Origin of the sequence: Flavobacterium sp. 270 (genome assembly GCF_004368785.1) — a bacterium.
Classification (GTDB): domain Bacteria; phylum Bacteroidota; class Bacteroidia; order Flavobacteriales; family Flavobacteriaceae; genus Flavobacterium.
Window position 1 is genome coordinate 288357 of record NZ_SODM01000006.1, and the last position, 57671, is coordinate 346027.

Genomic DNA, 57671 nt, shown 5'->3' on the forward strand with positions numbered 1-57671 from the left:
TTGGGTAAGATCAATAATAATCCTAAAACTAAAGCGAGATACAATTTTTTCTCTACGAAAATTTTTCTTTGATCAGACAATAAAAGAGCAGGGAAGAGGCCAATAAGCAGAAAGAGAATATTGTATTTATTAAGAAAACCAAAAGCAAAAATAACAGCTCCAACAAAAAGCCATTTCTTATTTTCTGAAGTTATATATAAAATGAGAACATAATAAAACCCCGTCCAACATAATACATCCAGCGAGTTGGGTTGATACAACATATTAATTCGCAGTAATGCCGAAAGTAAAACACAAATGGAACCTAAAATTAAGGCATAAAGATCTCCTTTTAAGGTTTCGATAGTTTTCCAGACCACAAGAAGTGTTAGAGCACCAAAAAGGGAAGGAAAGAATTTGACCCAGAAAAAAGAATTTCCCAGTAAAAATATAAGATACGAAAACCAGGAAGTAACGGGTGGTACAGACAAATATCCCCAAGCCAAATGATGTGCCTGATCAAGATGCAGATATTCGTCTCTTTGCAAATCGTATTCTGGACTTATTAAGAAATATTGCAAAACAAATTTTAAAATAATAAATCCAATTAGAATTAGGTTTTTCCTGGTCATTTTAGGTTGGTTTCTTTGGTTAAAGATTTGGTTTCATAAAGTGAAATACTTTGCTTTTCAATATTTTACAGCTAATATAATATTTAAAATTAAATCAGTTTTTTAAATAGCAGAAAATAAGAAAGCCACTCATTTCTGAATGGCTTTTTTAATTATTTTATTGCTAAAAACTATGCTTCTACAGCATCAGCAGTAGCAGCTTCTTGATTTTCTGCCCATTTATCGGCTTCTGGTTTTGAAGCTTTCAGTGCGTTGAATCTTTCTAATTGTTCTAATTCATCTTCATCGCCGCTAAAATAAGGGAAAACGTCCATAATTGGAGATTCGGCAATAGCAGGAATAGAATATTCTCCCATTGTGTTTTGCATTACGGCAAGGGTATTATCATAAGCTTCTCTCACGTCATTTGCCTGAATCAGCATATACATGTTTGATTTTCTTTCTTTACCGCTTTCTTCATCATAAGCCAATAAAGAAATTTTTGATTTAAACCAGCGGTCAGCATTTTCAAAAGGGTGAATTTCGGCATAATTAGCCACTTTTATATTCGTGATTTTAAATTCTTCACTAATATAAGCGGCCATTTCTTCGTTGATTCTGCTTTCTGCTTCTGTGTAAGAAACAGCATCAACCAAATAAGGCTCTGTTAATACTTTCTGCCCGCCCGTTTCATCTGTTTTTCTATATTTTACTTTGCATTCGTACCAAGTTGCGCTCATTTCTTTAAAATTTTAAGGATGCCAAAGATAGATTTTAGCAGAAAATAAATGACTGAATTAGAGAAATAGATATTCACAATTTTTATTGAATTTTTGTATTGTGTTAACTCTGTGATGTTTATATATAAATTAAAAAATCCAAGTTAACATTAAAGAAAAAACTAGGTTCCACTTCAATCCGGATTTGCCAGTATTTTATACAATTCGGCATTTGAAATATAAAACTGATTTTCGATACCAATCTGAGAAAGTTTGGCACTTACCAGATTATTTTCTCTCGAATTAATTAAGAATATTGAGCTTTCGCCGAATGCAAATAATTTCTCTTCGGAGTTCAGCATAAACATATAATCTTTAACCAAATTATCAATAACTGTAATCTGCCTTTTTAGAGATGAAATTTCGGTTTGCTGCGCTTTAATTTTATTTTTAAGTTCAAGACGCTGTTGTTCAATGTCAAATTTTAAATCTTGAATTTTAATTTTAGCAATTTTAAGATTTCCGCGTTCTTTTCGCAAGAAAATCGGAATACTAAAATCGATATTAAATTTATAATCATCAGCATTAAAAGAATCAAAATAAACGGGTTCAGAAATATAATTGTATCCCACATTTACTTTCGGAAGCAATAAATTGGCTTTCAATTGGCGATTGATTTCCAGCATCGATAATTTCGTTTCCAGCGCCATCATTTTTGGATGCGAATCCAGTGTTTCTACGTTTACGAGCATCGCATCGGTTTTCAGCGTTTGTTCTAAAGTATTGATTAAATTTTCCTCTGGTTTTACATTCGCGTCCAATTCTACCGGCACATTTTCAATCCATAAATAATTAGAAAGATTTAGAGATGCTTTGGCTAATTTTAAATTTCCATTTTCGACATTTAATTCTCTGTTTCTTACCGTGATTTTGGCTTCAATACTGTCAATTGCCGGAGAATCTCCATGTTCAATTAATTGTTTTACACCTTTAAAACGAATGCTCGCAAAACCAAGATAATTTTTATAAAGCTGTGCTTCATTAAAGCTTTTTCGCCATTCAAAATAAGCTTCGCTGGCTTTATACAAAACGGCAATTGCTTTTAGTTTTCGTTCGGCATCACTTAGTTTTATCTGAAGTTTTCCTTCTCTCACATCCGCCATTCTTTGGTTTATAAACAAACCTTGTCCTAAAGCAACACTAATTCCCAAAGAAGTTAATCCTGCATCGGGAGTTCGGTTCTGCGGATTGTAATATTGTCCGTCTGTTTGATCAAAACCCGCTTTTATTTCAACTCCATACCAAGTCGGAATTTTGAAACTGCTGTTTAATAGCGAATAATATTCGGTTCCTTTAAATTCTTTTTTATTGTAATCAACTTCAATTTTTGGATCAAATCCGCCGCGCGCCGCCATAAGTTTTGCCTGAGCATTACTTACTTCTAGATTGGCTTGTTTTACTAGCGGATGGTATTTTTTTACGTATCCTAAAAATTCGCTGTAACTTAATTCGTCTTTGATAAAATCCTGACTGTAGGAATTAAAATAGCCGAATAGAAATAAAAAAGAAAATAGTGTGATACTTAATCTCATTTTATTTTTTCTCCTTTCCATTTCCTGCTTTTTCATCTGCTTTATAATAATTTGGCGGAAAACCATTTAGGTTTCGCCATATTTCATACCATATAGAAACCGTGTCTAGCAAAGCGATACTTTGCGCTCCGGCACCAATACTCAATTCTTTTGGCCACTTTTGATCTTTATCGTCTGGTGAAACCAAAATTCTGTATTTGCCGTTGGCGCTGATAAAGTTTTCGATTGCAACAATTCTTCCTCCAAAAGTTCCGTAAGATAATCCCGGCCACCCAGAAAATACAATTCTCGGCCATCCGTCAAACCAAACTCGGACTTTTGCACCGCGATGTACCAACGGAAGATCGATTGGGTCAACATACGTTTCTACAGCAATATCATAACTTGCCGGCATAATGCTCACCACAGGAGTTCCTTCTTTTATAGTTTCGCCAAGACCAGCCAGTAAAGCACGGTTTACATAACCGCTCTGAGGGGCTGTAATGTAATACAAACCATTTCTGATGCTGTAATTTACATATTGATTCTGCAGTTTATTAACCTGAGCCTCTGTGTCATACTGCGTACTTAAAGCGGTAAACTTATCACTTTTTGATTTCGAAATTTTTTCTGAATATTCTGCCGTAATACGGTTAATTTCTACTTTGGCATTAATAAATTCGTTTTTACTGCTCAATAATTTATTTTCCTGTGTAATAATATACGCTTCAGATTCCTGAAGTTTTAACCTTTTTTGTTCTACATCAGAAACGGGTTTTAGACCTTCTTTATTCAGTGCTGTGGAACGGTTAAACTGAGTCTGCGCAATTTTTAACTGCGTTTTTACCGCCTGCAGATCCATACTGTCGCTCTTAATTTTCAGCTGTGCCTGTTTTATTTTATTTTGGGCTTGCTGCAGTTTTAATTGTCTTTCGGTATTCAATGACTGCGCCTGAACATCAAGCGAGTTTACTTTGTCTCCGTAAGATGCTACAGCCATCTTTTTGGCATCAACCTGTTGTTTGGTGTTTCCAATTAAATTAGGATCTAGGTAATCTTCTTTTATTTCAGAAATAAACAAAATGGTATCTCCTTTTTTTACATAATCACCTTCTTTTACAAACCATTTTTCGATTCTTCCTGCAATTGCATTGTGCACGGTTTGAGGTCTTTGATCTGGTTTTAAAGTCGTAACTGAACCACTTCCGGAAATATTCTGTGTCCACGGAAGAAAAAGACAGGCAACGGCAAAAATCAAAAAGCCTATTATAATTTTATTCAGGATTTTATAGTGAGGTCTTCGGGCAACACGGCTTATAGAATTGTACTTTCCCGGCGTTATAAGTACATTATTATCTTTAGATATATTGAGCATAATTATAGCTTTATGTCGTTTGTAATTTTTCCATCATCAATCGTAATCATACGGTTGCATTTGTTCTTCCAGATATCATTTTTAGACGTAATAATTACCGTCCAGTTATGTTCTTCAGAAAGTAAAAAATCAACTATTTTAGTCGAAGTCAATTCATCCATCTTGTCAACTGGATCTTCTAAGAACAATATATTGGGTTTGTGAACAATACTTCGTGCCAATAATATTTTCTGAATATCAGAAGCAGAAAGTTCGCTCCCGCCGGGATGAATTTGATTCTCCAGCCCATTCGGAAAAGTTTTGATATACGGTGTCAGGCAGACATTATCTAAAGCCCATTTTAGCTCATCATTATTAATAGTAGTATTTCCAAAAAGAATATTTTCTCTAATAGTTCCCGCAAAAAGGGTGTCGCCATGCAGGAAAGTACCGGCCTGCGCTCTGTAGGTATCTTCGTCGAGACGATTCATATAATTATCAGTTACATACATAGCACCGCTTTCGGGTTCTAATAAGCCGGAAAGTAAACGCAGCAAAGTACTTTTTCCGGCGCCGTTTGTTCCGGTCAATATTATTTTTTCGCCTTGAGATATTTTTAGATTAATGTTTTTAAGCGATTTTTTATTGTAACCGGGATAATTGTACGCAATACTTTCGGTTTCGATGGTGATTCCGGTTTCAGTTACAGTTGATGATTTCGGAATACAAGAAATTTCCATATCCGTTACCTGACCAATTTTTTCTACAGAAGTCAAAACATCATAAAAAGATTCTAGACCGAAGATTATTTTTTCTACCGAATTAATAAGCAGTACAATAACAATTTCTGCTGCTACAAACTGCCCGATATTCATTTGATGATGAATTACCAAGAAACCACCAATAGATAGGAGGGCAGCTGTAACCAGAACTTTAAAAATGGTAAGTTGTATGTATTGCTTTTTCATGACCTGAAAATGCTTTTCGCGAAAATTCACATATTCACTCACATAACCGTCGTTTCTTTCTAAAGCATATTCAAAACTTGCTTTTTTGCGGAAACTTTCGCGGTTGCGTGCTATTTCCTGAAGCCACGCCGCAACTTTATATTTAAACTTAGATTCGTAAAGACTGGTTTCTAAACCGTCTTTGTACGAAAATTTAAAAATGATATATAAAATTGCAATAAAGAAAAGTCCAATTACGGTAAAGAAAGAATGGTACAAAACTAATAATATGATACCAAGACCTACTTGCAGAAAAGCGGTGCAGAAATCTAATAATAGTTTTGCAGTGCCTTTTTGAACCATAAGTGTATCAAAAAAGCGGTTTGCTTTTTCTGGTGCATATTCAGAATACATTTCTTTAAATTTAATTAAAGGCATTCTGTATGCAAATTCAAAAGAAGAACGAACGAAAATTCGTTGCTGCAGATTTTCTACAATTCGAAGTTGTAAAATGGTCAACACGCCGCCAAAACCAACGCCCACAGTAACCAAAAATACAAGGACAATCCAGGAAACACTAAGTTGTCCGCTCTGGATAAAATTAATAATAGCCTGAATTCCTAAAGGCAGAGAAAGGTTTACTAAACCGGCAAAAGCAGCATAAAATATAATTTGGTATACGTCGCGCTTATCGAGTTTAAGTAAATTATAAAAACGTTTAAAAGGTGTCATGGATTTATATAAATACAAGATTAATAGATAGATATCGTTTATGGCAAAACCATATAAAGGATCACAGAATTACTTCTGATCCTTAAAAAAAATATTTATGCTATAATCTGGGGCGGACGTAAATGTATTTTGCCATGAAATCCAAATGAGAATATTGGATTGTCTAAATGCTTTTTTCCTTTAGATTCTTTTTGAAAGTATAATGCTGTAATTGGAGTTTCGTGAGGAATTAAATATTCTAATAAAGGAATTCCTTTTGTGACTTTGGTCGTTTTAGAATCTTTGATTTTGTAATCGTCCAATTCTTCTGTAATTCTGTCACATTTGAATATTTTTTTAAGAAAATTGCAAGCTATTCCTTTAACTGAATTGCTCTCGATATTGCTATTTGCAATCAAAATAACGTTGTTGGATAAGTTGATACTGCTCATTAAAAAGTAGCCAATTAGCAACGCCTGCAGGCATTTACATAAGATACTATTTTTAATTCTGTTCAACATTTTCTAACTGTTTATGGAGGCGCAAGTTAGATCTAAATTTAAAGCGCAACATTAGAATAACATTAGAATTTGCCCATTAACGAAACTTTATAATTTGTTGAATGTGTCGTTTGTTTTGCGAAAAATAGCTTAAGAATTAAATCTTTTTTGAAAAGAAAAATCCGATTCGTGCATTGCAATTTCGTTTTCACTAGTTTGACGCTGCGCTTCTTTTGCGTAAACAAACATTTTTTGTTCGTAATCTGCAATGGCAGTTTCTATCGTTTCAAATTTTCCGCTGGTTAGATTTTCGGATAAAATTAAAGCATCTACCAAACCGCTGTTGGCACCTTCGCCGGCAAAAGGAGGCATTATGTGTGCGGCATCTCCAATAAGCGTGATAGGCAAGGGACGGTTATTTTTCCAGGAATTGTCTAAAGAAATTTTTCGGGTTGGTAATCCGGTAAAGAAAGAAGTGGAGCGAAATAATTCTTTATAACATTCATGCCAATCCGAAAATAGATCTGAAAGAAAAGCAGTAATAGTATTTGTATTTTTAAAATCTAATTGATTTTGAAGAACCCATTCTTCAGGTTTTCTAAAAGTAACATTGTAGGTCAATGCGCCGTTATTATCTGGATTTGCAACCAAATTAATTCCTTTGCTTGTTGTCATTAAAATTTTGTTTTCGCAAAGATTAAAGAAATCAGGACATTGTATTTCTGGCTGTAAAACCTCGCCTTGTATAATATAAGTTCCGGTATATTCTGGAACTGAATCGGTAATGTATTTTCTTGCCTGCGACATACCGCCATTGGCACCAATTACAAAATCTGCAGTTTCGGTAATTCCGTTTTCAAAGTGCAAAAGCCATTTTCCGTTTTGTTTTTCAAGTCCCGTAAATTTTCTGTCCCAAACCACTGTTTCGCTTGTTAAACTATTGAGTAAAAGTTTTCTCAAATCGTTTCGGTTAATTTCTGGATTATCGTAACGTTCCTCGGGTCTTGAATCTTTACGAAATAAAACTTTCGATTGATTATCAACAATAATCCTTCCCATTGGTTTTGCGATAGCAAAATAACTTTCTAATAATCCAGCTTCTTTCATTGCTTTTTGTCCAGATTGTTGATGAAGATCAAGCGTACCGCCCCAAATTCTGGTTTGATCGTCTTTATCTCTTTCGTAAGCATTAATATTTACTCCTTTTTGTTGTAATAATTTAGCAATTATCAAGCCAACTGGTCCTGCACCAATAATGGTGACTTTTTTATTTTGTAATAACATGATGTATATTTTTAACTATAGGTGTTTAGAGTTTTGCCACTCCCGATAGCTATCGGGATAAAAAATTTTAATGATTAATCCATTTAATCTGTGAAATCTGTGACTAAAAAAACGCTGCTTGTGTGTTTCGTAAACGAATGGCTTCTTCGGTTCTCGGAATAAAATTTTCTTGAATATTTAATGCTGCTCTTGTTTGCACTTCTTCAATAAACGGACGAAGATTTTGGTTGTACTCTTCAAATGCTGCTTCAAAATTTCCGTTGTGTTTTTGCAAGGCATCGGCTAAAATTCCTGCTCCAATCATTGATAATGAAGCGCCCATTCCTGCAGCCGGCGATGCGCAATAACCGGCGTCACCCACAAGTGCAACTCTGCCTTTTGTCCAGGATGGCATTTTTATCTGGCAGAATTTATCGAAATAAAAGTTTTTAGAATTTTCTATTATTTCTAATAATTCAGAAGTTCTCCAGCTTTCTCCAGAAAATTGATTTAAGATAATTTCTCGCTGTTGTTCGATATTGCGATAATCGTACGGAATTTCATTTTCAGCATAAAAACAAAAAATAATATCGGTTTTGTTGTTGTAAGCATTTAGCATTATAGACTTGTCTGGCACGTTGTACATTTCCATCGTTTTTTGCTTTACGAGCAATTGGTCTAAAATTGTGATAGAGAAATAAGCATTCAGAAAATGCGCGTATTGAGTTTCATCACCAAAACAAATTTTTCGCACAACAGAATGTATGCCGTCACAGCCAAAAACTAAGGAAAATGTCTGTTCTAAACCAGATTTAAAAGCAACCGAAATATTGTCTTTTGTTTCTTCTAATGCTGAAATGCTGTCATTAAAAATAAACTCAACGTCATTTTTTAATTCATCCATTAAAATGCGGATAAATTTATCGCGTTCAATTTCGATTTCATCATCAGGAAGTTCCTCGGGATTATTTTCAAGTAGTATTGAGCCTTCTATAATATCCTGATCGTTTTTAAATTCAACTTTTTCAACATGAAGACGGTTTGCTTTTAGCTGTTCAAAAATTCCCATGCGTTTTGCAATTTCCACAGCAGATTCTTTAAAATCTACAGCTCCGCCCATTGTTCTGGGTTCGTTTGCAATTTCGACTACAGTAACCTGATAGCCCAATTTGTTCATCCAATAGGCCGTTGAAAGTCCGGCTATACTTGCGCCCGAAACGAGCACTTTATGTTTTATTGATTCCATGTTTGTCATAATTTATTTGACAAAATTCCGGAATATTGAATTGTTAGGATTGTACAAATACGACAAAATCATCTCCCATTATTTGTCTTCCTTTTTTGGTTTTTCGGGCAAAAGCAGCCGGAGTAACGCCACTATAGCGCTTAAACTCTCTGATGAGGTGAGATTGATCAGAATAACCAACTTCATGAGCAAGACTGGCAATATTGGTATCGGGATCACTCCACAATTGGTTTCGCACCTGCTCAAAACGCATTAAAGCCGAAACATCTTTTACAGTATGTCCAGACGATTGCTTGAACTTTCGTTCTAATGTACGAACGGTTGCGTGCGCAGCTTCTGCCACCTCGCTTACAAGCATTGTTCCGTTTGCGCCTCTCATGGCAACTCCTGCTTTAAACAACATGCTATTGGCAGGAATGTGCGATTTTGCATCAAGAAAATAGTGTTTAATCTGATGGATTGCATCTTCTATTTTTCCTGTTTCGATACATTTATTTAAGTTCGATTGCAGCTCTGCAATAGGATGCTCAAAGGTCTGAACTCCTTTTTCGCCAGACGGGAGTCCGAGTAAATCAAAAACAGTCCACGGATAACATCGAATGCCAATTACTTCAACTTTGTTTTTTGTATGAAAATGAACAGGCTGATTAAGCAGTCCCATCATAAAAGGGGAGGGCATAGAATGAAAAACACCATTGCGTGATATTTTTAAATTGCTTCCGAAATAAAAAATAATTTCGGTATAACCATCAGGCGTTACTTCAAAACTAGATGCCTGTTCGTTAAAGTCTATTGCTGTGTACCAAAAACAATTGATAGCATCTTGCAATTCTTCGGGAGAATCAAACTCTTGATGATACATTTTTGGTGGAAGCATATTGGAATGTATTGCAGATTTTGATGAGGTTATCTAATACAAAGTTTCATAATTTATTCAAATGTAAGTTAAAATAAGAGTCTTGATATTTTTTCATTCTAAAAAAATATAGACAGACTGGTCTGTATATTGAAAATATTTTTTACCTTTGAATTAAGATTAAAAATAAAAGATGGCACCAAAACAAAGAATTTTAGAAACAGCTTTTGAACTTTTTCCTAAACAAGGTTATAATTCTACGGGAATTAATCAAATCATTGCAGAGTCAAAAGTGGCGAAGGCAAGTTTTTATCAGCACTTTAAATCCAAAGAAGATTTGTGTGTGGAGTTTTTGAATAAGAGACATTTTTACTGGTTTGATCAGCTTCATTTGTTTACTTCTAAAAGTGAGACCAACCAAACTAAAATAGTGGCTTCTTTTGATTTTCTGATTTTTATGAATGAAAAGGAAAATTTTAGAGGTTGTAGTTTTTTAAATATTCTTTCGGAAATCCCGGCGGATAATACTAAAATTCTGGAAGTCATTCAAAGTCATAAAAATGATTTACGGGAATATTTCAGAACAATTACAGTTGAAGAAAATACAGCAGATCATGTTTATTTACTTTTCGAAAGTGCGTTAATCGAAAGTCAGCTTTTTAAAAATCAATGGCCAATAGAAAAAGCTAAAACAATAGTTAAGAACTTAATACAATAATTATGGAACAAAAATTTCCGCTTCCACCGTTTACTTCAGAAACGGCAGCACAAAAAGTACAGCTGGCAGAAGATGCCTGGAATTCTAAAGATCCGGAAAGAGTATCTCTTGCTTATACAATTGATACAGAATGGAGAAATAGAAATTTATTTATTAACGGCCGAGAGGAAGCAAAAGCTTTTTTGACAGCCAAATGGGAAAAAGAATTCGAATACAAACTCAAAAAAGAACTTTGGGCTTTTACAGATAATAAAATTGCTGTTCGTTTTGAATACGAATGGCGTAACAGCGAAGGAAAATGGTACCGCTCTTACGGAAACGAAAATTGGGAGTTTGACGAGAATGGTTTAATGGCCAGACGATATGCAAGCATCAACGATTTGGAGATTAACGAAACGGAGCGAAAGTTTAAATAATTACAAGCTGTAATGGCAAATAAAAGAATTAAAAAAGTACAGTTTATCGCTGTACTTTTTTGTTTGTTTTTAAAATGAAACCGATTTTTTTAAAATTTAAGAATTATTCGCAAACCAAAATATCGGTTTGCACGTAAGTGTAAAAAGACGGCAATCTGGAGCGGGATAAATTCAAAAAATTAAGTGGTTTTTGGAAAAAAAAAGAATCTTATCCCATTCCTGATTGTCGTTTTTTTATTAAATTTTTAAGCCGAAAAGAAGATTGGAAAAATTAAACGTTCAAAGATTAAAAGAGACTTTGAAATACCTGGAAAGCAAACAGCGTGAATTAAAAAAGAGACATGAAAGTGACACGCGAAGTATTGAATCGATGATTAAATACCTAAAAAAAGATATGTTGGATCAGTTTAAATTATCTGATCATCATGTATCAATAAAACAAGAAATTAAAGATACCGAAACTTTTATCGAAAGTGTGAAAACCATTATAGAAACCAATTCTGAGGTTTAGGGTTTTATTAAATCGTACTATTCTTCTTCTGAAATAAAACTTCAAAAAGAATTTTTAATAAAAAATTATGTTTTTTAGTTAACAAAATTAGTAACTTGTTGTAAAATAGAGATGATAATTTGTTTCAAAACCAGTTCACTTATTTTTATTTTAATTTAAAAAAACAAATTTATGCGAGTATCAGTAATCCGAAAAGATATAAAATTTACACCAGATTCAAGAAGAGTTGTTGCCCGATATTTTATGAACGGCAACGAAAGGACCCAGCAAATGGTAATTCGGATAATGATGCTGGATGATAAACAAGTAGCTCAAACTTTGGAGCAGACGCTTCGTGAGTTTGCGAGACGTCATAGAAATATTTCGGCAGTATTTTTTAGACATTGTGAAAAAATAAGACCCATAATCGAAGGAATGCAGATCGATTATGATGCGATGTCTTCTGACCGAAAAATGCTGATAGGTTCTTATTGTACAATGGAATACGCGATTGAATCTGCGGCTATTTTTAATCCTTCAATTATAGAAGATTTTGATCAAACGGGTCTGGAAGCAGGGGAGAAGCGAGTTGTAATTTCGTTTCGTGCAACGGGCGAGGGACACATTTCATCTATTGTTTTTAGAAGAGGAATTCTGGATAAAGACAATAATCTGCATATCATGAAAATTGGTAATCAGATTGATAAAGCAGAAATCGAACACAAAACGTTGTTCAACAAAGAACGATTTTTGACTAAATTGTCGGAAATGCATACCTCAGACAAATATATTGTTCAGATTATGCAGGATCTGCCGGATGAATTTGAATTTGCTGTGCTAAAAAATATTCTGAATACGACTTTAAGAGATCCTTTAATTCGTGACGAAAGAAGAATGGCAATGCAGGAAATACTCTGGCTGGCCAACTCGTTTTACGATTTGCAATTTAAACAGGATTCAGACATTACCGAACGTGTTATTTTCCCGATATCGGATTCTGAAAGCCGAGGAATAGAAGATGCCCGTTTTGTACGTTTTGTAGATGATGATGATTCTGTGCGTGTTATGGCAACTTATACGGCTTATAACGGACACACCATATTACCTAAACTTATTTCTACCGAAGATTTTTACAGCTTTAGAGTTATGCCTTTGCATGGTGCTGGAGCGCAAAATAAAAACCTGGCATTATTTCCTAGAAAAATAAAAGGTAAATACGCCATGCTTGCCCGAATAGATGGGGTAAACAATTACATAATGTATTCTGACAGAGCCACACAATGGGATAATCCTGTTCTGCTGCAAAAACCACGTTTTACATGGGAAATTACACAGATAGGAAATTGCGGTTCGCCAGTTTGGACTCCAGAAGGCTGGCTTGTAATTACGCACGGAGTTGGTACAATGAGACGTTATTGTATTGGTGCTTCTTTATTTGATCTTGATGATCCGAGAAAAGAAATCGGAAGGCTTTCAGAACCTTTACTTTCGCCTTTAGAAGACGAGCGCGAAGGTTATGTACCCAATGTAGTATATTCTTGTGGTTCTATTATTCACAATAACAGCTTAATATTACCGTATGCAGTTTCTGATTATTCGTCTACTTATGCCGTTATTGATTTGGCAGAATTACTAGAAGCTTTAAAGAAAAGTAAATAAAAAAGATATAAGCAAAAAGGCACTGTTAAGGTGCCTTTTGTATTTTAATTGATAAATGATATTAGTTTTCAACTAATTCAATATCCATAGTTTTGATTAGTCCGTTTTCAAAAGTGTAAATGTGTTTTACCAATCCGTCAAACATTAAACCGCCTTGTAAGTCCTTTACATTTTGATGCACTTTGACTTCTAAACTTCCGTTTTCTCTTTCGTCAAAACCAACTGGTTCTACTTTAGGATTTATTTCCGTCCATTGTCTTGTCCAATATGATTTAATTTCGTTGTGGCCACTAATGTAGCCGCCTTCCCAGGCTTTAGACCATTGCACATCTTCCTGCATGGTTGATAATGCGTTGTCAATATTTCTGTCGTTGAAGGCAGTATAAGCTTTTTTGATTACTTCTTGTTGATTTTCCATAATGGCTTTTTTAAGATTCTATAGTTAGTTTTCTGATGATGAATTGTATATTAAAAATCTTTTGGTCTTAAAGTATAAGTAGTTAAGTTCTTTATATTTTGATGTTTATTATTGTAAGCTTCATTTTCAAAAACAAAATGCAGTTTTTTTAATATCGCAACCGAACTAAGATTATCAGCTGACGGAAAAGCAGTTATAAGTTTAGCCTTCATTGTATCAAAAGTAAAAGCAATTACTGCGTTTAACGCTTCTGTCATAAAACCTTTGCCTTGTAATTCCGAAAGCATTTCATAGCCAATTTCTACAATTTCATTTTCCTGATCGTAATTCCAAAGACAAACGCAGCCAATAAACGAGCTATCATTTTTTGAAGCAATTACCCAATACATGCATTCGTTTTTCTGAACCAAAGTTTCCATTCGCAGGATATAGGCTTTTGCACTTTCTAAAGTAGAAGAGTTCTCTCTGCCCACAAATGCATTTACAACTGGATCAGATTGCAGTTTATGAATTGGTGCTGCATCTTGTTCGGATACGCTTCTTAGAAGTAATCTTTCGGTTTGTAAAGTTGGGAAATTGGAGAAAGCTGTATTCATTTTTTGATGAGCTTGATTTTTTTGTAGAATAAAAATAAAGAAAAATCGGTTGTAAACAATCGATTAAATACAATCACCTAAAATCAATTAAAACAAAAAAGCTTCAGATTTCTCTGAAGCTTAATAATTTATAAAAATCGATATCTGGCACTTAGTCCATTGTTGAAAATATTAAATTTTAGAAAAAGAAATAACCAACAGATATTTGAAATACGCCGTTTTTATTTTTACTAGAAGAACCCTCTATGTTATTAATGTCAGTTAAACCCAGATTATATCTTGCTCCAAAATTAAGTCCGTTTTCAAGTTTATATCCTAAACCAAAATTAACACCGAAATCAAAAGTATTAAATGAATCCTTTACATTAACTTTTTCATTTTTAGCAGAAAGTAAAAAACCTATCTGCGGTCCGGCTTCAACACTAAATCCTTTTGTTATATAATATTTCCCTATTAAAGGAACGTTCAGATAATTTAATGCAACTACATCATTATTGAAACTATATCCCTGACGAGAATATAGTATTTCGGGTTGGAAAGAAAATTTTTCGGATAATGGGATTTCTGATACAACACCAATATTATATGATGTTACATAATCAATATTTTCGGTATTGTCACCGCTGACAGTTGAAAAGTTTAAACCTCCTTTAACACCAAATTTAATTTCTTGGGCATTGACATTTGCAAACCCTAAAACTGTAATTACAGCTAGTACTAAAATTTTTTTCATAAAAATTGATTTGAATTATTTGAAGCCAAAATTCATAAAAGCAAAATTAGCAGAGGTTTCAAAAGCTTAAAAATGTACAAAATGGGACTTATTTACTGTTGTTTTTGTATTCATTTGGTGTTTTGCCAGTAACTTTTTTGAAGGCTTTAAAAAAAGTAGTTTTAGAAGTAAAGCCAGATTCTAATCCCATAGCCAGCAAATTATAGTTTTCGAATTCAGAATTTGAGATCATTCCCTTGACCGCTTCAACTCGATATTGTGTGATGTAATTGGCAAAGTTGTCTCCTGTTATTGTATTTATAATTTGTGAAAGATATCCGGCACTTATACCTAGTTTTTCGGCAGCTTTTTCTCTGTTTAATGTACTATCAGTATATATGTGCTGTTCTTTGCAAAGCATTTCCAGTTTTTGAAAATAAAGATTATCTGCCGTGATAGATTCTTTGTATTCTTCTGTTCTGCTATTTTCTACAATTTGCAGATCGGCATACGAAATTGCTAAATCTTTATTTAGAAAATTGAAAATGCCCTCTTTGTCTTTGGCAAGTTTGTATTTGTAAATGCCTATATAAGCTGTCCAATGAATTATAAATGTTGCAGCTAAAGCGAGAATACTCATAGTTGAAGAAAGATCAAACGAAATAAATAAGCTGGCGATATAGATGATAAGAAAAGCAAATATCAATGAAGAAACAATTGTCAATAAGGTAATTATCCATTTTTTTTCCTGCGAATCTTTTAAATGTCTTATCATAAAATAAGAGTAAAGCAGTAGAAACGGGATAAATGTAACAGCTAAAATAAATTGAATAAAACCAAGTATTTTGATTAAACCAATGCCGGATTCAGGAATGGTATAAATTCCTGCAATACGATCAAGATCGTATGTAATATTAAGTACAGCAGAATAGGCAAATGGAATAAAACATAAAAAAGATTTTTGTTTGCTTTTTACAGTATCATCAATCCGGTTTATGATAAACAGGAATAAGAAAGGAGGTAATAAAAATATCCATTCTATATGGTCAATAAAGCGAAGAAAAGGATAGGGAGTAAAAGATCCTTCAACCTCAAAAACATGATTCAGTAAAATAATTGAAAGTGTAAATAGTAAGTATGCGAGATATTTATTTGCATTACTATTGAATAAAGAAGACTTTAAAATAACTAAGCCTAAAACGATTCCTTGAAAAACTGCAATATTTAAAAGTGTTGTATAAATCAATTTTTTAATATTAAAGTTGTTTTTAAGATTTGCTTTGAAATATTATGGCAATTCGTTATTTGAAACATAGCTTATTTCATACGAATTAACAAGACGAATTTATAGTAATACAAATGATTTTTTTTAGGGATTAAGAAATGATTAACTAAAAAGATTTATTACCGTTCTCCGAAATATTCTAATTAAAAAATTGTGCTAATATCTCCGACTTTAGGCACACATCTTTATAAAGCAAAAAGATAGAAACGAAAAAAGCTTCAGATTTCTCTGAAGCTTTTTCTTTGTAGCCCGTAGCGGAATCGAACCGCTCTTACATGGATGAAAACCATGCGTCCTAACCGATAGACGAACGGGCCTGTTTTCTAATGCGGTGCAAAATTGCAACTAATTTTGGAATGTGCAAAAGGATTTTATTGTTTTTTTTAGTTATTTTTTTTAAGTTATAATAAGTTGCTAAAAAAGAATACTTTATGAGAATAACAAGTTCAAGATTTCTCTGAAGCTTTGTGTAAGTATAGGGAAGTATTCAAATATCTAACCGATTTGTTTCAATTTTTATAGTTGTCTGTGATATTTTGTGACATTACTTTTTAATTGTTCTTTCACTATTTTAATAATAGCAATTATAAATCCTATTACTAATATTGAATATTTAAAAATGTCATTTAATTCAAACTTTTCTGCTGTGATAAAGATTATTAAGAAAAAAATAAGAATGGGAATAATTACGGGTAAAAGAGATTTTTTAAAGTCTAGATTTTCTGAATTTTTTAATTTGAGATCATCATTTAAGATCAATTTCAAAAAATCATTCATTCTTTGATTAGAATAAAATTCCAATTTTAGAGTTTTTTTTTCCAACTTTAAAATTAAGATGCTTCCTATTGAATGAAATTCAAGTTCTAAAATATCATTCATTTTATACAGTGCATCATTTTTTGAATTTGTTTGACGATATTTGAAGTCTTCAGCGGATTGATAGAAAGTATTAGTAAGTAATATTAAATTATCAAATAGTAAAACATTTCTATAATTTTCCAGTTCAAATCGAGCCATCTATTTATTTATTAATATATCTTTTGCTTTTATTCTAAAATACCGATCGAGTATAATTATTATGTCACCGTAAAAAGAATTGAAAAAGTAAATATAAACAAAAAGCTCCAGATTTCTCTGAAGCTTTTTGTCTTAGTAGCCCTAACGGGACAATTCTCGAACCATTTTATATATGATTTAAAAAAAATAAATATAATTTAATTATCGGGTGATGCCTATAAATAGAAGGTTTAACTCTTTCTAATTTACTAATAATTTTTTATTATCTATAGATACCATCCCCTACCTTTGAAATAACAGTCCATTTGCCTTTAATTTTTTCCAAAATTAATATAGAAGTGGTGTCAATGTCTTTATAATCTGTCGTTGTTGATTTTATGGTAAATACAGCATATTTTTTATGTTTATAATATATTAAATCTGAGAATGAAAAAACCTTGTAATTTTCTTGAAAATCAAATTTTTCATATTTTCCAGGATTTGGAAACTTTTCCTGTTTTATAAAAATAATATTTTGATGCTTAAAATCTTTTAAAGTCCAATAATTTCCTTTTATCCAATAGTCCCTCACAGATTTATTTTCATATTTATGTTTCATTTTCGCCCAGTTTATCTCATCATATAAAGGCTCATTAACACCTTCTACTTTTATATATTTGTTAATTCCGGTATAATAAAAGGTTTTTCCTTTAAAGATGTCAATAGTCACATTGTTATTTATTTTTTCCTCAATAATCATAATCTTATCTGAATCTTTCAGATTCAAACTAGAGATATAATCATTGATAGGAGCGTTTATATCCTTATTTACAGAGCAACTTAAAAGAAATTGTGATGTAATAAATATGTATAATACTTTTTTCATATTCTAGTTAACTGCAAGGTTTAGAGATTACTACGCAAGTAATTTTGTAGCTCAATTAATAACATTGGGATCTGAATAGGTTTTAATTGTTTTCCATTTTCCGTTTATATTCTCCATTAAAATGGTTTCATCTTTTCCTCCCGTGTGTCCGCCAACAATAAAAACTGAATAATATATTAGAGCATATTTATAATCGGTTGTTATTACTGGTTTAGAAAATGATAGACCTGTACTATTGTAAAACTTCTTGTTTATAGCGTTGCTAGTAGAATTTAATTCTTGCATACTAATTATTTTAAATTTAGGTCTGTAAAAATCCTTTTTTTTCCAATAATAAGTAATTGTATCATTTTTGTATTTTTCTTTTAAGATTTTTGATTGTGCAGTATCTATTGGCCAATTGTATGGAGGATATCCGTTTGGAGTAATTCTTTTCATGTCTCCTAAATGAATATTTCTATCCTGATATGCTTTTTCATAATATTCTAAAGGCTGCATTCGAGAATTTGCCTTATCTAAAACAACTCTAATATATGGATCTAAAGTATATTGTTGTTTTATAAAATCGTTTATCACCTGATTTTCTTCACTTTGAGAAGCACAAGAAATAAATAACAAACTAAATAAACAGTATATGTAATTTTTCATCTCAAGAATTAATTACATGGTTTTCTCTTTTGTATATGTTTTCATCTGCAAAAGCTTCATTTCTATGATCACTATTTCCAATCGGTTTGCAATGCGATTTTTTTCATCTTATTATATGTAGCATTTAGCCCATAAGTTCCTTGATCGCCATAATCTTTAATTTTTTTTATATTTCCATTTTTAAATTTAATTTCAAGCCAAACTGTCGAAAAATCATAACTCTCTAATGTATACTCGTTTGGCAAATCTAAAACGTTAATATATTCAAGTAATTTACTTATTTCTTTAAAGATAGCCTTGTCAATTTTTTTTCTTGATTCTCCTTTATAATAGTTGCCTTTTAAATTTGAGACATTCAAGACATTTAAACAAGTATAATGTGCATTTTGGTTGTTATCTATCTCAATTTCAAAATTGTTATCATAAGTGAATTTTATATATTGTATATCATAATTAACGACTTTATTGTTTCTTTCTATGAAAGAATTAAATTTATAGGTTAAGGTATCTATAAAATGTGTCATTTGTTGTTTGGATACAGTTTCAATATCTGTTTTGTAAATATTAACTAGCAATTCATTTTTATTATCTACAACTATAGGCTTTACAATTTTACAGACAAATTCTAAGTTGTTTGATAAGTTAAATAATTCATATTGATTTGATCCTGATTCTACTACAGCATATTGATGATAGGTGCTGTACCAATAAGCTGTAAATAGCAGATCGGTTTTACCATCATTATTGAGGTCAATTTTTTGCCAATTCTGAATGTTCCAAATTTTATATAAATCGCAATTATTTAATTCCGTAATAATTAGATCTGTAGTTTTTATCTGTATTTCTCCAAAATTCTTTTGTGCAAAATCTGGGTTTATAGATTTAGTAAATTTGATTACATCTTCAATTGTCTTCAAATTATCTATTTTATTTGTGCTAATGTTTGTATACCCATGTTTTGATGTTGCTGACAAATTTTCTTTCTTGCCTAAAACGCAGCTGCAAAGAAATTGTGATATAATAAATAAGTATAATACTTTTTTTTTATCTATAAATCCCATCTCCAACTTTTGAAATAACAGTCCATTTTCCTTTAATTTTTTCCAAAATTAATATTGAAGTTGTGTCAATGTCTTTATAATCAGTTGTAGTTGATTTAATGGTAAATACAGCATACTTATTATGTTTATAATATATTAAATCTGAGAATGAAAAAACTTTGTAATTTTCTTGAAAATCAAATTTTTCATATTTTCCAGGATGTGGAAACTTTTCTTGTTTTATAAAAATAATATTTTGATGCTTAAAATCTTTTAAAGTCCAATAATCTCCTTTTATCCAATGGTCCTTTATATATTTATTTTCATATTTACTTTTCATTTTCTCCCAGTCCCTTTTGTCATACAAAGGCTCATTAACTCCTTCATTTCTCTCATATTTATTTGTATACGGCTCAAAGTAAATATTCCCCTTAAAGATGTCAATGGTTACATTATTATTAATTTTTTCCTCAATAATCATAACCTTGTCTGAATTTTTCAAATTCAAACTGGAGATATAATCATTGATAGGGGCGTTTCGATCCTTATTTATAGAACAACTTAAAAGAAATTGTGATATTATAAATATGTATAATGTTTTTTTCATAATTGATTAATTACAAGGTTTGCCTAAAGGGATTTGTTGCTGTGATGTACCAGCACCTATTATATTACCAGTTTGTTCAGAAGCAAGTCTATTTTCAATTCTTAACCTTTCATTAGTTCCCTGTGGGAATTCTTTTTCAAATATAGGGGCATCTATCAATCCTCCCCATGCCAGATCTGTGTATATTTGATCTGGTTTTTGTCCATTTGATAAAGGAACTCCTGTTTGAAATTCTTGTAGAGCTCCACCGATAGCTTCAATATATGTATTAGCCATTTCTTCATGTTGAGTATCTTGCTTGCTTCCAGGATATTTTGTATCTACAAATTTCTGAAAACTCACTGAAAAATCGTTGAAAACCACAGGATTTTGCGAACCAGAATAATCATCAACTAACGTCAGAAAATAAGCATGTGTTATCTCATGCAGTAAATTGGCAGCTTTATAAAGTTGGGTAGAAGAAGTATAAGCTTGATTATTTAGAATTGTAGTATAGTTATTTTTACTATTTTTTGTAGTATAAGCCGGCTTATTTCCTGCATTTCCAGATATAATTGTAACATTATATACATTACTAGCGCTAAATTTCGTAAATATATTAGCAATATCACAATTTGTAGCATTCTTTAATTTATTTAAAATTACTTTTGGACAAGGATCAAGTTGAGAATCGCTAATATTATCTTCAATCGCTTTAGCAATTAACAGATCCGTTGCTGGTAATCCAATCCAAGAATCTGATCCTTGATCATACCTGTAAAATATATGGGTAAACGGGTCGTAAACTTTTTGATTATTAGCAGGCCATTGAAATTCTAAAATACCATAATTATCCCTATTATTAGCAATTATAATATTAGGAAGTATTACCTGAGAAATCTGCCATGAATTTGAGGCAGCTTTGAAGATGTATTCTGTGCAGACTCCGGCAGGATCAGTAAATCTATAGGTTTGATTATCGACAGGACTTAAAGGAAGAGTAGGTTTGTATGAAGTAGTAGATGATGCACCTGACCCGCCCAAAAATATGTTTGTACCGCCCTCACAATTACTCATTTTAGAATCTTCTGCACCAACACCGCCTCCGCCTCCTCCGCCTCCTCCACTGCAGTCGCAGATTACAAACAAAAGAACTCTGCTGATAATTTCTCCTCCGGATCTGGTTATCCACCAATACTCGGTACAGCTGCCTTGTGTTTTATTAGTTTTTGAACCATTGCGAGCAGGACTTAGTGTTATATTGTCGGTTATTCTGCCTTGATTATATTTACTGTATAGTAGTTTTATTTTTGAGAGGCTCATAAAGGTAATTTCCCCAGAATAACTAAAATCTTTGTTATCTGCATTTAGTATAGATACAATAACTTTGTCATAATTACTATTGGCGTCATTAGCTTTTAATGTTACAATATTTGAACGCACTATTTTATTTTCGTTTACATAAAAAATAATTTTAATAACTCCATCTAATCCCTGTAAATAATTAACATTTGCAATTAATAATTTTTCGGTCGTTCTTAAATTATATATTTTTAAACTATTGATGTCAATTTCAGTAGATAGTTCTTCAATTTTAGATAATTGTTCTGGGCGGAGACCTAGTTTTAATTCATTCCAATAATCGTCTACTTTCTGCTTATAAATTGCTGGAGCTGTATAATCAATTTCTTGTAAGGCGTCATCTCTATCTTGACAGTTTGATAAAAATATTACTAGAATTAATACTGCTGCATTTGTGAAACAAGTTTTTAAAAATAATTTTTTCTTCATAATTTAATCTTCTTAGGTAGTTGATTCTATTAAAATTGCTGAGATGAAATAGGCCTTAGGATTTGTAATAATGTATTACTATAAATGTTTTTTGTGTAAACGAATATAGGAATATTATACTACAATTTATATTTTAATTCAATTGAAATGTAATTTATTGTAAGAAATATACTTATTTTAATTGAGCAGAATTTTTTAACCGTTATTGTGAAATGTTTCTTTTGTAAATTATTTGATTATAGTATGAAATAGCTTTTTTGTGCTACGGGGTTCCGACTTAGTATTTATTATATAAATTATTAAGATGCTTTTATTACAATTTTAAATTGAATCAGGATTATTCATAAACAAAAAAAAAGCTCCAGATTTCTCTGAAGCTTTTACTTAGTAGCCCCGCCCGAACTAATGTCGAACTTTTTTACGCAAGATTTAGAAAGGTTATTGAAGATTCCTATTAATATATACATCGTAGATCCTCATTTTATTCGCTTTAATACGAGCAATTAATTAGTGTTTGAAACCCCAATTTGTTATTAAAAGAACATAGTGGAATTGAAGGGATTACAATCGAACACTTGATCTCTATATTAAAGTTTATTGATAAGCTTAGTAAAAATCTCTAAGTCTCTTATTTATATGAAGTTGAAGTGTCTACTTATTTAATAAACATTTCGTTTAAATCGAAAAGGTCATTTTATTTTTTTTAGATTTTATTTCATATTTTTTATTCTAAAACGAAAAATATAACTTGTAAACTTATCGGAAGTTGTTCTATACTCAAACACCTTCCTTATTAATATAGATATTTAATTTTTTTTAATACAATATTTTCATATGATTGGAACGGAAAAAGAGGGATTCGAACTGTAAATCCAGCACCTCATATAATGCATTTTAATATTTTTAATCGGGTTCAAAAGTTAGAACGGCTTTATTAATGCTTGTATTTTACTTTTTCAAGATTTCTATAAACGGATTAATATCTTGACAATAAGGGAAAGTGAATGTATAGTATTCAATTCTGGCAAGAAAGTACCAATCTATTTAAATACGAATCGATATGTTTGATTTTAAAATATCAAAAAGTTTTAGAATGCAAAAAACATATTCTTTATTACAGAAAATAATGGCTTGCTTTTCGATGTTATTACTAAGTTCCTGTATCAAAATTTCAGAAAATAGTAAGCATAATAAAAAAGAAAATATTGCTGCTTTTGATTGGTTTCGTTACGAAGGCAATGATGCTATTTATAAAACACTTTCCGCGGATAAAGAAAAGTATTTAAATCCGATTTTGGCAGGATTTTATCCCGATCCAGGTATTTGCAGGGTCCATGATAAATTTTATTTGGTAAATTCTTCTTTCTCCTATTTTCCCGGATTGCCAATCTTTGAAAGCACAGATATGGTCAATTGGAAACAGATTGGTCACGTGATTGACCGCCCAGAACAATTGGATCTTAAACTTGCCGTTTCAAAAGGACTTTATGCACCAACAATTAGATACAACAAAAGATTTTTTTATGTAGTCTGTACGAATGTTGATGCCGGTGGGAATTTTTTGGTAACAGCAAAAAATCCGGCTGGGCCATGGTCAAATCCGATTTGGCTCCCTGAAATTGAAGGAATTGATCCGGACATTTATTTTGATGACGATGGTAAAGTTTACATCACTCACAATGGTCCACCGCCCAATAATATTTCAGTTCATGAAGGTCATAGAGCCATTTACATGATGGAATTTGATCTTGAAAAATCTAAAACTGTTGGCGAATCAAAATTGGTTGTTAACGGCGGAACAGACATGTCACAAGAACCGGTTTGGATTGAAGGTCCACATATTATTAAAAAAGACGGATTTTACTATATGATTTGTGCGCAAGGCGGAACAGAATACAATCACTCCGAGGTTGTTTTTAGAAGCGAACACATTTTTGGGCCTTATAGTAGTTTTCCAAATAATCCAATCCTGACTCAGAAACATTTAGATAAAACAAGAGCAAATCCTGTAACTACAACAGGTCATGCCGATTTTGTTGAGTTATCGAATGGTGATTGGTGGTCGGTATTTTTAGGTTGCAGGCCTTACGGTGACGATCTTTACAATACCGGAAGAGAAACTTTTATGCTTCCCGTAAAATGGAAAGATGGTTGGCCGGAAATTGTGGGAGGTAAAGAACCAATTCCGTTTCAATTTAAAAAGCCAAATCTTTGTTCATCAAAAGAAAATATTTCGCCAATGAATGGAAATTTTATCTGGCAGGATGATTTCAATTCAGATAAATTAGATTTCAAATGGAATTTTATTCGGACACCTTCTGAAAAATGGTACTCGCTGGAAAAAGGAAAATTATTAATTAAAGCACGAAAAGAAACCATTCAAACCGAAACTAATTTTTCTTTTATTGGAAGAAGGCAGCAACATTTGAATTTTGATGTTTCTACTAAAGTTGATTTTAAACTTCAAAATCAATCTCAGACTAGTGGATTGTTAGCTTTTCAAAATGAAAAAAGTTATTTTCTTTTAGGAAACCGTCTGAATGATTCAGGAAAACAAAAAGTTTTTGTAGAACGGGTTTCTAAAATACTAAATAATGAAAAACGGGAAATAGTAGCTGAAACAGACTTGCAAGAAAACTCAGATTCGGTTTTATATAGGATTGAAGGAAATGCAGGTTTATTCAATTTTTATTTTAAAGAAAATGAAAATGATTCTTGGATACTTCTCCTAAAAAATAGTGACGCTACAATTTTAAGCACCAAACTCGCTGGAGGATTTGTTGGAACATATTTAGGGATGTATACTTCCGGTAATCATTTTAGTACAAAAGAGTAATCTGGAAAAATGTAGAAAAAAAGAATTCAAAGAATAACTTAAAATGTATTAAATAATTATACATTGCGCTAAAAAATTAAAGATTCAAAAATTTTATAATTAAAAAATGGATAAAACTGAAAATTACAGGTATTTATTAAAATTAACAATTATTGCCACTTTTGGTGGGTTTCTTTTTGGCTATCACACCGCTGTTATTTCGGGTGCAGTCGGATCATTAGAAAAATTTTTCGTACTTCCATTTGGTTTAAATGAAACTGCGGCAAGTTCACGTTTAGGATTTGTGGTTTCTAGTGCTTTAATCGGCTGCATAATTGGAGGACTTTTCAGCGGATTTATAAGTAAAAAGTTAGGTAGAAAAAAAGGACTAGTACTTGCGGCAATTTTTTTTTTAATTTCTTCAATTGGTTCAGCTGCACCAGAGTTATTCATTAAAACAGTAGGGACTGGAGATCATACTTTTATAAACTTTTTTATGTTCTACAGAATCATTGGCGGAATTGGCGTTGGATTGGCTTCTATGCTTTCGCCTTTGTATATTGCAGAAATTGCACCTGCATCAAGCAGAGGTAAATTGGTTTCAATGAATCAGTTTGCGATTATCTTCGGAATGCTTGTCGTTTATTTTGTCAATTATTTTATTGCAAAACAAGGCGACAGCAATTGGTTAGATACTATGGGCTGGAGATTTATGTTTGCTTCTGAAATTATTCCGGCACTTCTTTTCTTAGGATTATTATTCTTTGTTCCGGATACGCCACGATCTTTAATGTTACAGTCAAAACCTGAGGAAGCTCTTGCCGTTTTACAGAAAATAAACAATCCTGAAGAAGCTAATAGAATCTTAGGAGAAATCAAAAATACGCTCGTTGATCATTCTGGAAAACTACTTTCTTATGGTTCAGCGGTTATTATTTTTGGTTTACTGCTTTCTTTTTTTCAGCAGTTTGTGGGCATAAATGTTGTTTTATATTATGCACCTGAAATATTCAAAACAATGGGATCTGGAACCGATAGCGCTTTATTGCAGACTATTATAATCGGTGCGGTAAATTTATTATTCACCGTTGTAGCCATTCAAACTGTTGACAAAGTAGGTCGAAAACCATTAATGATTATTGGAGCATTGGCAATGGCTATAGCAATGTTTGCACTTGGTTTGTCATTCTTTTGTCATTCTGTGGGAATTGTTGCTTTATTATGCATGTTGGTTTATGTAGCCGGTTTTGCTATGAGCTGGGGACCCGTAACCTGGGTTTTACTTTCAGAGATATTTCCAAATAAAATCCGAGGAAAAGCAATGGCTGCGGCAGTTGCCATGCAATGGATTTCAAATTATCTGGTTTCGTGGTCTTTTCCTGTAATGGATAAAAGCAGTTATTTAGTTCAACAATTCAACCATGGCTTTGCCTATTGGATTTACGGTTTTATGGGAATACTGGCGTTGTTTTTTGTATGGAAATTTATTTCAGAAACCAAAGGAAAAACTCTAGAAGAAATGGAAAATTTATGGAATAAAAAGAGATGAAACAATAATCCGGAATTAAGTAATATCCGGAATTTCAAAATAAGACTCCTTTTTGTGTAGAATTCTATACTTTGAAGGGGTCATTTTTTTAAGTTTTAAAAAGTGTTTATTGAAATTGGCAATCGTTTGAAAACCGCTGTCGTAGCAAATATCAGACACGGCAAGATTCGTTTCCAAAAGAAGATTACAAACGTGACCGATTCTAATTTCATTTAAAAAATTCACATACGATTTTTTGGTACTTTTCTTAAAATAGTTGCAAAATGCAGGTTCTGTCATTCCAGCGAGGTCAGCAATGTCTTTGATCTTAATCTCATTCTGAAAGTTCTGAATGCTATAATTAAAGACCTTTTCAATCCTGATTTTTTCTTTAATATTATGAAAGGCAATCTGCTGTTCGGTTAATTTAGTATAACAATTTTTCTTTGTTAGGATTGCCAGGCATTTATAGAGTAATAAAATACGTTTGTGTGAAGAAGCATCTTGCATCTTTGTAATTAACTTTCCGAGCTTTAATTTATGCTTTTCGTTAATCTTCAAACCTAATTGAGAAGTAGCAATAAGTTGTTTTATCTCCAGGTTTTCAGGTAAGTTTAAAAAATCAGTTCCCCAAAAGTCTTCTTTAAATTGAATAACTATTGCGCTGGTTATCATGTTTTTATCTCTTTTTTGGAAAGTGTGCGGAACATTAGGTCCAATGAAATAAACATCGCCCGTTTTAAACTCACTTACATCATTACCGATAAAGCCCAAACCTTCGCCTTGCGTAAACAAAATCAGTTCATTTTCAATATGCTGATGCCAGGTTACCTCAAAGTTGGGTGTGCAGTACGTTCTGGCAACAAACGAATTATTTTGCGATAATGGTAATTTTTGTACATGTGGTTTCATAACATAGAAATTTTATTACAATTATTTACGAAGATAATCAAAAATATTAAAATAGTTTATAAACTAAACAATTCTGGAGCAGTTTGTTCGTGAAAATCTCTTTTTATTTGCAATGTTAATGATTTATTAATAAAACCAATAACCCAAAAATGACAGAATCTAATCTAAATATAAAAGAGCAACGTGAGTTTTATGACAAAAACGGTTACCTCATAGTATCAAATCTGCTTACTGATCTTGAAGTGGAAACACTCAAAAATGAAAGCAAAGAAATCTTTAAAGGAAATCGTGGTTTTATCAAAGGTTTAATCGAACCATCAGAAACTGAAAATGATGATGATATCTTAAAAAAATATGTAGCAATTCATTTTCCGCATAAAATTTCAGAAGTTATATTTTCATATTTGAAACATAATAAAATTGTAGACGTTCTTCAGAATTTAGTTAGTGAGAATGTAAAATGCATGCAATCTATGTTGTTTGTAAAAGCACCTGGAAAAGCGGGACAATCATGGCATCAGGATGAATTTTATATTCCAACTAGAGATAAATCTTTAGTTGGTGCATGGATTGCCATTGACGATGCAACTATAGAAAATGGCTGTCTTTGGATTATTCCCGGATCGCACAAAGAAGGTTATATCATGCCAAGAATAAAAAATACCAATGAAAATTTTGCCGACGTTGACACGGTTGATGTTTCAAAATATTCTGAAGATCAGATTATTCCGGTAGAAGTAAAAAAAGGTTCTGTTGTTTTCTTTAACGGATATACGTTACACAGTTCACTTAGAAATAAAACTGAAAGTAATTTTAGAACCGCTTTGGTAAATCATTATATGAGTGCCGAATCAATGCTTCCGTGGGATCAGGATGGCAGGCTGCCTGCATCTGATGATTTACGAGATATTGTTATGGTCGCAGGAACTGATCCGTATTCGTATAAAATGATTGTTGATTTGAATAAACCTTTTTTAAGGCCGGAAGTTTTAAAAATAAAATCAACTCTATAAAACAATGTATGAATATTAATTTTTTTTGCCCGCGCTGGGGAAATGAGGATTTAAAATGGGAGGATTTCTTTATAAAAGTAAAAAATGCTGGTTTTGATGGTGTTGAATGGGCAATTAATAAAGAAGTTACCAGAAATAAAATAAAAGAAATTTTGCAAACGGCCAAAGAATATAATTTAATCATGATCGGACAGCATTTTGACACACAAAATGCCAATTTTGAAGAACATTTAGAAAATTATCAGAAATGGTTGGAAAAAGTTTCAGGATTAGATTTTTATTGTATTAATTCGCAGACCGGAAAAGATTTTTTTAGCAAAGAACAAAATGAGAAAATTATTGAAGCCGCTAAACAAAACGAATTAAAAACAGGAATTTCAATTTATCATGAAACCCACAGAAATAAATTTTCGTTTGCAGCGCACATAACAGCGGTTTATTTGAAGGAAAACCCGGAATTGAAAATAACATTAGACGCTTCGCACTGGGTAAATGTAGCAGAATCATATCTCGAAGACCAACAACAGGCCATGGATCTCGCGATATTGAGAACAGAACATATACATGCAAGAATTGGACATACAGAAGCGGTTCAGGTTTCTGATCCTTTTGCACCCGAATGGAACGAGGCTTTAGAAAAACATCTTTTTTGGTGGGACGCAGTCATCAAAAGAAAAAAAGATAATGGTTCTAAAATGAGTATTACAACAGAGTTTGGTCCTGTGCCGTATATGCCCGTTTTACCCTATACGAATCAGCCTGTGGCAAGTCAGTGGGACATTAACCACAAAATGATGCAGTTTTTAAAAAAGAGATATGCCGATTAAATTTAAATATGAGTAATAAAATGGTTTTTATAATTGAATTTAAAAATAGTGTGATAAAATTACTTTGCTTGTTTGCAATTGTAATGCTTCTGGTTAGCTGTAAATCTTCTGACGAGGTTACCATTTATTATCCAAAGCATGCATCGCCAAAAGAAATTCTGGCAGCAAAAGAACTTCAGAAATATATTTTTCTTACGACTGATAAATTGCCTGAATTGGAAGTTTACAGTAATGAAGATGAAATTTCAGGGAAGTCAATTGTTTTGAGTACGTACAATAATTTCAAAGATAAAAGATCAATAAGTGCGATAGAAGGCGATGCCTATTATCTAAAATCTAAAAACGAAGAACAGCTATTTATTGTTGGAGCCACATCTGAAGGTATTTTGTACGGAGCTTATAAATTTATAGAATCATTAGGAATTGGTTTTATGATCGACGGCGATATTATTCCGGAGGAAAAGATAGAAAATCTGGCACTTTCAGGATTTAATGAAAAGCACAAACCAGTTTTTGAATTAAGAGGGATTCAGCCATTTCATGATTTTCCGGAAGGTCCAGATTGGTGGAACGAGGAAGATTATAAAGCCATCATTTCGCAATTGCCAAAAATGGGAATGAACTTTATTGGTTTTCATACCTATCCTGAAAAAAGACCTTTCGGGGGTTGGGAACGTGCAGAGCCAATGGTTTGGATCGGCACTAAAGATCAAGTTAATAAAGACGGTTCGGTAAAATCGGCTTATCCGGTATTGCATTCTAATACGAAAGACAGCACTTGGGCCTATTATCCAAAAATGACGTCTAATTATCATTTTGGAGCAGCTCAATTATTCGAAACAGATAATTATGGCGCTTCTTACATGCAAAACCTTTCAGGATGGCCGCATACAGAACAGGAAAATGTAAAAATATTTAATGCCGTTGGATCACTGCTAGGAAACACTTTTACGCTTGCAAAAGATCTTGGTGTAAAAACCTGTCTGGGTACAGAAACGCCTTTGACAATTCCGTTTGATGTACAGCAAAAAATGATCGCAAAAGGAATTGATGTTAATTCTAAAGAAGCAAAAGTAATGTTGTACGAAGGAATTTTTTCTAGAATTATGGCATCACATCCGTTAGATTATTATTGGTTTTGGACACCGGAAACCTGGACTTGGGACGGACAAAATGATGCAGCAGTTGAAAGAACAATTCAGGATGTTCAAAGTGCAATTCAGGCGAAACAAAATGTAAAGGCACCTTTTAAATTAGCGACAAGCGGCTGGGTTTTAGGGCCAGCAAGAGACAGAGCTGAGTTTGATAATTTATTCCCAAAAGAAATGCCTTTTTCAGTAATCAACAGAGAAGTTGGATTTACACCGGTTGAGTCGGCTTTCAAAAATGTAAAAGACCGTCCGAAATGGCAAATTTCATGGATTGAAGATGATCCTGCAATGGTAACGCCACAATTCTGGGCAGGAAGAGTTCTTAAAGATGCGTCTGATGCTTACCGTTATGGCTGCACCGGAATGATGGGAATTCACTGGAGAACCAGAAATCTTTCACCTGCTTTTATGGCGTTGGCGCAGTCTGGTTGGGAAGCTAATACTTATAAAGCTGTAGGAGATAGTGTCAGACATTTAGATTCTAATGAATTATACAAAAAATGGTCAGCATTGCAGTTTGGTAAAAAAGCTTCAGCTGAAATGGGAAGATTGTTTTCTTCTCTAGACGGAGGAAATTTCAAATTGAACAGTAAAGACCGTCACGCTAATTTTCCAAGAACTGCAGACTGGGGCAAAAAAGGCCCCGGAATGATTAGACCTAATTATGAAGCATGGGCTACCTTTCAGAAAAAATATGATTTTATTAAAACATTCGAAAACAATAAAAAAATCGTTTCAGGAAAAGATAATTTAAGCAGATACAATTATTGGCTGAACACTTTTTATTATGCTAAATACCAAGGTTTATCCGGGTGTTTATTAGGAGAAATGGAGCAATTGAAAACACAATTGGAAAAGGCTAAAGATCAAAGTGAAAAACAAAAACTGGCAGAAAAATTATTAACAAAAAGAAATGAATTGGCTGCAGCATGGACAAAAATGGGTAACAGTTTAATGCAGACCGTTTCTACAAATGGAGAAATGGGCACCATCGCTAATTTGGAGCAGCATAATTTAGGAAGTCTAAACCAGATTCATCAATATGACGACGTTCTGAAAAAGATTCTGATCCATATTCCTGATTTAATTTTATCAGATCAATACGCAGGAAAATTGAGAATTCTAATGCCAACGCGACAAACAATCGTAAAACAAGGAGAATCATTAGTTTCTAAAATAAGAATATTATCGCCGGACAAAGTAATCTCAGTTAAAGTGTTTTACAAAGCATTGAACTCCGATAAATTTGAAGAAAAAGAATTGAAAAATGTTGATCGAAATGTTTATCAATTAGCTATTAATAAAAAGGATTACAACCAAAATAGTTTTCTGTATTATGTTGAAGTAAAATCAGGAGCAGCTACCGTTCGTTTTCCGGAAGCAACTACAGAAGCTGTAACGGTTTGGTAATTGTCATCAAAAATAAAAATTTATTTACGGTCTTAAAATAGTTAACTCATATTGTTTCTTCTCCGAATTAAAACACTGCCTGCCGTTTTAATTATCGAAGCTGAAAGTTAACCGGAATCTAAAATTATTTATTAAAAAAATCGAAATGTGATTTGCTTGTAATCAAGCGAACAGGACTCTTTTTGCCCTTTTTTAAATGAATTCAAATTAAAATCTAAATCAAAAAAAAACAAAAAATAATCATGAACTAAAGAAAACTTAACCAAAATGCTAGAAATGAATTTGAAGTTTTTGTAGTTACAACTGAAGATATTTAGAAAGTGTTGTCCAAAACTTTGACCAGGTACGGGACAACCTTGAGGAACTTTCTAAGATTTAACTTCAAAAAAACTACAACTACAATTAAAAAAAACATGACTAATTAAATAACTAAACCTTATGAAAAAAATCTTAATGACCAGCCTCTTTTGGCTTCTATTTATACCGGTAGCTCTTGCACAGCAGCAGATTACGGGTAAGGTTACCGACGAGCATTCCGGAGATCCGCTTCCGGGTGTAAACATTAAAACCGAAGGTGGTGGGCAGACCGCAATGACGGATTATAACGGATCTTATACGATTAATGCGGGAAAATCGACCAATCTTTTATTTTCTTTTATTGGATACAAAACAAAAAAAATAAATACCGGAGATTTAAAAGTATTGAATGTTGCGCTTTCGTCTGAATCAGAATCGCTTCAGGAAATTGTAGTTACAGGTTATACCAAAGTCAAAAAGACGGATTTAACCAGTGCACAGGCTACTATTACTGCGAAAGCAATTAATGAAACGGTAAATACAACCGTTGAACAGGCTATTCAGGGTAGAGCTGCGGGTGTTTATGTAACGCAGAATTCAGGTGAACCAGGAGGAGGTTTGTCAGTTAATATTCGCGGGGTAAATTCATTAAACGGGACAAATCAGCCTTTGTATGTAATTGACGGTGTTCAGATTACAGTGCAGGAAATAGGAAGCGGATTATTGAGTTCAAATAGTCCGCTATCAGGTTTGAATCCGGCAGATATTGAAACGATGAATATTTTACAAGGTCCTTCTGCAACAGCGCTTTACGGTTCCAGAGGTACAAATGGGGTAATTGTAATTACTACTAAAAGAGGTAAGGCAGGAAAAATTAAAATTGCATACGATTATACGTATTCTTTGCAGGCACCGCCAAAGAAAATCAATGTGATGAATTTAAGACAATATGCACAGTTGATGGGAGAATACCAACAACAGGCAGGAGGTGTAATTCCGGCAGAATTTTTGGATCCTTCTATTTTAGGACAAGGAACAGACTGGCAGGAAGAGCTTTACCGTTTAGCACCAATGACAAAACATCAATTGCGTTTGAGCGGTGGTAGCGATACTACAACGTATTATTTATCAGGAGAATATTTTAATCAACAAGGTATTTCTCAAGGTTCAAACTTTGACCGTTATTCTGTTCGTATGAATTTGGACAACAAAGCCAATGATTGGCTAACTCTTGGAGCAAACTTTAATATCAACCAAACGGATAATGTGGCAGCAGCGACGTCTGAATCAGTTGTTTTGAATGCGACGAAATTAAGTCCAAATATCCCCGTAAAAAACTTTGACGGAACTTATGGAGGAGGAAGTACAGATCCGGCTTCTCCGGAAAGATACAGTTCTCCAAACCCGATTGCGATGGCAAACTTAAATACAAATGAAGTTTTGACCAGACAGTTTTTAGGAGGATTGAATTTGAAAATTGACATTATCGATGGATTGTCTTTTAAAACTTCTTTTAATACCAATATCGAATACGGAAGCGGTGTTTATTTTCTTCCAAAATATAAATTTGGCGTTAACGAAAGAATCAATACACAGCTTACAAATGTTGAAAACAGAAATACATATTGGAAATTTGACCAATTCTTAAACTATGATAAAGCTTTTGGAGATCATACCGTAACCGCAATTTTCGGACACGAAGCACAAAGCGGAGCTTGGAAACAATTGACAGGTTATAGAGAAAATTTCCCTGTGGCAATTCCGGATTTAAATGTTGGAGATCAATCTACATCAATCGCTACGGGAGGTAAAAACGACTGGGCTTTAGAATCTTTCTTAGGTAGTGCAGGATATAATTATAGAAACAGATATTTTATTAATGCCACTTTAAGAGCCGATGGATCTTCTAACTTTGGTCCGGACAATAAGTGGGGTTATTTCCCATCTGCTTCTGCGGCATGGAGAATTTCTGAAGAGCCTTTCTTTAAAGTAAAACAAATCAGCGAATTAAAATTACGTTTTGAATCTGGAACCACAGGAAGCAACGGACCAGGAGGAGTTATTTATGGAAGACTTGACGGAGCACCAACACAATGGGGAACTGGTTTCTTGCCAAGTAAATATGCCAATTCAGATTTAAAATGGGAAGAAACAACAACCAACAATATCGGTTTCAATTTAGGATTATTTAATAACAGAATTACAATTGAAGGAGATGTTTACGTAAAAAAAACCGACAACTTAATTATGGATCTTCCTTTGCCACTTTATTATGGTGTTGATGGAGAAGGAGGAATGACGCCTCCTACTGTAAACGTTGGAGCTTTAAAAAACAAAGGTTGGAGTATTGCTGTAAATACAGTAAATATTAAAACAGCAGATTTCTCTTGGACAACAAATGTAAACGTTTCGCATTTTGATACAAAAATTGAAAAATTCTATACACAGTCGGCTATTTTAGATCGTTACTCTCGTTATTTTCAGGAATGGACACAGCGTTCTGTTGTAGGTCAAACGCCGTGGCAATTTTATGGTTATGTTGAAGAAGGATTATTCAAATCGCTTGACGAAATCAATAACAGCGCTTTGCCGGTTGATAACCAAGGAAATAAACTTCCGGTAAACAAAGATCAAGGTGGTGTTTGGGTTGGAGATGTGAAATATAAGGATATCAATAATGATGGAAAAATTGACGAAAAAGATCAGACTTTTATCGGAAATCCATATCCAAAATTATTTGGAGGTATGACTAATACTTTCACTTACAAACAATTCACTTTAGGAATTTTATTAACGGGTTCTTACGGAAATGATATTTACAATTACACAAAACGTGTGAACTCAAATCCGGTAAACGTAAGCGTTGGTAACAACTTATTAGTTCACGCCTTAGATTACGCACGAATTGGTGAAGATGCAAATGGAAATCCGTACATCATAAATCCAGATACAGACGTAGCAAGAATTTCGAACACACGAAACGGAAACTACGATAGACATACGAGTAAATGGGTTGAAGATGGTTCTTATTTAAGAATTAAAAACGTCTCATTAAACTATGATTTCAGTAAAGAAACACTTAGAGGAATTCCTGGTGTAACAGGATTCAGACTTGGTTTTGCGGTTCAAAACATCGCAACATTTACTAAATATTCAGGATATGATCCAGAAGTAGGTTCTTACGTTGGAAGCGGTTCAAACGCTGGTTCTCAGCCAATCGGATTTGATTACGGACGTTATCCGTTGACACCAATGTATTCATTTAATTTAGGAATTAACTTTTAACAATAGCGTGATGAAAAATATACTATTTAAAATTTCTTTTACAGTATCCAGCCTGTTTTTAATATTATTGACCAGTTGTTCTGAAGAATTTTTAGAAAGACCGCCACAGGACGTTCCCGTAGATGCAGAATTTTATAAAACAGACGAACAAGTTTTGGCAGGATCAGCATTACTATATAATAAAGTATGGTTTTTATACAATGATAAAGCTTCATTTAGTGTAGGTGATTTTAGAGGAGGAACCATGATGTCGGTTTACAATTATCCTGATATGGTACAGTTCAACACAACTTCTAATTCACAAATGAATTATGATGTTTGGAAATCTCTTTTCAATACAATCGGTCAGTGTAATACTTACATTATCAACGTTAATAAATATGCAGGTCCAAGTGTAAATCCGGATATTAAAAAACAAACCATTGCCGAAGCCCGATTTATGAGAGCAACTGCTTATAGTTTATTAACGATGAATTATGGTGCTGTACCCATTATTACCAACAATTTTACATTGGTTGGAGATACTACGCAAGTTCGTAATACGCCCGAAAGTGTATGGAAATTTATTACTAAAGATTACCGCGCTGCTGCAGAAGATCTTAAAGAAACACCTTTGCAAACAGGAAGAATTACTAAATGGGCAGCAGAAGGAATGTTAGCAAGAACTTACTTGAACAGAGCAGGCGTAGGAAGAACTGAAGGTAATAGAAATCAGGTTTTCTTAGATTCTACAAAATATTACGCAGAGAGAGTAATCACAAGAAGTGGTGCAAAATTAGAACCTAAATACGCCGATTTATATTTGACAAAAAACGAAAATAATGCAGAATCTTTGTTTTCATTACAATGGTTATATACAGGTACTTACAGTTCTACTACAAATACCGCACCTTCCTCTTTAGCATTTAGCCCTTCAATTGCCAATGGCGACGGATGGGGAGGAGATTTTAGTGCAACATGGTGGATTTTAAGTAAATACGAAGGAATAAATCCAGTTGTGGGAAGTCCGGGAATGATGGAAGGAAAAACACTCGATCAACGTTTAAAAGCTACATTTATGCTTCCCGGTGCGCATTATCCTGAAATCACGCAAACATTAGAAGATGGTACAGAACAGGAACTTCGTTTTCCTTATAGTCAGGGAGCAGAGATCAGTTATGCTTCAACAAAAAAATATGTTGTTGGTAAAGCAAAAGACAACGGTGGTTTAGCAGGATTCCATACGTATGAAATCAATACTTATATGCTTCGTTTAGCAGAAATGTATTTGGCTTACGCCGAAGCTGCGGTAGGAAACAGTAGTTCAACTACAGACGCAAAAGCAATTCAATATTTCAATACGGTACACACAAGAGCGGGTTTAAACGGAATTCAGGGACCATTAACTTTCGATAGAATTTTTGACGAAAGAATGATTGAGTTTTCTGTTGAAGCAATGGCATGGTACGATTTAGTTCGTCTACATTATTACAATCCGCAGAAAGCGTATGATATTATCAGTAATCAGGACAGATCTGCTTTTGCAATTGCTCCGGACAGAATTCCGAACCCAACTTCCTGGACATTTACCAAAACTCCTTGGGTAACAACGAGAAGTTATGCAGCAAACGACGGAAATTTTTTAATTCCGATTCCGGCAACAGAAATGAGTCAGGCGCCTAATTTAGGAAAAACACCGGTAGATTATTATGCAGGTAAACAGTAATTTTTAAAAAAGACAATATGAAAACTTTATATAAAATAACAGCAGCCTTATTAGTTGTTTTAGGAACAACGGTGGTTTCTTGTTCTTCTGAAGAAGCAGCCAGCAGAAGTCCGATTATCAATTATGTAAGACTAACAGATCCGGCTTCATCAGATTCATTATTGGTAGAAGCAGGTCAGGGACAGCTTTTGGCTTTAATTGGGGATAATCTTCAGGATACAAAAGAAGTTTGGTTTAATAATCTTAAAGCCTTTATTTCTCCAACTTATGTAACTAAGAATTCGATTATTACTAATGTACCGGGGAAAATTCCAACAGAAATCAACAATCAAATTCGATTAGTTAATGGTTCGGGCGGAGTTTATACTTATGATTTTTCAGTGAAAATTGGAAAACCGTACATGAAAGCCATGAAAAGTGAATATGTTGCAACTGGAAAAATTGCAACCATTCAGGGAGACTTTTTCTATGAGCCAATGACAGTAACTTTTACCGGAGGCGCGCAGGCAACAATTTCAAGTATAGATAATGATCAGATTTTGAATATTGTAGTTCCGGAAGGAGCACAGCCGGGACCAATTACGATCAAAACCAATTTTGGAGAAACAAAGTCTGATTTCTGGTTTAGAGACAACCGAAACATTTTTGTAAGTGGCGCAACAGGTTCAGATTTTATCGTCACAAATCCTGGCGATGGAGATCCTGAAGCCATTAATGGAAATTACATCAGAGTAAAGAAAAACATCGGAAGCTGGGATTTTACAGCATTCTTCAATGGCGGACCAGACGTATTTGGTGCGGAAAGCAGAAATGTTCCGGATGATGCATTGACACATCCAGAAAAATACAATTTCAAATTCGAAATAAATACACTGAAACCGTATAACGCTAACGGATTAAAATTTCAGGTTCTATTAGACAAAGCTTCAGATTTTGATGATTATTATTGGAGCGGAGGCGTGTATTTATGGAGTCCGCCTTATGATACAGAAGGCGAATGGGAAACTATCGTTGTGCCTTTAGAAAAAGTTTTATTAGGACCAGGTCATGATGTAAATGCAGCCGGATATTTCTCCCGCTTAATTGTTCACGGTGACGGCGCTCTTGATGCAGATATTTCTGTAGATAACTTTAGGGTTGTACCAAAAAGTTTAAAATAATTCATTTTATATAAAACAAAACCAAAATGAAAAAATTTAAAAATAAACCATTTTATCTCCTGATTATGTTATTCATAATCGTTGGAGCCGCTGTATCCTGCAGCAATGACGACTCTAAAAGCAGTAATGATGTCGTTGAACTTTTGAGTTTTGGTCCTTCGGGGCAAAAACATGGCGAGCAAATAGCCTTTATCGGTCATAATCTGGATCGTGTGACTTCTATAATGCTTCCGGGTGTTGAAGTTTCAAGTGATGATTTTGTTTCGCAGACTTCAGAAAAAATAGAATTGATTATTCCTGAAGAAGCAACAGAAGGAAAAGTAACTTTAGTTTATGACGGTGGAGAAATAACATCAAAAACCGTTTTAAGTTTTGATGTGCCGTTTATGATTGCAAGTATTACACCTCAGGCCAAACCAGGTGAGAATATTACGATTACAGGAGATTATTTAAACTGGGTAACGTCTGTAGTTTTTGCTGACGGAATCGAAGTTAAAGAATTCGTAAGCGCTTCTTTAAAACAATTAGTGGTTAAAGTTCCAATGGATGCAAAAACTGGATCTATTCTGATTATTGGAGGCGGAACAGAACCTTATACGTTTGAAACGGAAAGTGATATCATCATCGATTTGCCAAAAGTGACTTCTCTGGAACCAACTAGTGTAAAACACAGTGATTTATTAAGTATTAATGGAGAAGATCTTGATTTGGTAAAATCGATTAAATTTCCAAATAGTACAGAAAGTGCCGCTTTTGAAAGTCAAACGGCTACAAAAATTGTGGTAAAAGTACCAAATACAGCAACGAATGGTAAAATAGCTTTAACAGCTTATTCCGGAGTTGTTGTAGAAACGGAACAAGCAGTAAAAATCATTCTGCCAATTATCACAGATGCAGCGCCAAAACCAGTTGCAATTGATGCAGATTGGACACTTACAGGAACCGATTTAGATTTGGTTAAAGAAGTAATAATTCCGGGTGCAGCAATGCCAATTACGACTTTCTCAACTCATACAGCAACCAAAATTGTTTTAAAAGTACCAGAAGGATCTTTTAATGGTACAATCAAATTAAAAACAATCAATGACTTTTTGATTGAAACTAATACTGAAATTCAAATCGCTGGTCTTACTGATATTCCGTTAACCAGAGTAATTTACGATGACGATTACAGAAATGGTTTCGGAAACTGGAGCTGGGGCGGAGATGTAAATCCTGCTTACACCACAGAAGTGAGAGAAGGAACAAAAGCCATTAGAAAAGATTGGCAGGATTGGGACGGACTTCGTTTTGGCGGAGGAAATGTTTCTACAGCCGGAATGACAGAATTAGCATTCTCTGTTTACGGTGGAGAAGGTTTAGAGAATAATCAGCAATTAGGAATTATGATTAATGGAAATTGGGGTATCACTACAGTTCAGGTCAAAATTGGAGCCTGGACAGATGTTGTCATTCCGTTATCTAGTTTACCGGCTTTAAGCGGAGCAACCAAAATAGAAGATTTTGCAATTCAGGGCAAGTTCGGATATGTAATTGTCGATAAAGTTGGATTGCGTTAATTATAAGTAAGTTAGGTTAGTAATTTTCCAGACAAAGAAGAAGCTTGGTTGAGCCCCAAGCATTCTTCTTTGTCTATTTTAAAAATTGGAATAAAAATGAAATTTTATACTATTATTTTTTGTGCTATTGTTTTGAGTTCCTGTAATAAACAAAAAAATACTTCTAAAGCAGAAGAAAAAGAAACTGCAAAAAGTATTTTATTACAGAACATGAAAACGCTGGCAAAAAATGGAATCATTTTCGGTCATCAGGACGATTTGGCTTACGGTGTAGGCTGGTCTTATGTAGATGGAGAATCAGATGTAAAAAAAGTGGTTGGAGATTATCCGGGAGTTTATGGTTGGGATTTAGGGCATTTAGAATTGGGTGAAGATGTAAATATTGATGGCGTTCCTTTTGTTAAAATGAAAAAATATGTAACAGAAGTTTACAAAAGAGGCGGGATTAATACATTTAGCTGGCATCAAACAAACCCTTTCAACAGAAATTCTGCATGGGACAGTACTTCGACAATAAAACTTATTTTGAAAAATGCTGAGGTTAAAAGAGATTATTTGAAAGATTTAGATAAAGCGGCAGCTTTTTTTAATGGTTTGAAAGATGAAAGAGGAAATACGATTCCGGTTATTTTCAGGCCGTTGCACGAACAGACGGGCGATTGGTTTTGGTGGGGAAAGAAGCAGACTGCATCGAAAGACTATATTCAGCTTTGGAGAATCACGGTTGATTATTTAAAAAGCAAAGGCGTTAAAAATGTTTTATACGCTTTTTCTACCACTGAATTTCCAAACAAAGAATTTTTCTTAGAAAGATATCCTGGCGATAATTATGTAGATGTTTTAGGTTTTGATGCTTATCAGAACGATACTGCAAAAACCAATTCTGAATTTGTACAGGGAATAAAAAATCAAATCAAAATGCTAAATGAAATCGGAAAAGAGCACAATAAGCTAACAGCATTAACCGAAATCGGACAGGAAAAAGTACCGAATAAAAAATGGTGGACAGAGATCTTACTTCCTATTGTTCAGAATTCTAATTTGTCTTATGTTTTGCTTTGGAGAAACGGAAGACCAGATCATTATTTTGTTCCGTATCCGGGACAGATTAGTGAAAATGATTTTAAAACATTTTATAAAACTCCTAAAGTTATTTTCCAGAAAGAATTAACCAAAGAGAATATTTACAATAAAAAATAAAACATGAATAGTAGATTAATAACTCTTTTTTTAAGCTTTTTTACCGTTGCTATAATGGCGCAAAATCCCGTTGTTCCGGGTTATTTTGCAGATCCAAGTATAAAGAAATTTGGCGATACGTATTATATGTACTCCACAACAGACGGTTATTTTAGCGGAAATGACGGCGAAATTTTAGTCTGGACAACAAAAAACTTAGCTGATTGGGATGTTCAATCCGTTCCCGGTTTACCACATGAAACCGTTTGGGCTCCGGCAGTAATTCAGGGCGATAACGGAAAATACTATTTGTATTGCCAAAGTTCGGTCGATTATTCCGGTTATGTTTATTCGGGAGATTCACCGACGGGGCCTTTCAAAAAAGAAGCGCATTTAGGCGGTTTTGATATTGAGCCTTTTCGCGATCCCGTTTCAGGAAAAATCTATGTAATTTCTGCAGGACGCGAATTATTTTTAATGGATAATGATGTAAAGTCTCCAACGTATTTAACCAAAATCGAAAAGAAACTTTCCATAAAAGGAAACCTTTTTGATTATACAGAAGGTCCATATTTAGTATATAAAGATGGATTATATTATTGCATGTGGGCAGGTGGACGCTGTTGGGAAACGAGTTATAAGGTGCGTTACGCCGTATCAAAAAATATTGATGGCCCTTACGAAGAAGCATCAAACAGTCCGATTTTAAAAACCGATGAAAAAGCCGGAATTTCTGGTCCAGGTCATCATTCGATTACAGAAATTGACGGACGTTCCTTTATGTTCTACCACAGACAGGATTTGGCAAAAGGCCCAACTTGCGATTATCGTTTTTCAGCCGTTTCTGAAGTCGAGTTCAAAAACGGTAAAATCAATCTCGTTTCTTATGTAGATGATTTGGCTAAAACGTTAAATAAAAAAGGAAAATACACCAATTTGGCTCTAAACAAAAATGCTTTCGCCAGCAGTCAAAATGCAGGCTTTGAAGCCGGAAAAGTAGTTGATGGAAGAAATGATACACGTTGGACAACCAGCAGCGCACCAAGTGATGTTACAATAGATTTAGGTCAGGAATTTTCGTTTGACGCTGTTCGTGTCTGTTTCGAATATCCGGATAAATGGGTCACTTTCAAAATAGAAACATCAACAGATTATCAGAATTGGCAGTTGTATGCCGATCATAGTCAGGAAGCTGTTCAGGGTTATAAAGAAATGCTTCAGACCAAAACTGAGAAAGCGCGCTATGTAAAAGTTACGGTTAATAATTCAGAAGACAGAAACGCTTCTCTTTGGGAAGTTCAGGTTTTAAAAAACAACTGATTTGGCTTCTCCTGCAAGGTTTTGGAAACCTTGTAGGTATTTTGATTATCCGAATAAAGAAAGCAGACCTACAAGGTTTTGAAAACCTTGCAGGAACGACTCATATAAAATAGAATAATTTTTAATAAATAAAATGAAAATAACAAAACATAAAAGCACCGTCTTAGCTGCACTGTTTTTTGCCGGAAGTTTTGCTTTTGCACAAAAAAAAGCTCCTGTAGATTATGTAAATAATTTTATAGGAACAGGCGAATGGGGAAATTTGTATCCGGGCGCTCAAGCACCTTTCGGAATGATTTCTATAAGTCCGAACAATGTGTTTGAAAATTACGAAACGTCACGTTCAGGATACCGTTATACACAAGATGAAATTTATGGTTTCGGCATGACGCATTTCTCTGGAGTAGGCTGCCATGCCATGCAGGATTTGCCATTCACGCCTGTTGTCGGCGATTTGAATGTTTCTCCAGTTTATAATAAATCAGCTTATAAGAGTAAATTTTCGCATCAAAATGAAGTGGCGAAACCGGGATATTATTCGGTAAAATTAGATACATATCAAACCGATGTAAAATTTACAACCACACAAAGAGCTTCTATTGGCGAGATTGATTTTCCATTAAATAAAGAAGCTTCAGTAGTTTTTGCTCCAACAAATAATGCCAACGGAATCAGTGCCGGACAACTGAATATTGATTCTAAAAAAAAAAGAGTAAGCGGTTTTATGTCAACAGGAGGTTTTTGCTGGCGTGATCCAAACGACCGTCCTTATAAAGTTTATTTTGTAGCTGAATTTGACGTTCCTTTTAAAGAAGTAGGAAATTGGCGTGCAGAAAATAAAACTAAAGGAAGTGAAAATATTTCAGGAAGTGCGATTGCAGCTTATGTTACTTTTAACCTTGAAGGAAAAACGAAGGTAAAAATGAGATCGGCAATTTCGTTTGTCAGTGTAGAAAATGCAATTCAGAATCTAAATGCAGAAATATCCGATTGGAATTTCGAAAATACCTACCAAAACGTGCACTCGGAATGGGAAAAGTATTTGAATAAAATTGTAGTTGAAGGAAAAAATGAAGACGAGAAAACTGTTTTTTATACTTCAGTTTCGCGTACTCTTTTACAACCAAATGTTTTTGAAGATGTAAATGGAGATTATATAGGCTTTGATGATAAAATTCACAAAATTGAAAAAGGCAGAAATAAATATGTAAACTTTTCGCTTTGGGATACTTACAGAACAACAGCACAGGTGCAGGCGATTATTGCGCCAAAAGAATCTTCAGACATGATTCAGTCTTTGTTGTTAGATGCACAGCAAGGCGGATCTTTTCCAAATTGGAGCATGAACAATCAGGAATATGGAGTAATGAACGGCTATTCTCCATTTCCATTTATTGCTAATATGTATGCGATGGGTGCCAAAGATTTTGATTTGATAATGGTTAAAGACATGATGAAAAAAGTATCAACAGAATTTCATTCCAGCAGACAATCTCACGGCTGGTACGCGGTTGAAGAATATAAGAAATTAGGTTATGTTCCTGTTGATCTTCACGGTTACGGTGCTTCTATGACTTTAGAATATGGAGTTGACGATTATTCAATTGCTAAAATTTGCAAAGCAGCAAATGATTTGGAAGCTGAAAAATATTATCTAAATCGTTCTCAAAATGCATTCACATTATTAAATCCCGAAAATAAATTAATTCAGGGAAGAAATTCTGATGGAAAATTTATTACGCCATTTAGTGATTCCAGTGAAAATGGTTTTAATGAAGGATGCGCCATGCAGTATTTCTGGAGTGTTCCGCAGAGTATGAAAAAATTAATTGACAAAGCAGGCGGAGCAGGTTTTATAGAAAAACGTCTGGATCAGTTTGTGTCTAAAATTGAAACAGGCTGGGCTCCCGAAAAACCTTTTTACTGGGTTGGAAACGAACCTTGTTTTGGAGCAATGTACGTTTATAATTATCTGCAAAAACCCTGGAAAGCGCAATACAATGTTCGTCGCGTAACAGAAGTTTTTAAAAATACGCCAAACGGAATGCCAGGCGATGATGATGTTGGTGCGATGTCAGCTTTGTATGTTTTCTCAGCTTTAGGTTTTTATCCGTATTTACCCGGAGAAGCCGGATTTACAATAACTGGGCCTTTATTTGAAAAAACAACCATCAGTTTAGAAAACGGAAAGAAGATTACAATTGATGGAAAAAATGCGGAGTTTAATGCGCCTTACATTCAGGAAATGAAACTAAATGGAAAAAATGTTTCCAGTTTATGGCTCGATTGGAATGCGTTAAGTCAAGGCGGATCAATCGAATTTAAAATGGGCAAAAATCCAAATAAAAAATGGGGAAGTGCCATAAGTGATATGCCTCCAACCTATTATCCGGAAAAGAAATAAGATTTAGAATAAAATATAAACACAAAGTATGAAGCGTATTTCAATTGTACTGGCACTGCTTTTTACTGTTCTCTCTAATACTGTTTTTGCAACTGTAAAATTGCCAAAACTTGTGGGAGATAATATGGTTTTGCAGAGAGAAATAAAGATCCCAATTTGGGGTTGGGCAGATGTTGGAGAAAAAGTGTCAGTAAATTTTTTAGGTTCGAAATATCAGACCAAAACCGGAAAAGACGGGAAATGGAAATTAGAGCTTAAAGCTGTTCCTGCCGGAGGTCCTTATGAAATGATCATTCAGGGAAAAAATACAATCAGCTTGAGGAATATTTTGATTGGAGATGTTTGGATCGCTTCGGGACAATCGAATATGGAATGGCCATTAATTGCAAACGTCAACAATTACAAAAAAGAAATTGCCGATGCCAATTATCCAAATATCAGATTATTTATGGTGGAAAAAGCCGTTGCAAGTCATCCTAAAGAAGATGTTGTAAGCAACGGTTGGGTAGAATGTAGTACCGAAACGATTCCGAATTTTTCCGCTGTTGCGTATTTTTTTGGAAGAGATCTTCAAAAAGAAATTAAGGTTCCAATTGGTTTAATCAGTTCGAATTGGGGCGGAACTCCTGCTGAATCTTGGACGGATTTAGAAAGCATAAAACATTTTCCAAGATACAGAGTTGAAGCAGAAAACCTTTCTACAAACAAAACGGATGTAGCTGATATTTTATCAGCTTATAAAAATGATTTAGCAATCTGGTCAAAAAACTCAGGAAAAGACAGAGGATATCAGGAAGACGGAAAAACATGGGCAGATTTTGATTTGGATGTTTCAAATTGGTCTTCGATGAGTCTACCGGGAAATTGGGAACAGGAAAATATCCTTCCTAATTATGACGGCATAGTTTGGTTTCGTAAAGAAATCAATCTAACAAATAATGAGGTCTCAAAATCCATAACACTTCATTTATCAAAAATTGATGATGAAGATATTACATATTTCAACGGTATTAAAATTGGAGAAACAATAGGACACGAAGCTTTAAGAACTTATGTCGTTCCGAAAAATCTTTTAAAAGCAGGCAGAAATGTAATTACAATTCGTGTAAACGATACCGGCGGCGGCGGCGGAATCTATGGCAATGCGGAAGATTTATTTATGGAAATTGGATCCGCTCAAAAAACATTAGTAGGAAACTGGAACTACAAAACGGCTGTTGATGCCACTAATATGCCTAAATATCCATTAAGCAGAGAACCTCAATATGTACCGACCACTTTGTACAATGCCATGATAGCACCGTTAATTCCGTACGGAATCAAAGGAGCAATTTGGTATCAGGGAGAATCAAACGCAGATCGTTCATTTGAATACGGAACTTTATTTCCGGATATGATAAGAGGCTGGAGAGCAAAATGGGGTTATGATTTTCCGTTTCTGTTTGTTCAATTAGCCAATTTCATGCATGATAAACCGACACCTTCGGATTACGAATGGGCAGAATTAAGAGAAGCGCAAACAAAAGCTTTGCAACTGCCAAATACCGCAATGGCGTTGGCAATTGACATTGGAAATCCCGACGATATTCATCCAAAAAACAAACAAGATGTTGGAAAAAGATTGGCGCTTTCGGCTTTAAAAGTAGCTTATAATAAAGAGGTAGTTTTTAGCGGTCCACAATTTAAATCTCTTGAAATCAAAGGAAATGAAATCATAATTTCTTTTACTAATCTGGGTTCAGGTTTAGAACTTCGTGATGCTTATGGCTACGCAAAAGGCTTCGCCATTGCCGGAACGGATCAAAAATATGTTTGGGCAAAAGGGTATCAAAAAGACAATACAATTGTGCTTTACAATGATGAGATTCAAAGTCCGGTTTCGGTACGTTACGATTGGAGCAACAATCCTGACGGGAATATTTACAATAAAGAAGGATTGCCTTTGTTGCCATTTCGCACTGATAATTTTAAAGGAATCACAGAAAATAAATAAGAATGTTAAAGAGAATAATTTTTTTAGTTTGTTTAAACATGTTTGCTGTCAATGCCTGGTGTAAAATTTCTTTGCCAGGCTTTGTTTCAGACGGCATGGTTTTACAGCGTGATGCAAAATTGCCAATCTGGGGCTGGGCAGATTCGGGTGAAAAAATTACAGTCCGTTTTCAAAAACAAGTAAAAACAGCCATAACAGGTAAAGATGGAAAATGGCATCTTAACTTAGATCCTGTTTCTTCAGGAGGACCTTACACGATTGAGTTTCTCGGAAAAAATAAAATCGAAGTGAAAAATGTATTAGTCGGTGATGTCTTTTTAGCAACCGGCCAGTCGAATATGGAATTCACGACGTATTCTGTTACCAATAGTCGCGACGAAATTTTAAAAGCCAATTTTCCTGATATCCATTTTTTTAGAGCGGCGTTAAATGTTGCCAATCAGCCCATTGATACCTTGAAAGGAGATTGGAAAGAAGTTAGTCCGGAAACTGTTGGAGATTTTTCCGGCGTTGCGTATTTTTTTGCCAGAGAACTATATCAGAAAAAGAAAATTCCGATTGGTGTTATTGTTACGGCTTGGGGCGGTTCTCCTATTGAACCGTGGATAAGAGCAGAAGATTTACAGCGATTTCCTGAGTTTCAAAACGAACTTTTAAACTTAAAAACAGGAAGAGATTGGCATTCTACTTTTATTCAATATGAAAGTGATATGAAGTCTTTTCATGAAAGTAATTTGGGTGTAAAAAATGGTGTAAACTTAACAGTATATAACGATGATGAATGGGAATCTGTAGAATTTCCTTTTGATTTAAAAGCATTAGAAATCGCTGATAATTACGGAGGAAATGTCTGGATTAGAAAAAGATTTGATTTGAATGAAAGTTTTAATTCAAACTTAAAATCAACTTTATTTCTTGGGAAAATAAACGGAAACGTGAATTTATACATTAATGGAAATGAAATTACAAAAAGTGAAAAGAAAGAAGACGGAACCTATTTTATAATTCCCGAAAATGTTTTACAGCAAACAAATAATCAAATTGCTTTAAAATTTTTAGAAATCTGGGGAGGGAATATTGGAGAAATGGGACAAACTGTTTTTATCCAAAATGAATCTTCAAAAATGAATATTACAGGAAACTGGAAATTCAATTCTAAAATCGAAATGAAAATCCCAGATTATGTTTCCAGCAATACAACGCCAAGTACGATTTACAACGCGATGATTGCACCTTTGATTCCTTTTGCGATAAAAGGAGTAATCTGGTATCAGGGAGAATCGAATGTAGATCGCGCAAAGCAATATCAAACTTTATTTCCGGCTTTGATTGAAGGTTGGCGCAAACAATGGAAATCAGATTTTCCTTTTCTTTTTGTACAGCTTGCAGGATTTATGGAAGATAAAAAGGAACCGTCAGATTACAAATGGGCGGCTCTTCGCGAAGCACAGCAAACGACTTTGAAACTTCCCAAAACCGGAATGGCCGTTGCGATTGATCTCGGTGAGAAGAATGACATTCACCCAAAAAACAAACAAGATGTTGGAAAACGTCTCGCGCTGGCAGCGGAAAAAGTGGTTTATGGCAATACTGAAATTGTGGATTCGGGGCCAACTTTTAAAAGCTTTTCTGTTGATAATGGAAAAATCAGAATTCAGTTTGAAAATTTTGGTTCAGGTTTACTCTTAAAAGATAAATACGGTTATGTAAGAGGATTTTCTATTGCAGGAAATGACAAAATCTTCAAATGGGCAAAAGGTTTTCAGGAAGGTAATAACATTATTTTATACAATGACGAAATTGAAAATCCAACTGCTGTAAGATACGATTGGGGAAACAGTCCGGATGGTAATTTATACAATCAGGTAGGACTTCCGGCAGTGCCTTTTCGAACAGATGATTATCCTTTACATTTTGAATAATATTAAAATCAATTATATGATTACAAAAAACATAAAAAATAAAGTATGTATTTTGGGGATTATGGTGGCCATTTGTTTTTCCGCGAAAGCGCAAAACCCATTATTTCCGCATATTTACACGGCAGATCCTTCTGTGCATGTTTGGGAAAACGACCCCAATACGCTTTGGGTTTACGCATCGCACGATGTGCCGGGAACTAATCATCATGCGACCATGTTTGATTATCATGTTTTCTCAACCACCGATTTAAAATCCTGGACCGATCACGGCAGAGTTTTATCTGTTGACGATGTTTCGTGGGCTATCAGTCATGCTTGGGCAATTGATGCAGTGCTTTGGAAAGGTACTTATTATTTGGTTTATGGAATGAAAGAACGTGCCACCGGAATGTTTAGAACCGGATTAGCGACAAGCCAAAGACCAGAAGGACCGTTTACTGATATCGGTTTTATAAAAGGCGTAGAATGGGGACAGGATCCAGCTTTGTTTGTTGATGAAGATAGTCAGGCGTATTTATTTTGGGGTTCTTCAAATTCCTGTTTTGCAGCAAAACTAACAGACGATTTAAAAGCCATTGTTCCGGAAACAAAAATAGAATTAACCTCGCAGTTAACCAATGTTTTTGAAGGACCTTGGGTACATAAATATCAGGGAAAATATTATTTGTCTTATCCGGGACTTCAAAACAAACAATGGCCGGAAATCATGTATTATGCCGTTGCAGACAAACCTTTAGGACCTTATGAATATAAAGGAATTTATATTCCGCAGTTTGAAAAACAATCGGGAACCAACCACGGTTCAATCATTAAATATAAAAATAATTGGCTGGCATTTTATCACAGCGCATGGATTTCGGGTGTAAGCGAATCCAGAAATGTGATGGCAGATTTTCTGGAATACGATAAAAAAGGCGCGATCAAAATGATTCATCCAACTAAAGTAGGTTTAGGGAAATCGGTTTGCACTATTTTGTTAGAAGCTGAAAATGGTAAAGCTGCCGGAGGAAAACTGGACGGAACACAAACAGCAGATTCGCAAAAAGGTTTTACCGGACGCGGGTATGTAACCGGTTTTGATATTGATGAAGATTACGTAAAAGTGCTGGTGCAATTGGCTAAAGATGAAAAATTCAAATTAAGAATTCGATATGCTGCTCCAAAAGATACCAAAATTAATTTGATTGTAAATGAATTGATGTACAATGGTTCAACTTCTACCTGGAAAGATATTGTATTTCCAAAATCGGACAACTTCAACTATTTTGATGTAGGAATTGTGAACCTAAGAACTGGGGATAATTATATAAAACTAACAAGTCAGAATGGGAATATCAATGTTGATAATTTCCTTCTTGAACCTATTTCGGAAAACTAAAAAAATAGCAAAAAATAAACTAAAGAAATTATGAAGAAATTTTTAAAACCACTAATAATTCTGTTTAGCATTGTCGTGCTGGATGGCTGCTCATCAAATGGAGATGAGGATAAAAATGTTCCCGTTGGAGAAAAGTCAACTGCTACAATTTCGGCAACGAAAAGTGCAGCTTCGGAACCGGCAACAAATGGAGAATTTACCATTAAATTATCAAAATCGGTTACTGTACCAGTAACGCTTTCGCTGAAATTTGGCGGAACTGCTAAAAACGGAGAAGATTACAAAACGATTGCCAATTCGGTTACTGTTTCTGCAAAAAGTAATTCGGTTGTTATTCCGGTCGAAATTCTTTCGGATAAAATTGCAGAAGGAGAAGAAACGGTAGAAATTACCTTAACGGCTTCTAGTAATGCTGATGTCGTAATAGGAAATCCTGAAAAAGCAAGTTTAACAATTACTGATGAAGTAGTTGCAATCGATTTAAAACCGGAACAGGCGAGAAATTATATGGTCAATAAAAATGCTACAGACGAAACTGTAGCGCTTTTTTATAATCTTAAAACATTAGCCAAAACTTCTTTTATGATCGGTCAGCATGATGCTTTGCTTAGTTTTTATAAAAACAATACGGGCGATTCTGATATAAAAAAAACAACAGGTTTTGATCCGGGAATGTCTGGCGGCGATTTCATGTTTATTGCCGATGACGAAAACACGGGAAAAGACGATAATTGGTGGTATGCACAAGAAAAACTGATTACCGGAGCAGCCGTAAAAGCTTACAATAAAGGAATGGTAAATATGTTCTGTTGGCATTTGCGTGAACCTTATGAAGGGAAATCATTTTATACAAGCGAAATGACCGATATACAGAAAAAAAATGCATTTAAAAGTATTCTTCCTGGTGGTGTAAATCATGAATATTACAAGAAAAAACTGGAAAAAATTGCACAAGTTACAAAAGCCTTAAAAGGCACTGATGGTAAATTGATTCCAATTATTTTCAGACCGTTTCATGAATTTGACGGCGATTGGTTTTGGTGGGGAAAATCGTTTTGCACGGCTGACGAATACATTCAGAATTGGCGGTTTACGGTTGAATATTTAAGAGATACATTGGGTGTGAGTAATATGCTCTTTGCCTTTTCTCCAGATGCAAGTTTTACTTCAGAAAGCGATTATTTATCAAGATATCCTGGCGATGCTTATGTAGATGTTTTAGGTTTTGATGATTATGGGGATTTTGATAATAAAGGAGAAAGTGGTGTGAACAATGCTAACAAAAAATTGCAGATTATTTCTAAACTGGCTAAAGAAAGAGTGAAAATTGCAGGTTTGACAGAAACAGGATATTTTATTACACCAGGAAAAAATAATATTATTTCAGGCTTATACTCAACTAATTTTTACAATGCAATGACGCAGAATAATGTCGATCTCTCTTTTATAACATTTTGGGGCAACGGCGGAGATACGTATTGCACACCGCCACCTGCTGCTACAGATGCTAGTGATTTTATACAGTTTACAAGAAAAGACAAAGCTGCCTTGCTCAATAAAACTCCGAATATGTATAAAATGCCATAACAAAGCCGTAAAAAGTTTACAATTAAAATAATGTCAGTCTAAAAAAGAATAAAATGGGGACTACAAATACATTTCACAGAGAAATAGCACCGCTTTCTGCCGAAGATAGTTTTTTGGTATTTGACAGGGTAAAAGATAATTTTGATTTTCCGGTGCATTATCATCCGGAATTTGAGATCAATTTTATTTCAAATGGAAAAGGAATACGAAGAGTTGTAGGAGATAATATTGACGAAATCGAGGATGTAGAGTTGGTTTTAATTGGGCCCAATTTATATCATGGATGGGAAAATCATAAATGTAAAAATGATAAAATACACGAGATAACCATTCAGTTTCATAAAGATTTGTTTCCGGAATCTTTATTGTCAAGACGTATTATGGGACCGATAAACGAAATGTTTAACCGGGCCAATCATGGAATTTTATTCTCTGAGGCAACGGCAAGAAAATTGATGCCACAATTGCTGAAAATTTCGAAGTTGGATGGTATGGATTATTTCCTGGAAATAACTTCAATACTTTACGATCTGGCTAATTCAAGAAATCAGCGCCTATTGTCAACTTATACTGTTGATGGCGAAAGATATGAAGATTACGATAAAATGAAAGTGATTTACGATTATGTTCAGAATAACTTTCAGGAAAAGATATCTTTAGATGAAATGGCCAATGCCGCGTGTATGTCAAACGCTTCATTTAATCGTTTTGTTAAGAAAAGAACAGGCAAAACTTTGGTTAATTATTTAAGAGACATTCGAATCGGTTACGCAGCACGATGGCTTCTGGAAGACGATGTGAGTGTTTCTGAAGTAGCTTATAAATCCGGATTTCATAGTATCGCCAATTTCAACAGAACATTTAAGGCATTAAAAAAATGTACGCCAAGTCAATATAGAGATGATTTTTTTGGAATGAAAAGAATCTTATAAAATTTTAATTTAATGTTGTTTAAGTAGAAAGGTTTTCGGAAGTAAATTCTGAGAACCTTTTTCTTTTTTTTAAGGAGTTTTTATAATTCATTTTTATGTAAATCATATTTTACAATAGATTCTTTTTTGAGTCTAATAAAATTATAGACTTTAAATTAATATAAATTTCATTTATGTTAAAATAGTTTATAAAGTGAATAATTTTGTGATAGTGTATTCTTGTAAAAGTCTTTTTATTTGTATTGTAAATTACTGCTATATAAATAGTTCTGAAATTGTATGCCTTTTTTAGTTGAATTGTGCAGCGAATGATATTTTTTGTTTTTCGCAGTTAATTCTATTATTTTAATTTTAATGAAATACGCTAAAAAGCTGATTCAGACAAAAATCTCTAACTAAATAACCCAAATTTATGAAAAGTCAAACTTTACGAATTTTAAGTTTATTTACATTATTTTATTTCAGTATTATTTTGGACGGAAAGGCTCAGGGCACTTTCACAAATCCGATAATGCAGGCAGAAAGTCCTGATCCTTATGTCGTTTACAACAACGGATTTTACTATTTTATGGTAACTACCGGAGATGGAGTATGGATTCATAAAGCAGCAAATCTTCAGGATGTTGGAAATGCACCGCGAACAAAAGTCTGGAGTTCAGGCGGAGAAATCCGAAGAGATGTCTGGGCACCAGAATTGCATTATATCAATGGAAAATGGTACATATATGCCTGCGGAAATCTTTCTGACGATGGCTTTAATATGCGAATGTTTGTTTTAGAAGGAAATTCTCAAGACCCGCTTGGTTCTTATACATACAGAGGAATTTTAGCACCAGAAGCTTCAGGAATTGACGAAAGTCCGTGGCAGGATCCGGCAACCGGAATTTTATATATGACTTGGTCGCAATTTGATCCACAAGGACAAACGATCTGGATTGCTAGAATGGATAGTCCAACTCAGGTTAGTAATCAAAGAGTTCGCATTTCTGAACCTGTTTTTAATTGGGAAAGAACCGACGGATTGGTAAATGAAGGTCCGATATTTTTGCAAAAAGGAAATAGTCTGCATATTATTTACAGTGCAAGTCAATGCGCTTCGGCAGCTTATGCTTTAGGAAGATTGACTTGTACCGATGGAAATTATCTTAATCCAGGATCGTGGCAGAAAGTTGGTCCCGTTTTCCAGAGAAATGATGCCAATGAAGTTTATGGAACTGGTCACAACGGTTTTACAAAATCTCCTGATGGCACTGAAGATTGGATTATTTACCACGCCAAACACGGTACTTCTTTTACAAATTCAGACAGAAGCACACGTATTCAGAAATTCACTTGGAATCCAGATAATACACCAAATTTTGGAGTTCCGGTTCGTGAAGGAGTTGCAATTCCCGTCCCTTCAGTAAATGGTGCTGTTCAAACGCCTTTCAACGGAGTTATTAATTTGCCTGGAATTGTCGAAGCAGAAAATTTCGATAATGGAGGAGAAGGCGTTGCCTATCACGATGCAAATCCGCAAAATATGACAGGAGCTTTTCGTAATGAAGGTGTAGATATTGAAGCCAGTACAGAAGGATATTACAACTTGTGTTTTTCTGAAAATGGAGAATGGACAGAATACACCGTAAATGTTACGCAAAGCGGAAATTATGCGATTGATGCAAGAGTGGCTTCTACGATTGGCGGAAGTTTTCATTTGGAATTTAACGGACAAAATGTTACTGGTGCTTTAGCTGTTCCAAATACTGGTGGCTGGCAAAACTGGCAATGGCTTCATAAGGAAGTGTATTTAAACAGCGGTACTTACGTAATGCGTTTTGCAATCGATCAAGCAGGTTTTAATACGAACGGCTTCATCTTTACAAATCTTGGCGGAGGAAACGGAATAGTTTCTGGACAAACGTATCGATTAGTAAATCGAAACAGCAATCAGGTTTTAGAAATTGGCGGTTGTAATACGGATGACGGTGCAAGAGCCCAGCAATGGCCTTGGTTGAACAGTGGTTGTCAAAAATGGAAAGTAGAAGCTACAGACAGTGGTTATTACAAATTAACAGCGCAACATAGTAATAAAACATTGGATATTGTGGGTTGCTCAAATGATATTGGAGCTGGAATTCAGCAATGGCCTTGGGTTGGCGGTGTTTGCGAACAATGGAGCATTGAATCAACAGATAATGGATTTTACAGAATTATTTCCCGTGCCAGCGGATTAGCATTGGAAGTTCAGGACGCTTTGACTACAAATGGAGCTAATGTGCGACAATGGCCATGGAATACCGCATTTTGCCAGCAATGGAAATTGGAAGTTGTTGGAGGTACAGCAAAATCAAGCTTAAAAAGTCAAACTTCAGAAGAATTAGTTGAAAATGAAACTCAGATTCCAGATTTAATTTTATTTCCAAATCCAGCAAACGATCAGGTTGAAATTTTATTTCCGCAAACCGATGGAAATACAGCATCACTTCAGATTACTAATATTTTGGGAGAAATTAAAGTTTCTAAAAATGGATTAATGGAAGGAAAAACTACGATTAATATATCAAACCTAAACCCTGGAATTTATGTAGTGAGTTTAGATAATGGTTCGAAAATAATAACAAAAAAGTTGATTATTAAAAATTAAAAAACTTGTACGCATTATGAAAAAATCAACCAAAATATTCTTTTTCTTGCTGGTGTTACATTTATTTTTTCTAAACAACAATTGGGCACAGTTAGTACAAATATCAACTCCAGCAGGTGTAGTTACGAATAATTACATTCGTGTTGAAGGAACTTCTTCGGGCGTTGAAAAGCCTATGTGGTATGAAGTCTTTTCTGAAAATGGGAAGATGATCGATTTAGGTGCTTTCAAGCAAGCTCCAAATTGGTTTTTTATAGCAAGACATTTAGCAGCAGGCACAAATCAAATAAAAGTGTATGGTGTCAATAGCAGTAACAACCAAGCGTCTGCAAGTATTAATTTAATTATAAATACTTCCGGAGAACCCGTTGTTCGTCCTCGTCCTAATCCGGCAGAAATATGGTGGGGAGGTTTGGGAGCCAATCAACAATTAGCCGATTTTCCTGACCAATGGAATATGGTTAAAAAATATGCAGATGGTTACTTTTTTCATGCCTCGGCTTGGGGAACTGAAAATAATGGATTAATGCAAAATGTAATTCAACAATCCGCTCCGTTCGGCACAAAATTTATGGCTGAGCTTGGAGGAGGAACAGGAACAGATGCTGGTTGGCTACAATGGCAACACATTGCCTGGGGTGCCGGAGCAGATGGATGGATCATAAACCGATACAATAGTACAGGGCTGATTTTAAGTGAAATTACACATGATTTTCAACCCAATTGGAGAGATTTTGCCACAGCTTATCCAACATTAAATGAACAACAATGTGTTGATCTTATGACGACACAGTGGATTGAATATTATAAAAAAGACAACATTGTTTTTCCACACATTAAACATGCTCTCACACAATCGCCGGTTTGGTGGGGATGGAATAATTATCCTTCCTTAAATCCAGATACTGAAGTAGATCATTTTACCTTAAACGGTCGTGCTTATAATTTTAATATGGCGATGGTTATGGAGAATATGAGCGCGAAATCAAAAACGTTACCCGATCATAAAAATTGGGCTTTCTTCTCCGATTTTCCTTGGTACACAATGGTTTGGGGAGAAGACAAATTAACGACGTCCGGAAATCCGGGAACGTTGGGATTTGTGGCAAGAGAAAAACAGCGAAATTATGAACAATGGTTGCATGATAATGGAAATCGCCATATAGCAGTTTGTAACGACGATCCGGGTGGAGATTTAATGAGCAATCCTGCGGAATGGAATCGTCAATTTGCGGCAGGATCGATGAAAAGTATTTATCTGCAACAAAGAGAAGGGCACAGACCAGATAGTTTTTTGATGGAAAGCTGGTATTTTGGAGGAACTCCACAAAGAGGTTTTCCAGATAAAGTAACACCAGAATCGGATGATAATTCTTTTACAGGAATAGCAAAAAATGCAATCAAATATCTTAAAGGAATTAAAGATGTAAATGGCACGCTGGAAACGCTTGAACTTTCAAGTACTCCAAATGGAAATTCAAGAACCTTTGTATTAAAAAATACTGGTGATGTAGCTTGTATGCCGGCACTTGCAGCTGTAGAAGAAGGAGATGAAGTAATTGTAACACATTGGTTTGATAGTGCTAATAATGATATTTCGAATTTTGTCAAAAGCAAAGAAGGATGGGTTTATACACCTTTACTACAGCCCGGAGCATCTATTTCTATAAGATGTGACATAAGCCAATCTGCGGGAAATAAAAAAATTATGCTGGAGGCCTTTTGGAATCCACAAGATCCAACAGGAATAGTAAGAGTCCGTGAATCCTGGATTTTAGGTCAGGGAGGAATTCAATCGCCTTATTTGGGTTCGCCATGGTCTATACCTGGAATTGTCGAAGCTGAAAATTTTGATAATGGAGGAGAAGGAGTTGCTTATCACGATACCAATCTACAAAATATAACAGGCGCATATCGTAACGAAGGTGTAGACATTGAGTCCAGTTCTGAAGGTTATTATAATTTATGTTTTTCTGATACTGGAGAATGGACTGAATATACTGTCAATGTAACTCAAAGTAGGAATTATGCGATAGATGCCAGAGTTGCTTCAATGGCTGGTGGAAATTTTCATTTAGAATTTAATGGACAAAATGTAACAGGTTCTCTTGTTGCTCCAAATACTGGAGGCTGGCAGAACTGGCAATGGGTTCATAAAGAGGTGTATTTAAACAGCGGTAGTTATGTAATGCGTTTTGCAATCGATCAACCAGGCTTCAATACAAACGGATTTGTCTTTACTAATCTTGGAGGAGGAAACGGAATAGCTTCCGGACAAACGTATCGATTAGTAAACCGAAACAGCAATCAGGTTTTAGAAATTGGCGGTTGTAATACGGCTGACGGCGCAAGAGCACAGCAATGGCCTTGGTTGAACAGTGTCTGCCAAAAATGGAAGGTAGAAACTACTGATAGTGGTTATTACAAATTAACAGCGCAACACAGTAATAAAACCTTGGATATTGTGGGTTGTTCAAATGATATTGGAGCAGGAATTCAGCAATGGCCTTGGGTCGGAGGTGATTGTGAACAGTGGAGTATTGAGCCAACAGATAACGGTTTTTACCGAATTATTTCCCGTGCAAGCGGACTTGCTTTAGAAGTTCGTGATGCCTTAACTACAAATGGAGCAGAAGTAAGACAATGGTCGTGGAACACTGCAGCTTGCCA

Annotated in this window: 43 protein-coding genes and 1 tRNA gene (2 of these 44 cut by a window edge); 23 read left to right on the forward strand and 21 right to left on the reverse strand. The window is 34.2% G+C overall.

What is annotated here, in order from left to right:
• From EV144_RS20745 to EV144_RS20785, 9 genes are all read right to left on the reverse strand, one after another.
• Window positions 1-611: the 5' portion of an ArnT family glycosyltransferase gene (locus tag EV144_RS20745; protein WP_134151065.1), read on the reverse strand. Its footprint begins 916 nt before the window's first position; only the first 611 of its 1527 coding nucleotides appear in the window; its start codon is at window positions 609-611; its stop codon lies beyond the left edge, outside the window.
• 170 nt (window positions 612-781) lie between these two features.
• Window positions 782-1330 (reverse strand): DUF4494 domain-containing protein, encoded by a 549-nt coding sequence (locus EV144_RS20750; protein WP_134151066.1) that lies wholly within the window; start codon window positions 1328-1330, stop codon window positions 782-784.
• Window positions 1331-1503: 173 nt separating this feature from the next.
• Window positions 1504-2922 (reverse strand): TolC family protein, encoded by a 1419-nt coding sequence (locus tag EV144_RS20755; RefSeq protein ID WP_134151067.1) that lies wholly within the window; start codon window positions 2920-2922, stop codon window positions 1504-1506.
• Window positions 2903-4255, reverse strand: a complete 1353-nt coding sequence (locus tag EV144_RS20760) for an HlyD family secretion protein (RefSeq protein WP_134151068.1) — start codon at window positions 4253-4255, stop codon at window positions 2903-2905. The genes EV144_RS20755 and EV144_RS20760 overlap by 20 nt, the downstream gene beginning before the upstream one ends.
• Window positions 4256-4257: 2 nt before the next feature.
• Entirely contained in the window at window positions 4258-5913 is a 1656-nt protein-coding gene (locus tag EV144_RS20765; RefSeq protein ID WP_134151069.1) for a peptidase domain-containing ABC transporter, read from the reverse strand.
• A gap of 95 nt (window positions 5914-6008) precedes the next feature.
• A complete protein-coding gene (locus EV144_RS20770) occupies window positions 6009-6413 on the reverse strand; it encodes a hypothetical protein (protein WP_134151070.1) in 405 nt (134 codons plus the stop codon).
• A gap of 129 nt (window positions 6414-6542) precedes the next feature.
• Complete coding sequence (locus EV144_RS20775; RefSeq protein WP_134151071.1) at window positions 6543-7676, reverse strand: FAD-dependent oxidoreductase; 1134 nt, start codon at window positions 7674-7676, stop codon at window positions 6543-6545.
• A gap of 103 nt (window positions 7677-7779) precedes the next feature.
• Window positions 7780-8901 carry an FAD-dependent monooxygenase gene (locus EV144_RS20780; RefSeq protein WP_134151072.1) on the reverse strand — a complete coding sequence of 374 codons (1122 nt, stop codon included), beginning with the start codon at window positions 8899-8901 and terminating at the stop codon, window positions 7780-7782.
• A 43-nt stretch (window positions 8902-8944) separates the two neighbouring features.
• Window positions 8945-9763 (reverse strand): helix-turn-helix domain-containing protein, encoded by an 819-nt coding sequence (locus tag EV144_RS20785; protein ID WP_134151073.1) that lies wholly within the window; start codon window positions 9761-9763, stop codon window positions 8945-8947.
• A 187-nt stretch (window positions 9764-9950) separates the two neighbouring features.
• Here EV144_RS20785 and EV144_RS20790 point away from each other — a divergent pair, with 187 nt between their 5' ends.
• The 4 genes from EV144_RS20790 to EV144_RS20805 all read left to right on the forward strand — a co-directional run bounded on the left by EV144_RS20790 (window position 9951) and on the right by EV144_RS20805 (window position 13040).
• Complete coding sequence (locus EV144_RS20790; protein WP_134151074.1) at window positions 9951-10475, forward strand: TetR/AcrR family transcriptional regulator; 525 nt, start codon at window positions 9951-9953, stop codon at window positions 10473-10475.
• Window positions 10476-10477: 2 nt separating this feature from the next.
• Window positions 10478-10891 carry a DUF1348 family protein gene (locus EV144_RS20795; protein WP_208326871.1) on the forward strand — a complete coding sequence of 138 codons (414 nt, stop codon included), beginning with the start codon at window positions 10478-10480 and terminating at the stop codon, window positions 10889-10891.
• Between the two features lie 262 nt (window positions 10892-11153).
• Window positions 11154-11402: a hypothetical protein gene (locus EV144_RS20800; protein ID WP_134151076.1), complete on the forward strand. Its 249-nt coding sequence runs from the start codon at window positions 11154-11156 to the stop codon at window positions 11400-11402.
• A gap of 171 nt (window positions 11403-11573) precedes the next feature.
• A complete protein-coding gene (locus EV144_RS20805; RefSeq protein ID WP_134151077.1) occupies window positions 11574-13040 on the forward strand; it encodes a glycoside hydrolase family 130 protein in 1467 nt (488 codons plus the stop codon).
• A 61-nt stretch (window positions 13041-13101) separates the two neighbouring features.
• Here EV144_RS20805 and EV144_RS20810 read toward each other — a convergent pair whose 3' ends face one another.
• The 11 genes from EV144_RS20810 to EV144_RS20860 form a co-directional block, all read right to left on the reverse strand.
• Window positions 13102-13458, reverse strand: coding sequence for a nuclear transport factor 2 family protein (locus EV144_RS20810; RefSeq protein WP_134151078.1), 357 nt, complete (start codon window positions 13456-13458; stop codon window positions 13102-13104).
• 50 nt (window positions 13459-13508) lie between these two features.
• Window positions 13509-14054 carry a GNAT family N-acetyltransferase gene (locus tag EV144_RS20815; RefSeq protein ID WP_134151079.1) on the reverse strand — a complete coding sequence of 182 codons (546 nt, stop codon included), beginning with the start codon at window positions 14052-14054 and terminating at the stop codon, window positions 13509-13511.
• 178 nt (window positions 14055-14232) lie between these two features.
• Complete coding sequence (locus tag EV144_RS20820) at window positions 14233-14787, reverse strand: porin family protein (RefSeq protein WP_134151080.1); 555 nt, start codon at window positions 14785-14787, stop codon at window positions 14233-14235.
• Window positions 14788-14875: 88 nt separating this feature from the next.
• The gene (locus EV144_RS20825; protein ID WP_134151081.1) at window positions 14876-16012 is read right to left on the reverse strand and encodes a helix-turn-helix domain-containing protein; all 1137 of its coding nucleotides are present in this window, start codon (window positions 16010-16012) and stop codon (window positions 14876-14878) included.
• Between the two features lie 284 nt (window positions 16013-16296).
• Window positions 16297-16368 (reverse strand) — tRNA-Glu (locus tag EV144_RS20830).
• Between the two features lie 199 nt (window positions 16369-16567).
• Entirely contained in the window at window positions 16568-17068 is a 501-nt protein-coding gene (locus EV144_RS20835) for a hypothetical protein (RefSeq protein ID WP_134151082.1), read from the reverse strand.
• A gap of 262 nt (window positions 17069-17330) precedes the next feature.
• Entirely contained in the window at window positions 17331-17933 is a 603-nt protein-coding gene (locus tag EV144_RS20840) for a hypothetical protein (RefSeq protein ID WP_134151083.1), read from the reverse strand.
• 51 nt (window positions 17934-17984) lie between these two features.
• Window positions 17985-18581, reverse strand: coding sequence for a hypothetical protein (locus EV144_RS20845; protein WP_134151084.1), 597 nt, complete (start codon window positions 18579-18581; stop codon window positions 17985-17987).
• Window positions 18582-18652: 71 nt separating this feature from the next.
• The gene (locus tag EV144_RS20850) at window positions 18653-19642 is read right to left on the reverse strand and encodes a hypothetical protein (RefSeq protein ID WP_134151085.1); all 990 of its coding nucleotides are present in this window, start codon (window positions 19640-19642) and stop codon (window positions 18653-18655) included.
• Window positions 19626-20228: a hypothetical protein gene (locus EV144_RS20855; protein WP_134151086.1), complete on the reverse strand. Its 603-nt coding sequence runs from the start codon at window positions 20226-20228 to the stop codon at window positions 19626-19628. Before EV144_RS20855 ends, EV144_RS20850 begins: the two co-directional genes overlap by 17 nt.
• Window positions 20229-20234: 6 nt before the next feature.
• On the reverse strand, window positions 20235-21998 hold the full coding sequence (locus EV144_RS20860) for a hypothetical protein (RefSeq protein ID WP_134151087.1): 1764 nt from the start codon (window positions 21996-21998) through the stop codon (window positions 20235-20237).
• A 1093-nt stretch (window positions 21999-23091) separates the two neighbouring features.
• Here EV144_RS20860 and EV144_RS20865 point away from each other — a divergent pair.
• Window positions 23092-24834, forward strand: a complete 1743-nt coding sequence (locus EV144_RS20865; RefSeq protein WP_166670612.1) for a glycoside hydrolase family 43 protein — start codon at window positions 23092-23094, stop codon at window positions 24832-24834.
• A 106-nt stretch (window positions 24835-24940) separates the two neighbouring features.
• On the forward strand, window positions 24941-26362 hold the full coding sequence (gene xylE / locus EV144_RS20870; protein ID WP_134151089.1) for a D-xylose transporter XylE: 1422 nt from the start codon (window positions 24941-24943) through the stop codon (window positions 26360-26362).
• Window positions 26363-26377: 15 nt separating this feature from the next.
• Here xylE and EV144_RS20875 read toward each other — a convergent pair whose 3' ends face one another.
• The gene (locus tag EV144_RS20875) at window positions 26378-27253 is read right to left on the reverse strand and encodes an AraC family transcriptional regulator (RefSeq protein WP_134151090.1); all 876 of its coding nucleotides are present in this window, start codon (window positions 27251-27253) and stop codon (window positions 26378-26380) included.
• A gap of 149 nt (window positions 27254-27402) precedes the next feature.
• On the opposite strand from EV144_RS20875, the gene EV144_RS20880 reads away from it, so the two are divergent.
• The 17 genes from EV144_RS20880 to EV144_RS20960 all read left to right on the forward strand — a co-directional run.
• Window positions 27403-28266 carry a phytanoyl-CoA dioxygenase family protein gene (locus EV144_RS20880; protein WP_074662348.1) on the forward strand — a complete coding sequence of 288 codons (864 nt, stop codon included), beginning with the start codon at window positions 27403-27405 and terminating at the stop codon, window positions 28264-28266.
• 8 nt (window positions 28267-28274) lie between these two features.
• Window positions 28275-29093, forward strand: a complete 819-nt coding sequence (locus EV144_RS20885; RefSeq protein ID WP_074662345.1) for a sugar phosphate isomerase/epimerase family protein — start codon at window positions 28275-28277, stop codon at window positions 29091-29093.
• An 8-nt stretch (window positions 29094-29101) separates the two neighbouring features.
• Window positions 29102-31654 (forward strand): alpha-glucuronidase family glycosyl hydrolase, encoded by a 2553-nt coding sequence (locus EV144_RS20890; protein WP_134151091.1) that lies wholly within the window; start codon window positions 29102-29104, stop codon window positions 31652-31654.
• A gap of 438 nt (window positions 31655-32092) precedes the next feature.
• Window positions 32093-35236, forward strand: coding sequence for a SusC/RagA family TonB-linked outer membrane protein (locus tag EV144_RS20895; RefSeq protein ID WP_134151092.1), 3144 nt, complete (start codon window positions 32093-32095; stop codon window positions 35234-35236).
• Between the two features lie 10 nt (window positions 35237-35246).
• A complete protein-coding gene (locus EV144_RS20900; RefSeq protein ID WP_134151093.1) occupies window positions 35247-36941 on the forward strand; it encodes a RagB/SusD family nutrient uptake outer membrane protein in 1695 nt (564 codons plus the stop codon).
• 17 nt (window positions 36942-36958) lie between these two features.
• Window positions 36959-38101, forward strand: a complete 1143-nt coding sequence (locus EV144_RS20905) for a glycan-binding surface protein (RefSeq protein ID WP_074662335.1) — start codon at window positions 36959-36961, stop codon at window positions 38099-38101.
• Between the two features lie 26 nt (window positions 38102-38127).
• Window positions 38128-39660, forward strand: a complete 1533-nt coding sequence (locus EV144_RS20910; protein ID WP_074662332.1) for a hypothetical protein — start codon at window positions 38128-38130, stop codon at window positions 39658-39660.
• Window positions 39661-39756: 96 nt separating this feature from the next.
• Entirely contained in the window at window positions 39757-40860 is a 1104-nt protein-coding gene (locus tag EV144_RS20915) for a glycoside hydrolase family 26 protein (RefSeq protein ID WP_074662330.1), read from the forward strand.
• A gap of 3 nt (window positions 40861-40863) precedes the next feature.
• Window positions 40864-42159: a family 43 glycosylhydrolase gene (locus EV144_RS20920; protein ID WP_083370495.1), complete on the forward strand. Its 1296-nt coding sequence runs from the start codon at window positions 40864-40866 to the stop codon at window positions 42157-42159.
• Between the two features lie 133 nt (window positions 42160-42292).
• Window positions 42293-44563: a GH92 family glycosyl hydrolase gene (locus EV144_RS20925; protein ID WP_134151094.1), complete on the forward strand. Its 2271-nt coding sequence runs from the start codon at window positions 42293-42295 to the stop codon at window positions 44561-44563.
• A gap of 28 nt (window positions 44564-44591) precedes the next feature.
• Entirely contained in the window at window positions 44592-46556 is a 1965-nt protein-coding gene (locus EV144_RS20930; RefSeq protein ID WP_134151095.1) for a sialate O-acetylesterase, read from the forward strand.
• Window positions 46557-46594: 38 nt separating this feature from the next.
• Entirely contained in the window at window positions 46595-48478 is a 1884-nt protein-coding gene (locus EV144_RS20935) for a sialate O-acetylesterase (protein ID WP_074662397.1), read from the forward strand.
• 16 nt (window positions 48479-48494) lie between these two features.
• On the forward strand, window positions 48495-49856 hold the full coding sequence (locus EV144_RS20940; protein WP_166670613.1) for a family 43 glycosylhydrolase: 1362 nt from the start codon (window positions 48495-48497) through the stop codon (window positions 49854-49856).
• Between the two features lie 30 nt (window positions 49857-49886).
• Window positions 49887-51443 (forward strand): glycosyl hydrolase, encoded by a 1557-nt coding sequence (locus EV144_RS20945; protein WP_083370493.1) that lies wholly within the window; start codon window positions 49887-49889, stop codon window positions 51441-51443.
• Between the two features lie 53 nt (window positions 51444-51496).
• Window positions 51497-52375, forward strand: a complete 879-nt coding sequence (locus EV144_RS20950) for an AraC family transcriptional regulator (RefSeq protein WP_074662318.1) — start codon at window positions 51497-51499, stop codon at window positions 52373-52375.
• 412 nt (window positions 52376-52787) lie between these two features.
• The gene (locus tag EV144_RS20955; RefSeq protein ID WP_074662315.1) at window positions 52788-55001 is read left to right on the forward strand and encodes a family 43 glycosylhydrolase; all 2214 of its coding nucleotides are present in this window, start codon (window positions 52788-52790) and stop codon (window positions 54999-55001) included.
• 16 nt (window positions 55002-55017) lie between these two features.
• Window positions 55018-57671: the 5' portion of an RICIN domain-containing protein gene (locus EV144_RS20960; protein WP_134151096.1), read on the forward strand. Its footprint extends 325 nt past the window's final position; the window shows 2654 of its 2979 coding nt (coding positions 1-2654); its start codon is at window positions 55018-55020; its stop codon lies beyond the right edge, outside the window.

Bases quoted from the DNA above. Each gene is read 5' to 3' on its own strand.
- EV144_RS20915 (WP_074662330.1), top strand. From the start codon at position 39,757: ATGAAATTTTATACTATTATTTTTTGTGCTATTGTTTTGAGTTCCTGT.
- EV144_RS20900 (WP_134151093.1), top strand. From the start codon at position 35,247: ATGAAAAATATACTATTTAAAATTTCTTTTACAGTATCCAGCCTGTTT.
- EV144_RS20860 (WP_134151087.1), bottom strand. From the start codon at position 21,998: ATGAAGAAAAAATTATTTTTAAAAACTTGTTTCACAAATGCAGCAGTA.
- EV144_RS20750 (WP_134151066.1), bottom strand. From the start codon at position 1,330: ATGAGCGCAACTTGGTACGAATGCAAAGTAAAATATAGAAAAACAGAT.
- EV144_RS20955 (WP_074662315.1), top strand. From the start codon at position 52,788: ATGAAAAGTCAAACTTTACGAATTTTAAGTTTATTTACATTATTTTAT.
- EV144_RS20790 (WP_134151074.1), top strand. From the start codon at position 9,951: ATGGCACCAAAACAAAGAATTTTAGAAACAGCTTTTGAACTTTTTCCT.
- EV144_RS20940 (WP_166670613.1), top strand. From the start codon at position 48,495: ATGATTACAAAAAACATAAAAAATAAAGTATGTATTTTGGGGATTATG.
- xylE (WP_134151089.1), top strand. From the start codon at position 24,941: ATGGATAAAACTGAAAATTACAGGTATTTATTAAAATTAACAATTATT.
- EV144_RS20810 (WP_134151078.1), bottom strand. From the start codon at position 13,458: ATGGAAAATCAACAAGAAGTAATCAAAAAAGCTTATACTGCCTTCAAC.
- EV144_RS20875 (WP_134151090.1), bottom strand. From the start codon at position 27,253: ATGAAACCACATGTACAAAAATTACCATTATCGCAAAATAATTCGTTT.
- EV144_RS20815 (WP_134151079.1), bottom strand. From the start codon at position 14,054: ATGAATACAGCTTTCTCCAATTTCCCAACTTTACAAACCGAAAGATTA.
- EV144_RS20950 (WP_074662318.1), top strand. From the start codon at position 51,497: ATGGGGACTACAAATACATTTCACAGAGAAATAGCACCGCTTTCTGCC.
- EV144_RS20905 (WP_074662335.1), top strand. From the start codon at position 36,959: ATGAAAACTTTATATAAAATAACAGCAGCCTTATTAGTTGTTTTAGGA.
- EV144_RS20930 (WP_134151095.1), top strand. From the start codon at position 44,592: ATGAAGCGTATTTCAATTGTACTGGCACTGCTTTTTACTGTTCTCTCT.
- EV144_RS20840 (WP_134151083.1), bottom strand. From the start codon at position 17,933: ATGAAAAAAGTATTATACATATTTATTACATCACAATTTCTTTTAAGT.
- EV144_RS20760 (WP_134151068.1), bottom strand. From the start codon at position 4,255: ATGCTCAATATATCTAAAGATAATAATGTACTTATAACGCCGGGAAAG.
- EV144_RS20885 (WP_074662345.1), top strand. From the start codon at position 28,275: ATGAATATTAATTTTTTTTGCCCGCGCTGGGGAAATGAGGATTTAAAA.
- EV144_RS20755 (WP_134151067.1), bottom strand. From the start codon at position 2,922: ATGGAAAGGAGAAAAAATAAAATGAGATTAAGTATCACACTATTTTCT.
- EV144_RS20785 (WP_134151073.1), bottom strand. From the start codon at position 9,763: ATGTATCATCAAGAGTTTGATTCTCCCGAAGAATTGCAAGATGCTATC.
- EV144_RS20925 (WP_134151094.1), top strand. From the start codon at position 42,293: ATGAAAATAACAAAACATAAAAGCACCGTCTTAGCTGCACTGTTTTTT.
- EV144_RS20775 (WP_134151071.1), bottom strand. From the start codon at position 7,676: ATGTTATTACAAAATAAAAAAGTCACCATTATTGGTGCAGGACCAGTT.
- EV144_RS20820 (WP_134151080.1), bottom strand. From the start codon at position 14,787: ATGAAAAAAATTTTAGTACTAGCTGTAATTACAGTTTTAGGGTTTGCA.
- EV144_RS20910 (WP_074662332.1), top strand. From the start codon at position 38,128: ATGAAAAAATTTAAAAATAAACCATTTTATCTCCTGATTATGTTATTC.
- EV144_RS20890 (WP_134151091.1), top strand. From the start codon at position 29,102: ATGAGTAATAAAATGGTTTTTATAATTGAATTTAAAAATAGTGTGATA.
- EV144_RS20920 (WP_083370495.1), top strand. From the start codon at position 40,864: ATGAATAGTAGATTAATAACTCTTTTTTTAAGCTTTTTTACCGTTGCT.
- EV144_RS20880 (WP_074662348.1), top strand. From the start codon at position 27,403: ATGACAGAATCTAATCTAAATATAAAAGAGCAACGTGAGTTTTATGAC.
- EV144_RS20845 (WP_134151084.1), bottom strand. From the start codon at position 18,581: ATGAAAAATTACATATACTGTTTATTTAGTTTGTTATTTATTTCTTGT.
- EV144_RS20770 (WP_134151070.1), bottom strand. From the start codon at position 6,413: ATGTTGAACAGAATTAAAAATAGTATCTTATGTAAATGCCTGCAGGCG.
- EV144_RS20855 (WP_134151086.1), bottom strand. From the start codon at position 20,228: ATGAAAAAAACATTATACATATTTATAATATCACAATTTCTTTTAAGT.
- EV144_RS20865 (WP_166670612.1), top strand. From the start codon at position 23,092: ATGCAAAAAACATATTCTTTATTACAGAAAATAATGGCTTGCTTTTCG.
- EV144_RS20935 (WP_074662397.1), top strand. From the start codon at position 46,595: ATGTTTGCTGTCAATGCCTGGTGTAAAATTTCTTTGCCAGGCTTTGTT.
- EV144_RS20795 (WP_208326871.1), top strand. From the start codon at position 10,478: ATGGAACAAAAATTTCCGCTTCCACCGTTTACTTCAGAAACGGCAGCA.
- EV144_RS20765 (WP_134151069.1), bottom strand. From the start codon at position 5,913: ATGACACCTTTTAAACGTTTTTATAATTTACTTAAACTCGATAAGCGC.
- EV144_RS20780 (WP_134151072.1), bottom strand. From the start codon at position 8,901: ATGGAATCAATAAAACATAAAGTGCTCGTTTCGGGCGCAAGTATAGCC.
- EV144_RS20835 (WP_134151082.1), bottom strand. From the start codon at position 17,068: ATGGCTCGATTTGAACTGGAAAATTATAGAAATGTTTTACTATTTGAT.
- EV144_RS20805 (WP_134151077.1), top strand. From the start codon at position 11,574: ATGCGAGTATCAGTAATCCGAAAAGATATAAAATTTACACCAGATTCA.
- EV144_RS20945 (WP_083370493.1), top strand. From the start codon at position 49,887: ATGAAGAAATTTTTAAAACCACTAATAATTCTGTTTAGCATTGTCGTG.
- EV144_RS20850 (WP_134151085.1), bottom strand. From the start codon at position 19,642: ATGGGATTTATAGATAAAAAAAAAGTATTATACTTATTTATTATATCA.
- EV144_RS20895 (WP_134151092.1), top strand. From the start codon at position 32,093: ATGAAAAAAATCTTAATGACCAGCCTCTTTTGGCTTCTATTTATACCG.